We start from the raw sequence: 57,521 nt of genomic DNA on the forward strand, positions 1-57,521 counted from the left end.
ATACATATACTATAAAAGGTGGATGTGACCCCGGTGTGAAGATAGGGTGAAAGATATGGGGATTTGAAATATAGTATATATGAAATTATTATTGCAAAAGTTCTAGAGATAATAGAAAGGGATGAAGTCCGAATATAAATAAAAGTTGAAATCTATGAAAAAAAGGATTATGCTCAACTATATTATAAGAATATAAGGTTTATCCCAACGATTTGAGGGCTCCTAAAAAGCCTTTTATTTATCAAGGGAAAGCTTCACTTTATCAAGGGAGTTAGTGATATGGAAGTAACAAAAAGACAAGGGCTTTATAATCGTTTTATACGATTAAACCCACCACAAATATTAGCGTTAGGCTTTTTTTGCTTAATTGTGGTTGGAGGTTTGTTATTAAAGTTACCATTCGCAACGAAAGTACATATTAGTTGGGTAGATGCTTTTTTTACAGCAACGTCAGCAGCGACTGTAACGGGTTTAGGAGTAGTAGATACTGCAAGTACGTTTACGATGTTTGGTGAAATTGTTATTATGTTTTTAATTCAAACAGGTGGTCTAGGTCTTATGACGATTGCCATATTAATTGTCTGGGTATTAGGCAAAAAAATTGGCTTGCGCCACCGATTATTAATTGGAGAAGCATTTAATCAAACAAATATAGGTGGTCTTGTAAAGTTAGTGAAACGAGTTTTTATTTTTTCTATTTGTATTGAGCTTATTGGCGTTATATTTTTATCGATTCGATTTATTCCAGAGTTTGGTTTTGGAAAAGGTTTATACTATAGTATCTTCCATGTAATCGCATCCTATAATAATGCTGGATTTGCTCTTTGGCCGGATAATTTAACAAGGTATGTAGGAGATCCTATTATTAATATTGGAATTTGCTCTTTAATTGTAATAGGGGGACTCGGTTTTACCGTATTAATTGATATATGGTATAGTCGCAGTTTTCGAAAACTATCGCTTCATTCCAAAATTATGATTGTTGGAACGGTAGCGCTAAATGTTATAGCGATGATTGTTATTTTTGTATTGGAATATAATAATGTGAAAACGTTAGGAGATTTATCTTTAAGTGAAAAATTATGGGCTTCTTTCTTCCAAGGTATTACACCTCGGACAGCTGGATTTAATACGGTTGACTATGGTGGTATGGAAGAATCATCTATATTATTTACGATGGTTTTAATGTTTATTGGTGCAGGAAGTGTATCAACAGGTGGAGGGATTAAATTAACAACGTTTGTTATTTTAATTACATCTGTCCTTTCTTTCTTTAGAAAGAAGGAGGAAATCGTTTTATTTCAGCGTACCATTAAAATGTCGACAGTAACGAGAGCGTTAGCAATTGTCGTTGCCAGTCAAATACTCATTTTGACAGCGGTATTTGTATTAATGCTTACAGAAGACTTCAGTTTTATTCAGTTATTATTTGAGACAATTTCAGCGTTTGGTACAGTGGGATTAACAATGGGGATTACTGCGAAGTTATCGGCGTTTGGAAAATGTATTATTATGTTTGTTATGTTTTGTGGATTAATTGGACCGTTAACACTTGTGTTTTCTTTAGCGCGCCCAGCAAAACAAAAAATAAAATATCCATCGGAAGATGTATTTACAGGATAAGGTATCCCGCATAAAGCGAGATACCTTTTTCTTTTTAAAAAAGAGAGAACAATAAGCCAATCAAAGCCACTCGGAATAAAATCGCGATAAGTGCCGCAATTCCACCGACAATCGCAGCGATACTACCAGTTACAGTAGCTCCGCGATTATAAGCGTAAATTCCAAGTAAAACAGAAACGAGACCAAATAGTGTCGGGAAGGTGAAGAGTGATAATATTGCTAAAGCAAGAGCAATAAAACCAGCAGTTGACCCAGCGGCAGATGATCTTACAGCATCTTTATCGTCTTTATCATCATAATCAATACGCTGTGGTGCAACTTCAGCTGCATATTCTTCTTTGTAGTCACTATAGTCACTATCTATTCTATCTTTTCTTTTATAATCATCAAATTTCTCAGTCAAAGTCATGACTCCTTTCATAACAAGGTTCAATAGTAGTATGTATTTCTTTTTCTTTTTTATCCCTCTATTTACGGGCAGTAAGACTTCCACCTTAAAATTCGGCTAGAGCGAAAAAGTTATGCGGGAGCCCTGCTACCCGTAAACGCCTGATTGGTGAGGGCTAATAATCAATGGGTGATGAACAAAACCCCCACTTTATCCGAGGCTATGCAGGGAGTAATATCCATTTAGAAGACGGAAATTGTTTTTTTGAAATAGGAAAAGTTAGTATGACTTCCTCTATTTTGGAAAGTATAAAAAAGAATAATGAGGAAAGGGTGCAGTACATAATGGAACATCCAATTGAAAATTTAATGAAAACAGCAATGACAAATTTAAAAGAGATGGTAGATGTAAATACGATTGTTGGAAGTCCAGTTTCCACAGCGGACGGAAATGTAGTATTAACAGTATCTCAAGTTGCTTTTGGTTTTGGAGCTGGTGGAAGTGATTTTAAAGGGGATTTCACTACAGAAAAACATAATGGTGGACAAGGGCAACATAAAGAGAACAGGCAAGGGCATCCATTTGGAGGCGGAAGTGGTGCTGGGGTTTCTATTAGTCCAGTCGCTTTTTTAGTAGTTGGTTCTAACGGTGTACAAGTATTGCATCTCAATAGTAGTACACATTTAATTGAAAAAGCTTTAAATACTGTACCGAGCACTGTGGATAAATTTGTAAATAGTCGTCAAAAGTGAACTTGCAATTTTTAGGAATTGTGATATATTAAAAAAAGTGTGCTTTAGGATGATCGGAATAATTGAAATGTAAATATAGACGATGTGTGGAATAAGGGAGAGGGAATTTATGATTAATATCAAAAATTTAGTAGTTGGCTTATGTATGTTAGTAAGCGGCTTTGTTGTATATGTAATAAAAGAAAAAGCTCCATTCTAAAACAGACAAACCGTTACTGTCTGTTTTTAATTTGCAATAAATGTTGACAAGTTATTGTATTGGTGTTAAAATTTTAATTCGTGTCTCGGTTACAGCTAGTGTAAAGTGAATATTTCTTATGAATACAATATGAAAAGTTTGCGAAAGATCGGGTAATTTTATCAACAACTTTTGTGAACCAACCCTATAAATTGTACTTGTAAGCTTTATATGTATACTAGTGAATCAAGGAGCGGTCAGTGGAACCGTAATGATGAGAGAGAGGTAGGGCTTTCATCCAGTATATGTTACTTTCCCGTTAGGTGAATATAAAAAAGAGGACTCCTTTTGAAGAGGAGTCCTCTTTCATTTTTTAAGTACGGCTTTCAACTTGTTGACAAATTTCATCCGTTGTTAAACCATGAGCTGTAATTACCGATCCTTTTATTGATGCATCTGCAATACCCATCATATTAGAATCTTGCCCAGTTACAACACAACAATCGCATCCTTGTGCATCATGTTCTGAGTTAAGTGTCACGACTTCATGTCCCTGTTGCTGAAGAGCATGCTGAACATCTGTTAAAGAGTTTTCAACACCAATTCTAGCCATAAATCTCACCTCCTACCATCTAATTGCTAGTATGCTCAAGTACATAGCATATATTTATAAAAAGAAGGCAGGAAGCATATCTTTGTTTAGTCGTTATAAACACCCGTAAGCATTTGACTAACGAATTGATCGTTTAATGTATCTAGGGCGGAATCGCTGCTAGATTGAATGTCAATTGAAGCGATAAAGTTGTTATGTTCTTTGTTATTAGGTTCTACCTCTACATAATTATCAAATTTACAAAAACCTTTCGTATCCATTAGATCGAATAGTTGTAGCATTTCTACTACCTCTTGTCTCGTTCCTTTAATTTGTACACATGCCATATTAATTTCCTCCTTCATTTTGACAAATTGTTTTTTAAAAATAGGATTATGATTCCGAAATGAAAAATATGAATGTTATTTTTAGACAGCGTTAATTTTTTTATTTTCCCCCTTTTTCAGCAAAAGTCGTTATATATTCCCGAATTTGTAAAATCGGACGTCCGTTTATTGAATACAATAGATTCGTATCAATTGACGAAACTCCTTCTTTTAAACAAATATTTTTTTTAGTGGAAATTGGCGAAAAAATTTTTTTGACTTTTTGTAAACGTTAACAATGTTGTTAAATCAATATAATCAAAGATGTACGTACGATTAAAAATTATAAATTTTCTAAAAATTCACTTGATTTATTTGGAAAGGAGAGTAAACTAGGAAACAATAAAAAATTCATAGAACATAGGAGGCGCTTTCCAGTGAACGAGCAATATATTTTCTTAAATGGAGAATTTGTTCCAAAAGACGAAGCAAAAGTTTCAGTATATGATCATGGTTATTTATATGGCGATGGAGTATTTGAAGGGATTAGAGTTTATAGCGGTAATGTTTTCCGTTTGAGGGAACATCTTGTCCGGTTATATGAATCAGCGAAATCCATCATGTTAGAAATTCCATATTCGTTAGATGAAGTAACGAATATTGTTGTTGAGACGATTCGACAAAATAAATTATCTAATGGATATATTCGCCTTGTTGTATCGAGAGGAGTAGGAAATCTTGGATTAGATCCCGATTCTTGTTCAAAACCGAATGTAGTAGTAATCGCAGAGCAGCTATCTTTATTCCCACAAGAATATTATGAAAAAGGAATTCCGATTATAACAGTTGCAACGCGTCGTAATCGTCCGGATGTTTTGTCGCCACAAGTAAAATCTCTAAATTACTTAAATAATATTTTGGTTCGCATTGAAGCGAAGCTAGCTGGAGTACAAGAAGCACTTATGTTAAATGATCAAGGATATGTGGCTGAAGGATCCGGAGATAACGTATTTATTATAAAAGGAAATAAATTAATTACACCACCAAGTTCAGCTGGGGCATTAGAAGGGATTACACGAAATGCGATTTTAGAAATCGGCGAAAAACTTGGGTATGACGTAAGAGAAGAGTTATTTACAAGACATGATGTATATGTAGCTGATGAAGTATTTTTAACAGGAACAGCTGCTGAAGTCATTGCTGTTACAACAGTAGATGGTAGGACGATTGGTTTGGGGAAAACTGGTCCACATACGAATCGTTTATTAGAAGAATTCCGTAAATTAGTTGTAGAAGATGGAGAGAAAATTTACGAAGAAAATAAAGTTGGATAATAGCTCTTTATGAAATGATAAAGCGTTGATAGGGAGGAGTAGTTGACTGTGAAGCCTCACAGAGAGTCGGTGGTTGCTGGAAACCGATGGTTCACGTCGACGAACATCGCCCTTGAGTGCTAAGCTGAAGCGTTTGCCTAGGCTTAGACGGTGGCTCCGTTATTAGCTAGACTCATCCCGAGTCACTGAGGCAAGAGTATTCTTGCAAAGAAGGGTGGTACCGCGAAATCTTTCGTCCCTTCAGCACATAGCTGGAGTGTGGACGTAGGATTTTTTTATTGTATAAAAGTTTTAAAAGGGGGCTTATAAGAAAAATGTCTTCAAAAACAGAAGAGAAACTGGGAACGGGTGCACAGCTATTGTTAGAAGCGCTAGAAAAGGAAGGCGTAGAAGTGATTTTCGGTTATCCGGGTGGTGCCGTTTTACCTCTCTATGATGCACTCTATGACTGTGAAATTCCCCATATTTTAACGAGGCATGAACAAGGGGCCATTCACGCTGCTGAAGGATATGCAAGAATTACAGGAAACCCAGGAGTTGTCATTGCAACGAGTGGACCTGGTGCTACAAATGTTATTACCGGTCTAGCTGACGCAATGATTGATTCTTTACCGCTCGTTGTATTTACAGGGCAAGTAGCAACAACGTTAATTGGAAGTGATGCATTCCAAGAAGCGGATATTATGGGGCTTACGATGCCAGTGACAAAACATAATTATCAAGTACGAAAAGCATCCGACTTACCTCGAATTATTAAAGAAGCATTTCATATCGCTAGAACAGGAAGACCAGGCCCAGTCGTTATTGACCTTCCGAAAGATATGGTAGTAGAGCAAGGGGAGCGATGTAGTAATGTACAAATGGATTTACCAGGATATAACCCTAATTATGAACCAAATCTACTCCAAATAAACAAATTATTACAGGCAGTTGAGACTTCAAAAAAGCCGTTAATTTTAGCTGGGGCAGGTGTGTTACACGCGAAGGCTACAATTGAATTAACAAATTTTTCTCGTCAGTATGAAATCCCTGTTGTGCATACATTACTTGGTCTTGGAGGGTTTCCGCCAGATGATGAACTATTTCTAGGGATGGGAGGAATGCATGGTTCTTACACAGCTAATATGGCGTTATATGAATGTGACTTACTAATTAATATAGGTGCGAGATTTGACGATCGTCTTACTGGAAATTTAGCTTATTTTGCTAAAGGGGCGACTGTCGCACATATCGATATTGATCCAGCAGAAATCGGAAAAAATGTGCCGACTGAAATTCCTATTGTTGCAAGTGCTAAGCGAGCGTTGGAAGTATTACTTCAATCAGAAGGGAAGAAAGAAAATCATCATGAATGGCTCTCTTTATTAAAGAGTAGAAAAGAAAAGTATCCATTAACTTATAAACGAAATTCTGAAAGTATTAAACCTCAATACGCGATTGATATGCTATATGAAATCACGAAAGGAGAAGCGATTGTAACAACAGACGTTGGGCAACATCAAATGTGGGCAGCACAATACTATCCGCTGAAAAATCCAGATAAATGGGTAACTTCTGGAGGATTAGGGACGATGGGGTTTGGATTTCCGGCAGCAATTGGTGCGCAAATTGCAAAGCCAGATGAACTAGTCATTGCAATTGTCGGTGACGCTGGATTTCAAATGACATTGCAAGAATTAAGTGTATTAAAAGAACATTCTTTACCCGTTAAAGTATTTATTTTAAATAATGAAGCTTTAGGGATGGTAAGGCAATGGCAAGACGAATTTTATAATCAAAGATATTCACATTCTTTATTGTCGTGTCAACCAGATTTCGTCGCTCTTGCGAATGCGTATGGTATAAAAGGTGTTCGTATTGATGATCCACTTCTTGCAAAGAAGCAATTGAAGCATGCGATTGAATTACAAGAACCAGTTTTAATTGATTGCCGTGTACTTCAATCTGAGAAAGTTATGCCGATGGTTGCGCCGGGGAAAGGTGTTCACCAAATGGAAGGAGTGGAAAAAAGGTGAAGAGAATTGTTACAGCGACAGTTCGTAATCAGAGCGGTGTGTTAAATAGAATTACAGGTGTTATGACCCGAAGGCATTTTAATATTGAAAGTATTTCAGTGGGGCATACGGAATCATCGGATATTTCACGGATGACGATAGTTGTGCATGTGGAAAGTGAACAGCAAGTTGAGCAGTTAATTAAACAACTTCATAAGCAAATTGATGTTCTGAAAGTATCAGATATTACAGAAGAAGCAATGATTGCTAGAGAGCTTGCACTTATTAAAGTAGCAACTTCAGTAGCAAGAGCAGAATTATATAGTTTAATTGAACCATTTCGAGCCGCTGTAATAGATGTTGGGAAGGATTCCATAGTTGTGCAAGTAACAGGTACGCAGGAGAAAGTAGAAGCGTTAATTGAATTACTTCGTCCATACGGTTTGAAAGAAATTGCGAGAACAGGTGTAACAGCATTTACACGTAGTATGAAAAAGCAAGATAAGCAAGTTATGTTAATTCAATAATCATTTAAATATAGGGGGAAAAGAAAATGACAAAAGTTTATTATGAAAAAGACGTAAAGGTAAATGTATTAAAGGAAAAGAAAGTTACAATCATCGGATATGGCTCGCAAGGTCATGCACATGCACAAAACTTACGTGATAACGGATTTGATGTAGTAGTAGGGCTAAGAAAAGGCAAGTCTTGGGATAAAGCGAAAGAAGATGGATTTTCTGTATATACAGTAGCAGAAGCAGCAAAACAGGCGGATGTAGTAATGATTCTCCTACCGGATGAATTGCAGCCAGAAGTATATGAAGCCGAAATTGCACCGAATTTACAGGCAGGAAATTCTCTTGTGTTCGCACATGGGTTTAATGTTCACTTTGATCAAGTAAAACCACCAGCGAATGTAGATGTATTTCTAGTAGCACCAAAAGGTCCAGGGCATCTAGTGCGCCGTACGTTTAGTGAGGGAGGTGCTGTTCCGGCATTATTTGCAGTATATCAAGATGCAACAGGAGTTGCGACTGAAAAGGCACTTTCTTATGCTGATGGAATTGGAGCGACGAGAGCGGGCGTACTAGAAACGACGTTTAAAGAAGAAACAGAAACAGATTTATTTGGAGAGCAAGCTGTACTTTGCGGCGGAGTGACTGCACTTGTAAAAGCAGGGTTTGAAACGTTAGTTGATGCAGGATATCAACCTGAACTTGCATACTTTGAATGTTTACATGAACTAAAACTAATTGTTGACCTTATGTATGAAGGTGGACTTGAAAATATGAGATATTCAGTTTCGGATACAGCGCAGTGGGGAGACTTCGTATCAGGACCACGTGTTGTTACTGAAGATACGAAGAAAGCGATGGGTGAAGTACTAGCGGAAATTCAAGATGGTACATTTGCAAGAGGCTGGATTGCGGAGCATAAAGCAGGAAGACCTCAATTCAATGCGACAAATGAGAGAGAGAATGAACATGAAATTGAAGTAGTTGGACGTAAATTACGTGAAATGATGCCTTTCGTACAACCGCGAGTAAAGGTAGGGATTAAATAATATGAAGCAGATTTTGTTCATGGATACGACGCTTCGTGATGGCGAACAATCACCAGGAGTTAATTTAAATGAACAAGAGAAATTACAGATTGCAAGGCAACTAGAGAGACTTGGCATTAATGTAATGGAGGCGGGATTCGCAGCAGCTTCTGAAGGGGATTTTCAATCGGTAAAACGTATCGCAAATACCATTCAAGATGCTACGGTTATGAGTTTAGCTAGGGCGAAAGAAAGTGATATTCGAAGAGCCTATGAAGCTGTGAAAGGTGCTGTATCTCCTCGTCTACACGTATTTTTAGCTACGAGTGACATTCATATGAAATATAAGCTTTGTATGTCAAAAGAAGATGTGTTAGATAGTATTCACCGCTCGGTTACGCTCGGAAAATCATTATTTCCGACAGTACAATTTTCTGCAGAAGATGCGACAAGAACATCAAGAGCATTTTTAGCTGAAGCAGTAGAAGTTGCGATTTGCGCAGGAGCGAATGTAATTAATATTCCGGATACAGTTGGATATACGAATCCAGAAGAATATTATTCTCTTTTTAAATACTTACAAGAATCTGTTCCTTGGTATGAAAAAGCAATTTTCTCTTGTCACTGTCACGATGATCTTGGGATGGCAGTAGCAAATTCATTAGCTGCGGTTGAAGGCGGAGCACTGCAAGTAGAAGGAACAATTAATGGAATTGGAGAAAGAGCGGGGAATGCAGCTCTAGAAGAGGTTGCAGTTGCTCTTCATATTAGGAAAGATTTCTATAAAGCGGAGTCTTCTATGACATTAAAAGAGATTAAATCGACAAGTACGTTAGTAAGTCGTTTAACAGGTATGGTTGTACCGAAAAATAAAGCAATTGTTGGAGCAAATGCTTTTGCTCACGAATCAGGTATTCATCAAGATGGTGTTTTAAAGGAAGTAACGACATATGAAATCATTGAACCGTCACTTATAGGAGAATCTCAAAACTTATTTGTACTTGGTAAACATTCTGGGCGTCATGCGTTTACGGAAAAAATGAAAGAGCTTGGTTATGAGTTTACAAAAGAAGAACGGGATGTGGTGTTTGAGGCATTTAAAAAATTGGCAGATCGTAAAAAGGAAATTACAGAAGAAGATTTACGGGCACTTATGCTTGGTGAAGCAGCATTTGCAGCACAGCAATATAACATTACGCAATTGCAAGTACATTTCGTATCCAATAGTACACAATGCGCGACAGTCGTTCTGGAAGATGAGGAAGGAAATGTATACGAAGATGCAGCAACTGGTTCTGGAAGTATTGAGGCAATATACAATGCAATTCAAAGAATTTTAGGGTTAGAATGTGAATTGGCAGATTACCGCATACAATCTATTACACAAGGTCAAGATGCACTTGCTCACGTTCATGTTGAATTGAAAGAAGGAACTCATCAAGTATCAGGTTTTGGTGTTGCGCAAGATGTATTGGAAGCATCGGCAAGAGCTTATGTCCATGCAGCAGGGAAATTGAAATCTTTTATATCACTTGTAAAATAATTGTGTGATAGGTGAGGGAAACTTTCCTCACCTATCACATTAAAGTTCTGAAAATTCAGTTAAAAGGAGTGTTTACATTGGAAAAACGTATCGTTTGTTTAGCTGGTGATGGTGTTGGTCCGGAAATTATGGAAAGTGCGAAGGAAGTATTGCATATGGTAGAGAGGCTATATGGACATCATTTTCATTTGCAAGATGAGTGCTTTGGCGGGGCTGCTATCGATTTAACGGGGCAACCATTACCGCAGCGAACGCTTGCCGCTTGTTTAGCGAGTGATGCGGTTTTACTTGGAGCAGTTGGTGGACCTCGTTGGGATCATGCGAAAGAAAGGCCGGAGAAAGGATTATTAGCTTTAAGAAAAGGACTTGGTGTATTTGCGAATGTTCGACCTGTAACGGTAGAAAGTGCAACTGCACATTTATCGCCATTAAAAAATGCTGACGAAATTGATTTTGTTGTTGTTCGTGAATTAACAGGCGGGATTTATTTTTCTTATCCGAAAGAACGAACGGACGAAGTAGCAACAGATACACTTACGTATCATCGCCATGAAATTGAACGTATCGTTTCTTATGCTTTTCAATTAGCGAGTAAGAGAGAGAAAAAAGTAACGTCTATTGATAAGGCGAATGTTTTAGAATCTAGTAAATTATGGAGAACTGTTACGGAAGAAGTAGCTCTTCGTTATCCTCATGTTGAATTAGAGCATATTTTAGTAGATGCAGCTGCTATGGAGTTAATTCGGAACCCAAGGAGATTTGACGTTATTGTAACAGAGAATTTATTTGGTGATATTTTAAGTGATGAGGCTTCTGTATTGGCTGGATCATTAGGAATGCTTCCATCAGCAAGTCACGCTGAAAATGGCCCTTCGTTATACGAGCCTATTCACGGATCAGCACCGGACATTGCGGGGAAAAATAAGGCGAATCCAATTGCGATGATGCGTTCTGTTGCAATGATGCTTGGGCAATCATTCGGATTAACAAGAGAAGGGTGGGCAATTGAAGAGGCAATTTCTGCGGTTCTTCAATCAGGAAAATGTACAGTAGATATCGGAGGAGATGAGACGACAACTTCATTTACGAAGGCAGTTATGCAAGAAATGGAAGAGCAAGCGCTAGTAGGGAGAGGACGATAATGGGAAAAAGATTACTAGATAAGCTTTGGGGGAAACACGTAGTTGCAACGAATGAAAATGGACTGGATTTACTATATATCGATCTTCATCTCGTTCATGAAGTGACGTCACCGCAAGCCTTTGAGGGCTTGCGGATGGCAAATCGAACTGTCCGCAGACCTGATTTAACATTTGCAACGATGGATCATAATATTCCAACGAAGGATGTTTGGAATATTACCGATCGTATTGCGAAGCAGCAATTGGATACACTTCGTGAAAATTGTAAACAATTTCAGGTGCTATTAGCGGATATCGGAGATGAGGAGCAAGGGATTGTTCATGTTATAGGACCAGAGCTTGGGCTTACGCAACCAGGAAAAACGATTGTTTGTGGTGATAGTCATACGGCTACTCATGGTGCTTTCGGTGCACTAGCATTTGGTATTGGTACGAGTGAAGTGGAGCATGTATTAGCAACGCAAACGTTGTGGCAACGAAAGCCGAAAGCGATGGGCATTGAATTAAAAGGAAAGTTGTCAAAAGGTGTGTATGCCAAAGATATTATTTTGCATCTCCTTTCAAAGTACGGCGTAGCAGTTGGAACTGGATATGTAATGGAATTTTACGGAGAGACGATTCATGCTATGGAGATGGAGGAGAGGATGACGCTTTGCAATATGGCAATTGAAGGGGGAGCAAAAGCGGGTATTATCGCACCAGATGAAAAAACATTTTCTTATGTAAAAGGGCGTAAATATGCACCGAAAGACTATGAATCTATTAAGAAAAAATGGTCGGAACTTTATACAGATTCAGATGCAGTTTATGATTTACATATTTCGATAGATGTTACGGACTTAGCACCGTACGTTACTTGGGGAACAAATCCGAGTATGGGTGTTCGTATTGATGAAAAGTTGCCAGAAAAGCATGATGCAAATGATGAAAGAGCATTTTCGTATATGGGATTAAGCCCTGGACAAAGTACGTATGAAATTCCAGTTAAGCATGTCTTTATTGGATCTTGTACAAATTCTCGATTATCCGATTTAGAAATTGCCGCATCTGTTGTGAAAGGGAGAAAGGTAAAAGACGGTGTGCGAGCACTTGTTGTGCCTGGGTCTAAAAGAGTAAGAGAAGCCGCGATGCAAAAAGGACTACATCACATATTTGAAGAAGCAGGATTTGAATGGAGAGAGCCTGGATGTTCAATGTGTCTTGGAATGAATCCGGATCAAGTGCCTGAAGGGGAACATTGTGCATCTACTTCAAATCGAAATTTTGAAGGAAGACAAGGAAAAGGCGCACGAACGCATTTAGTTAGCCCAGCAATGGCGGCAGCAGCTGCGTTATATGGTCATTTTGTTGATATTAGAAAGGAGAGTTATGATGGAGCCATTTCGTATTCATAAAGGTACTGTCGCGGTACTTATGAATGATAACGTTGATACAGATCAAATTATTCCGAAGCAATATTTAAAGAGAATTGAAAGGACAGGGTTTGGAAAGTTTTTATTTGATGAGTGGCGATATGATAATAATCGTCATGAAAATCCTAAATTTCCGCTTAATGCACCAGAAAGAAAAGGCGCGAGTATATTAATTACCGGGGATAATTTTGGATGTGGTTCTTCAAGAGAACATGCTCCGTGGGCGCTTGCTGATTACGGTTTCCGTGTTATTATCGCAGGTGGATTTGCAGATATTTTTTATATGAATTGTATGAAGAATGGCATGTTACCGATTGTAATGGATAAAGAGATGCGCGAACAACTTGCTAAGACGGATGCGAGAGATCAAATAGAGGTCGATTTAGAGAATGAAGTAATTACTACGAGTACACACAGATTCCATTTTACAATCGAGAAAATGTGGAAAGAGAAATTATTAAATGGTTTAGATGAAATCAGTATTACCATGCAATATGAACAAGAAATTGAAGAGTATGAAAGAAAAGTGTCCTCACATTAATTAAAAGCTGAATATTTAAAATGTATTTACATTCAGAATTATCTGTTATATACTATGTAAAAATCAGAGGGGAAAGGGAGTAAGTATTATGAATACAATACAATCTATTAAAATGCTTACACAACTACATCATCATACATGAAACCCTTGAACCTAGCGTGAAAACGTGTAGGTACAAGGGTTATTCCCATTGTACCTACACTCTACTAAAGAGCCTTGTAGGTACTTTGTCTACAAGGCTCTTTTTATTTTCGGTTTAGGTGAATGAAATGGGCATACATTAGAAAAGGAAAGGTGTGAAAATTCAGATGACAAAATGGAAAAGGGCAAACCCGAATGGAACGAGAGATTATTTATTTGAAGAGTGTACGTTAATTGAAGAAGTGGAGCAAAAATTAAGGCGTACCTTTTTAGAGAGAGGTTATGAAGAAATAAGGACACCGACAATTGAATTTTATGATGTTTTTGCATTTCAAAATCGGCCGATAGATGAAGAAAAGATGTATAAGTTTTTTGATGAAAAAGGAAGAATTATCGTTTTGCGTCCAGATATGACGATTCCTTTAGCGAGAGTAATTGGGACGCAGAGGTGGGATACGCCCCTTAAATTAACGTATAGTGGAAATGTATTTCGAGCAAATGAGTCTCTTTCTGGAAAATATAATGAAATCGTACAAAGTGGTATTGAAATTATCGGGATTGATAATGTAAGAGCTGAAATTGAGTGTGTGATAAGTGTAATTCAAGCACTACAAAAATTGAAGGTACAATCTTTTACAATTGAGATTGGGCAAGTGCAGTTATATAAGTGTATTGTAAAAAAGCTCTCCATTTGTGATGAAGAAGAGAGAGTACTTAGAACGTATATTGAGAGTAAAAATTATGCTGCACTCTCAAATTTTATTAGAGAAAAGAAATTAGACCGGTGTGATGAAACAGTAAGATTACTTGAGAAATTACCGAGGCTATTTGGGAATTTAGAGGTCATTGAGGAAGCAGAAAAACTTGCTTCAAGTAATGAAATGAAAAAGGCTATTGCAAGAGTGAAAGAAATATATGAAACAATTGAAAAATTAGGATATGGCTCTTACATATCAATTGATTTAGGTATGATCCAACACTTAGATTATTATACGGGTGTTATTTTCAAAGGGTATATATATGAAATTGGAGAAGAAATTGTTAGTGGCGGAAGATATGATGAGTTAATTGGCAATTTTGGAGAGATGGTGTCAGCGGTTGGACTCGCGGTGCAAGTAAATCAGATCGTTAAGGCGCTTCAAGAGCAGCAAGAATCGTATGAAAGAGAGCCGATAGATATGATGATCCATTATGAGTTAAATAGATTAGCGGAAGCAGAAAGATTACGAAACTTACTTAGAAAGGACGGAAAGAATGCTAGATTATCTCTATTCGCTAATTTAAACGATACCTTTCAATTTGCAAGAAAAAATAAAATAGTAACGGTCGTTGAGGCCAGGAAAGAATCGTTAGTGGAATATGTATGGAAAGAGAAATGGATTGTTCAGAAAGAAGGGGAGACTTCGTGCGTAACATTCAAATTGCGTTAACGAAAGGAAGGCTAGAAAAGTATGTAATTCCACTGTTTGAGAAAATCGGTATCGATTGTTCAGAGCTGAAAGATAAAGGGAGAAAGCTTGTTTTTCAAAGTAAAAATACTGATATTTCATTTATTTTAGTGAAAGCGGTGGATGTTGCTACTTATGTGGAACATGGAGTAGCTGATATTGGTGTCGTTGGTAAAGATATTTTAATGGAAAATGAGAAAGATATTTATGAAATGTTGGATTTAGGAGTAGGTGTGTGTAAATTTTGTGTTGCTTCTATTCCTACGTACAATCCAAAGAGTTACCGAAAGAAAAGAATTGCTACAAAATACCCGCACATCACTTCTACTTATTTTCATGATAAAGGAGAGGATGTAGAAATTATAAAAATAGAAGGTTCTGTAGAAATCGCGCCTCTTCTTGGATTGGCAGATGCGATTGTTGATATTGTTGAAACAGGAAAAACGTTACAAGAGAATGGTTTAATTGTATTTGAGGAAATGTGCTCTATATCAGCACGAATGATTGTAAATAAGGCAGCTTTAAAAACTAAAAAAGACGAAATATTCAGTGTTATAAATATGATGGAGCAAGAAATTTTGTCAAGGAAATAGGGGGCTTGAAATGGAGATCGTTTATGAAGATTTCAAAGAGGCATTATCCAAAATAAAAGCGCTACGAGAAAGCGCTAATATAATAGAAGAAACTGTTCAAAGAAATGTTAGAGAAATTGTTCAAAATGTAAGAGAGAGTAAGGATGAGGCTTTATCTTTGTACACAAAAAAGTTTGATGGTGTGGAGATTACAAATTTTCGTGTAAGTGAGGAAGAAATAGAACAAGCAAGTATGTTTGTAGAGCCTTCTTTTTTAGAAGCGTTACAAGAAGCGAAGAAAAATATTATCTCGTATCACGAAAAGCAAAAAAGGCAATCTATGTTCGATTGCGTGAGTGAAGGGGTAATTAGAGGTCAGCTTATTCGGCCATTAGAAAATGTAGGTGTGTATGTGCCGGGCGGGACGGCTTCTTATCCTTCATCTGTATTAATGAATGTATTGCCAGCAAAACTCGCAGGAGTGAAAAAAATTGTAATGGTAACACCGCCGAGAAAAGGAGGAATTGATCCGCATATTTTAGCCGCTGCAAGTCTTGCGGGTGTAGATGAAATTTATATGGCTGGTGGTGCGCAAGCAATTGCTGCTCTAGCATATGGAACGGAATCGATTCCTAAAGTAGACAAAATAGTGGGTCCTGGAAATTTGTATGTTGCTTTAGCGAAGCGAGAAGTATACGGGATAGTAAATATCGATATGATTGCTGGACCGTCAGAAATTGTAGTTATCGCTGATGAAACAGGGAACGCCAAATATATTGCTGCGGATTTATTGTCACAAGCAGAGCATGACGTAAGAGCGACAGCTATTTGTATTACAACAAATGTACAGCTTGCTAAAGAAGTAGAAAAAGAAATAGAAAGACAGCTAGAGACGTTACCAAGGAGTGAAATAGCTCGTGAGTCAATAAAAAGAAATGGAGCCATGTTTATTGTCCCTTCTTTAGAAGAGGCGTTTCACTTATCAAATGAAATTGCCCCAGAACATTTAGAGTTACATATAAAAGAGCCGATGAATGCGTTAGCTTATGTAAAGCATGCAGGTTCCATTTTTCTTGGTCCATATGCACCTGAGCCGCTCGGGGATTATTTGGCAGGACCGAATCATGTATTACCGACAAGTGGAACGGCAAGATTTTTCTCACCGTTATCAGTCGACGATTTCGTGAAAAAATCAAGCTTTGTTTCTTATACGGAGGAAGCATTAAAAAATGTACAGCATCATATTGTAGAACTTGCAAATAAAGAAGGCTTACATGCACACGCGAGAGCAATACAAATTAGATTTGAGGAGGAAGAATAATGCGTCAGTCAAGTCAAGTACGTGAGACGACAGAAACAAAAATTAAATTAAGTTTGCAGCTTGATGAGAGTACGAATGTTTCTGTTCAAACGGGAGTGGGTTTCTTTGATCATATGCTAACTTTATTTGCAAGGCATGGAAGATTTGGCTTGCAAGTTGAAGCGGAGGGGGATGTATTTGTCGACGCTCATCATACAGTTGAAGATGTTGGAATTGTACTCGGAAATTGCTTGAAAGAAGCATTGCAAAATAAAGAGGGGATTAATAGGTACGGGTCGGCATATGTTCCAATGGATGAATCTTTAGGATTTGTTGCAATTGATATAAGCGGGCGTTCTTATATTGTATTTCAAGGCGAATTAACAAATCCAAAACTAGGCGATTTTGATACAGAATTAACAGAAGAATTTTTTAGAGCAGTTGCTCATGCTGCCAATATTACATTACATGCTCGCATTCTATACGGAAGTAATACACATCACAAAATTGAAGCTTTATTTAAAGCATTTGGTCGAGCACTTAGAGAGGCAGTCGATAAAAATACCAACATTACTGGTGTAAATTCAACGAAGGGGATGTTGTAATTGATTGCCATTATAGATTATGGAATGGGAAATATTCGTAGTGTAGAACAAGCATTAAAATATATTGGAGCAGAGTACATCGTAACAGATGATAAAGAAGAAATATTGAGAAGTGATGGAGTTATGCTGCCAGGAGTAGGTGCATTTCCGAAAGCGATGGACGTTCTAGCAGAAAAAGATTTAGCATGTGTGCTAAAAGAAGTTGGGAGTTCAGGGAAGCCGCTTCTGGGTATTTGTTTAGGCATGCAACTTTTATTTGAAAAAAGTGAGGAATTAAAAGATTGTAATGGATTAAGTTTATTGCCAGGTGTCGTTCGAAAATTAAAAGTTCCTTATAAAATTCCGCATATGGGGTGGAATGAACTAACGAAAGAAAGAGAAATTCCGCTTTGGAATGGGATAGAAGACGGATCCTTCGTGTATTATGTTCATTCTTATTATGCGGATTGTCCAGAGGAAATTGTGTGCGGGGCAAGTGAATATGGAGTGCGAGTACCTGGTTTTGTAGCAAAAGGAAATATATTTGGCGCACAGTTTCATCCTGAAAAAAGTGGTGAAATTGGCATGCAAATGTTAAAAAATTTCAAAGGAGTGGTAGAAGCATGGAGATCTTCCCAGCTATCGATTTAAAAGGAGGGCGATGCGTGAGACTTTATCAAGGAGAGTTTAGTAAAGAAACAGTAATGAATGAAGATCCAGTTGCGCAAGCGATTATATTTGAAAAACTCGGAGCAAAAAAACTACACATTGTTGATTTAGACGGTGCAGTTGCTGGAGAGTCATTAAACTTGTCTGTCATTGAAAGCATATGCAAGGCGGTACGTATTCCTGTGCAAGTTGGAGGAGGGATTCGATCACTTGTAGCAGTGGATAAGTTATTGTTAGCAGGTGTAGAAAAAGTGATTTTAGGAACAGCTGCCCTTTATGATAAGGCATTTTTAGAAGAAGCAATTCGTCTATATAACGAGAAAATCATCGTTGGAATTGATGCGAAAAATGGTTTCGTAGCAACAAGGGGGTGGCTTGATGTGTCTGAAATTTCTTACATTGATTTAGCGAAGCAGATGGAAAATTTGGGTGTTCAAACGATTGTGTTTACAGATATTTCGAAAGACGGGACGCTTGCAGGACCGAACTTTGAGCAATTGGAGTCATTACAAAATAGCGTTGATATTCGTCTGATCGCTTCTGGAGGAGTGGCATCTATTCAAGATGTGAAAAAATTACATGATATGAACATTTACGGCGTCATAATTGGAAAGGCACTGTATGAGAAAACGATTGATTTAGAAGAAGTGTTACAGGTAACAAAGTTATGTTAGCGAAACGAATTATTCCATGTCTAGATGTGAAAGAAGGTCGAGTCGTAAAGGGTGTGAATTTTATAGGATTACGAGACGTTGGTGATCCTGTTGAGATAGCCGCTGTATATAATGAGGCTGGAGCGGATGAAATCGTCTTTTTAGATATTACTGCGACACATGAAGGACGAAAAACGATTATAGATGTTGTAGAACAAACAGCCTCAAAAGTATTTATTCCTTTAACAGTTGGCGGGGGGATTTCAAATGTTAAAGATATGTACAATTTACTAAGAGCTGGAGCAGATAAAGTTTCAATAAACTCAGCGGCAGTGAGAAATCCCAAGTTAATCAAGGAAGGTGCAGAACATTTTGGCTCACAATGTATTGTCGCAGCAATTGATGCTAGAAAAGTAGCAGAAGATAAATGGAATGTATACGTGAACGGAGGAAGAGTTGATACGGGAATAGATGCAATAGAATGGGCGAAGCGCGTCGTTAAGCTCGGGGCAGGAGAAATTTTGTTAACGAGTATGGACGCAGATGGAACGAAAAATGGATATGATCTTCGTTTAACAGAAGAAATTTCAAAAAGCGTTTCCGTCCCAGTCATCGCATCAGGGGGATGTGGTCATACTGATCACATTATAGAAGTATTTCAAAAGACAACAGTCGATGCAGCATTAGCGGCATCCATCTTTCACTATGGTGAAGAAACTGTACAGAGTGTAAAAAGAAAGTTAAGAGAAGCTAACGTTGAGGTGCGGTTATGAAACCTAACTTTTCAAAAGGATTACTGCCAGCTGTTGTGATCGAGGAAGATACGAAAGAAGTTTTAATGCTAGCTTATATGAATGAAGAAGCATATGAAAAAACGCTAAAAACGAAAAAAACGTGGTTTTATTCTCGCTCGAGACAATCGTTATGGAATAAAGGAGAAACATCAGGAAATGTCCAATATGTGCAATCGCTTTATTTAGACTGTGATCAAGATTCAATTGTAGTTGTCGTAAAGCAAGTAGGACCTGCTTGCCACACGGGAGAAAAAACATGTTTTCACTATAAAATTATATAAGGGGATACATATGGAAGATACTTTGAAGATATTATTTGAAACCATTGAAGAACGAAAGAAAAATCCACTGCCTGAATCATATACAAATTATTTATTTTCAAAAGGAGAAGATAAAATTTTAAAGAAAATTGGTGAAGAGTGCGCGGAAGTAATCATCGCATCTAAAAATAATGATAAAGACGAACTCGTAAAAGAAATGGTTGATGTTTTTTATCACTGCTTCGTTCTATTAGCTGAAAAAAATATTTCAATGGAAGATGTCATGCGAGAAGTAAAAGAAAGAAATGGAAAGCTTTCGAGAGTAGGAGAACGAAGAGAAATAGATACATTATAAGGGGGAATACAAATGAAAGTGGATTATCACCTTCATTTAGAAGAAGGGCCATATTCAATAGGTTGGCTTGCTAAAATAAATGAGGCTCTGGAATATTATGAGCCGCTTCAAGAAGAAAGACATTCTATCGATTGGCTTATGAAGACACAAGAGCGTTTGCAAAGACGTGTGAAGGAAGGGCCGTTTACAGAACAGTGGATCGATTTATATTTAGAAGAAGCGTTGCGAAAAGGTATAAAAGAAGTTGGCATTGTTGATCATTTATATCGTTTTCATGAGGCGAAAGTATATTATGAAAAGTATGTTGATATTAGTGATTCAAAACTCGGTCGCTTACAGAAGGAATGGTTAGACCAAGTAAGAGTAGTTTCACTATATGATTTTACAAAGGCGATTGAAGAGGCAAAAGAGCGATGGAGTAAACGAGGGGTAACACTAAAACTGGGAATTGAAGCGGATTATTTTATCGGTGGTGAGGAAGAGCTAAAAGAGTTATTAGCGCTAGGAGACTTTGATTATGTAATTGGTTCTGTTCACTTTCTTGACGGATGGGGCTTTGATAATCCAGATACGAAAGAATATTTTGAGGAGCATGACTTACATGCGCTATATGATACTTTTTTCAAAACTGTTGAGCGTGCCGTTCGTTCCGAGTTATTTGATATTATAGCTCATCTTGATAACATAAAAGTATTTAATTACAGGTTGGATGAGAATGAGCAGCTTTCTTATTATAAAGAAATTGCACGTGCGTTAGTAGAAACGAATACCGCAACAGAAGTAAATGCAGGATTGTACTATCGCTATCCAGTTCGTGAAATGTGTCCAAGTCCGCTCTATCTACAAGTATTAGCTAAACAGGGAGTTCCCATTACGATTTCTTCAGATGCACATTATCCAAATGATTTAGGGAAATACGTAAAAGAAAATGTGCAAACATTACGGACTCACGGTATTACTCAAATCGCAACATTTTCGAAAAGAGTAAGAGTAATGAAACAACTTGAAGAAGAAGTAACAATTTCAAAATAAAACACGATTTTTTGATGAAAACCACCCTTTTTGTTCAAAATAAGAAAGAATGAAAAGGAGGGTAAGAAATGGCGAAACAACAAAAGAAACAAAATGTACAAGCGGTGGACCAAGCGTATACTTCTGAAACGAATGAAACAGCTAACTCAGTTATCGAGGAACAAATTAGCGATACAGTTGCAGAAGGAACAATTGATGCGAAGCTTGGACAAGAATCGCAAGAGAAAGCGTAAGAAGAGAGGAGAGATGAATCTCCTCTTTTCTTATGTGAAAAAATGACGATTTTCAAAACTATAATCAAATTCCTTGGTTTTTATATATGGATTTCTTACAATGAAATATAAGAGATATCTTATTTTGCATAGAAGAGGTGTTAGTAGTGGCGAAAATATTAGTAGCAGGGAAAATTCCAAAAATCGGATTAGAACTATTAAAGGGTCATGATGTAGAAATGTACGATAAAGAGGAGTTAATTTCTATAGATGAATTAACAGAGCGTGTAAAAGATAAAGACGCATTGTTAAGCTTACTTTCTACAAAGGTGACGAGAGAAGTTATTGATGCGGCACCTAATTTAAAGATTGTTGCAAACTATGGTGCTGGTTACGATAATATTGATTTCACGTATGCAGGAGAAAAAGGAATTGCAGTATCGAATACACCGAAAGTATCAACTGAAGCGACAGCAGAATTAACATTTGCACTTCTTTTAGCAGCGGCACGTAGAATTCCTGAGGGGGATACATTATGTCGTACAACTGGATTTAACGGATGGGCACCATTATTTTTCTTGGGCCGCGAAGTGCACGGTAAGACAATTGGAATTATTGGCCTTGGGGAAATCGGGAAAGCAGTTGCAAAGCGTGCGAAAGCGTTTGGAATGGATGTTTTATATACAGGACCAAATCGTAAGCCTGAAGCGGAAAGTGAACTGGGCGCAACATATGTGACATTGGAAGGATTATTACAAACAGCAGATTTTATTACAATTAACTGTGCTTATAATCCGAAATTACATCATATGATCGATGAAGAACAGTTTAAAATGATGAAGAAAACAGCATATATTGTAAATGCTTCACGTGGACCAATTATGAATGAAGCGGCACTCGCTCATGCATTAAAAACGAATGAAATTGAAGGTGCAGCTCTTGATGTGTTTGAATTTGAACCGAAAATTACAGAAGAGCTAAAGGGATTAAAGAATGTTGTGCTCGCTCCTCATGTAGGAAATGCAACATTTGAAACGCGTGATGCGATGGCTGAAATGGCTGTAAGAAATATTTTAGCTGTATTAAATGGTGAAGAACCAGTAACACCTGTAAATCAAAAAGTATTCGTTACAAAATAAAGTGGGGGATTCATCCCTCTGATTATTAGCCCACATTAACCGGGATAAAAAAAACCTTCCAATTTCGGAAGGTTTTTTTTATTTTTCTTTATTTGCTCTTTTAGAAGGTCTTTGTCTAAGGAATTGAGATAGCATATACAAAATATATAGTGGAATGGCAATGAATAAGAAAACAGAAAAATTACCAAAACCTGTTTGATACATTGTGATAATGCTTCCAACTAAAAATAGTGTAATAATGATGCTATATCGTGGAAGTGGTACATCCTTTAAACTTGGGATACGAATGCGGCTCACCATTAAAAATGCGAACGTTACAAATACTGTAATAAGAACGATCTTTGGAATGGTATTTGAAAATAATGTTAGGAAAGCAACAAGCCCTCCTGCTGCAGTAATCGGAACTCCAGTGAAATATTTCATTGAAGTAGAAGATGGTGTTACGTTAAATCGTGCTAAACGATATGCTCCGAAAAGAGGGAATAATCCCGCTATGTATAAACCGATGATTCCATAGTTGGAGAAAGATGTGTAATACATTAAAACAGCAGGTGCTGCGCCGAATGTTACGACATCTGCGAGCGAGTCAAGCTCTTTTCCCATTTGTGAATCAACACGTAATAAACGAGCCACACGACCATCAAGACTATCTAACATCATCCCGATAAGTACTAAAATAGCAGCTGATTTATAATATCCTAAAGATGCATAGCCGATTGATAAAAATCCGCTATATAAATTTCCGAGTGTAAATAAATTTGGAATAGCTGCTCTATACAAAATCTGATCCCTTGCTTTCTGTTATAAATTCTTAATTAGTGTATGAAAGTTTACTTATTTTATCATACCATAAATTTCTTTCTCATACGAAAGAAATTCCCAATTCGTGAAAGATTTCATCGAAGAATAATTGGTGGAATAAGTAAAAAGAAGCAACTCATATAAAGTTGCTTCTTACACTATTCAAATTTCGTTGTCATTGTTCCAGTTTTATATCGATTGTTAGGATCGAATCGTAATAAATCTCCATAAATAAGTTTGTCGGAGAGTTTTAATTCTGTTTTTGCTTTTTCGATATAAGGTTGACATAGTGTTTTATCAGTTTCTTCACCCGTACTTCTTTTATAACACATATTTTTTGTATAAACATAATCTTCCGAAACAAAACTGCCATCCCGCATTACCATAAGCGGATCTTTTTCTTTAATAAATAAGTCAGTTCCAAATTCAACGGATTGATTTGATTTAATACCAAGTAAATGAAGTAGAGTTGGTTTGATATCAACTTGACCGGATACTTTAGAAATAACTTTTCCTTCTTGACCAGGCACATGAATAATAAGGGGGACACGTTGTAATTGCATAGCATCAAACGGTGTAATAGTGTCTTTCCCAAGGAACTGAGCCATAGCAGCGTTATGGTTTTCGGAAATACCATAATGGTCTCCATAAATGACAATAACAGAATTGTCGTATAGTCCTTCTGCTTTTAATTGATTAATAAACAATTTAAGAGCTTCATCGGTGTAACGAACTGTAGGGAAGTAGCGATTTAAAACATCACTTTCCGAATTAAACTCATCTACATATTGATCTTCTGGATTTAGAAGAAACGGAAAATGGTTTGTTAAAGTGATAAATTTTGTGTAGAACGGCTCTGGTAAAGATTTTAACTTTGGAATAGATTGTTCAAAGAACTCTTTATCTTTTAATCCCCAACCGACAGACATTTGTTCCGTGCCCACATAATCATTTAAGTTAAAGTAACGGTCATATCCAAGCGAAGGATACATTACATCCCGATTCCAAAACGTTTTATCGTTTGAGTGGAATACAGCGGAAGAATAACCATATTTTTTTAATTGTTCAGGTGTAGCAGTGTATTCATTTGTTGCATGAGTAAAGAATACAGAACCACGATCTAACGGATAAAGTGAGTTTTCAACGATAAATTCAGCATCAGAAGTTTTACCTTGTCCCGTTTGATGATAGAAGTTATCAAAGTAAAAACTATCTTTAATAAATTCATTTAAAAATGGAGTAATCTCTTTTCCATTTATTTTTTTATTAATAACAAAACTTTGTGTAGATTCCATTGAAATTAAAATTACATTTTTACCTTTTGCAGCTCCAAATAAGTTTTTATCAACATGCTTATCTTTTGAGTCTGTATAGTTTTTAATTTCAGAGAACCCGTCGCCACTTGCAAATACACGCTCAGCTGAAGACTTAGATTGAAGCGTAATATCAAATAGATGATATGTGTATAAACCTAAATTTTTCACGACAGTTTGACGGTCAAATGAGCGTGAGAACATTTGTGGCTTATAAATAACTGAAACGATGATTTGCAGTGCTAATAGAGCTGTTACACCACTAAAGAAAGTGCGCTTCTCAGATCGTGAAAGTGGTGTTTTGTCACAAAATGCCGGGAATTTACGCGAAAGAAACATTAAAATAATTGCATCCGCAAATAAAAGTAATGTTTTATACGTAAAGAGTTCTTTAATGCTTGTTCCTAAATCAGCCATGTTATTTGTTTGGAATAGAACGGGGAAAGTAACGAAATCATCATAAAACCCGTAAAACATTGCATTTCCAAATAAAATAAATGACAGAACAAAACTAATTCCAATAATAATTCGGTTTCGGTGCTTAGATGCAAGTAAAGCAAAACCGAAAAATAAAAGTAATGAAGCTAACGGATTAATAAAAAGCATAAATTCTTCAAAGAAGTTATCAATTTTAATATCAAAAGCTAGCTTGTACACAATATATGTTTTAATCCATAATAAAACGACTGCAACGAGTGCAAATCGCAGTTTTGGAAATAAACGTTGTAGCATAACATACTCCTCTCCTAAAAAGCATGACAGTTCTTGTGAGTCCGTTGATTAGTTTCCCACTTTATATATACGAACAGTCCTTTATTAATATGATTATTACACTATGAGTATCATTATACGAAAATAAAAGAGAGTTGTGGACTTTTTTATAATAATTGAGTAGAAAAAGAGCAGTGGGAGACAATAAAACGGAATTTCTATGTATGATTATTATCATTTGCTAAACATAGAAAGCATCGCGTAATGATACGGAGGTTATAATGCGAAAATTATTATATTTTATCGTATGCAGTAGTTTTATCCTGTTTACTTCACCGAGTGTGTCAGTAGCCCAATATGATGCACCTCTTATGGAAGATGCACTTTATTCTGTTTTATTCCCAAAAATAAATAAAGCAATTGAAAAACAATATGGGAGCTTGAAACCTTATCAATGTCCTAAAATTATTAGTTTAAAAAAAGTGTATAGTAATACATATTTATTTCAAGCGGTTATCGAAGTAACGAAGTATGAGCGAGTTGGTGGGAAAATTGCTCCACCATTTGAGAAAGTAACAATAACGTTTAATAACGAGGAAGGCGAGTGGGAAGTAACAAAGATTATAGTAAAGCGCTTACCAAATGACACGGAATTAAACTGCAAAAAAACAATATAAAAAATTGTTTGACAAATAAAATGGTCCTTTGGTATTGTTAATAGCAACAATTAGATGTTTGAAAATTAAATAGACTTACCTCATCTACTCTCAAAGGTAGAGGCCGCGATAGGAAAGAGTAAGCTATGGGAGATTTAGTGGAATCTGTGATCATAGGTTGAAAGGGACTATTGCCGAAATATAAGAATAACCAACTTATTCATATATTGGGACTGCATTAAATAAATGTAGTACTGTCATAAGAATTATTTTATGGAGAGCTATTTGGAGATGTTGATGCGGTTTCTTATTTTGAGGAGATAACAACTCGTTTATTTTTTCAATATATATTTTTCCTAATAAGAAACGCGTGTGAACATTGTTCCGCGCGTTTTTTGTCTATCTAAAAGCGTGCTGCAATGAATAGAAGATTGGGGTTATGAGTTTTAGAGGAAATAAGGGAGGAATTCAAATGTATTTACACGGCACGAGCCGAATCAATGGGCAAGGACATTTAGAAATTGGTGGGTGCGATACGACGCAGCTCGCAAGGCAATATGGAACACCACTTTATGTATACGATGAAGAGTCAATTCGCGGAAAGTGCCGCGCATTTCATCGTGCTTTTAAAGAAAGTGGTTTCTCTTATCAAGTAGCATATGCAAGCAAGGCGTTCTTGTGCATGGAGATGTGCCGAGTAGCTCGTGAAGAGAATATGTCATTAGATGTTGTTTCTGGAGGAGAACTATATACTGCACTTCAAGCGGGATTCCCGGCATCACGTATTCATTTTCATGGAAATAATAAAACAGAAGAAGAGATAGTGATGGCTCTCGAGGCGAATATCGGTTGTTTTGTAGTCGATAATTTCTTAGAATTAGAAATTTTACATGATTTAGCAGTGCAACATGGGAAATTTGTGAACATATTAATTCGTGTAACGCCTGGAGTAGAGGCACACACACATGAATATATTACAACAGGCCAAGAGGATTCGAAATTTGGATTTGGTGTTTCAAATGGTCAAGCGATGCAGGCGATTGGGCTTGCTTTACAAAAATCAAATTATAATGTGTTAGGGATCCATTCACATATCGGCTCACAAATATTTGAAACAGCTGGTTTTATTCGAGCAATTGAAGTTCTTCGCCAATTTTTAGAAGAAGTGAGAGAGCAAACAAACTATGTAGTGAAAGTGTTAAATGTAGGCGGGGGGTTCGGAATACGCTACACAGATTCGGATACGCCATTAACACTTGAGACATATGTGCGAGCTGTAACGAGTGCAGTGAGAGAACAATTTACAGTATGTAACTATCCATTGCCAGAAATTTGGGTTGAACCAGGACGTAGTATTGTAGGTGATGCTGGAACAACACTCTATACAGTCGGATCGGTGAAAGATATCCCAGGTATTCGGAAATATGTATCAGTGGATGGTGGAATGACAGATAATTTAAGACCTGCTTTATATAGCGCGCGTTATGAAGCGATGCTAGCGAATCGAGGGAATGATGAAAATGAAGAACTCGTTTCGATTGCTGGGAAATGCTGTGAGAGTGGAGATATGCTGATTTGGGATATTCATTTACCGAAAGTCGCTTCTTCCGATTTACTAGCAATTTCTTGTACAGGAGCATATGGCTACTCGATGGCGAATAATTATAATCGAATTCGGAGACCAGCTGTCGTCTTTGCGAAAGGTGGAACATCGCAAGTTGTAGTGGAACGCGAAACATATGAAAATATTATTAGGAACGATCGCATACGTATTAAAGAACTTGTTTAAATAGAGAAAAGGAGTTGTTCAGATGGGCAATTCCTTTTTTATAAAATAAAATAATTAAAATATATCGGAAAACTAGGATTGAAAAAAATCAGAATTGTGTTAAAATACAAATACAAAGCTTATCAAGAGAAGCGGAGGGAACTGGCCCGAAGAAGCTCGGCAACCTGCTTGTAGAAAGCAAGGTGCTAAATCCAGCAAAATGGAATCCATTTTGAAAGATAAGGTAAAATATATTACCGAACAGTCTTTTCGAAATGGGAAAGATTTTTTTTATGAATAAAAAGGGGGGCTGTTCGCGTGAGTGTACGGGAACATTTTGAGGAAGTATCAGAGAAGATTCAAGCGATGCTTGCTGATATGAAATACGGTTCAATTACAATTGTTGTGCAAGATGGGAAAGTCATTCAATTAGAAAAAAGTGAAAAAGTACGTTTAAAGTAAAAAGCGCTGACTAGAAAAACTAGAGGCGGTTTTAACCTATTTTATTAGGTTAAAACCGTCTTTTTGCTTTTACAGGGGGAAAAAACATGTTGACGTATGAAACGTGGGATGAAAATGGTGTTTCATTTTCGGAAGATGATGAAGCGAAAGGCGCGCTATCAGTATTAAGTTGGGCTTATAAAGAATATAAAGAAGAAATCGTATATGCATGTAGCTTTGGAGTGGAAGGTATGGTATTACTGCACCTTATAAACCAAGTAAATCCATCTGCTAAAGTTGTATTTTTAGATACAAATGTTCATTTTCAAGAAACGTATGAATTAATTCAAAAAGTGCGGGAACGATTTCCTTCATTAAATATTATAGAAAAACAGCCAGAACTTACACTTGATGAACAAGCAAAGTTGCATGGCGAGAAACTATGGGAAAGCAATCCGAATCTTTGTTGTAAAATTAGAAAAATTTTACCTTTAGAAAAATCATTAGCAAATGAAAAGGCGTGGATATCAGGTTTAAGAAGGGAACAATCAGAAACTCGCAAACATACAAACTTTATAAATCAAGATCATCGTTTTCAATCTATTAAGATTTGTCCACTCATTCATTGGACATGGAAAGAAGTTTGGCGATATGTACACAAACATAGTTTGCCGTATAACCCATTACATGATGTTGGCTATCCAAGTATTGGGTGTGAGAAGTGTACGTTACCTGTAGATGGTGGCGATTCAAGAGATGGTAGATGGGCTGGCAAAGTGAAAACAGAATGTGGTCTTCATTATCAATAAGATAAATTGAAAAATAAAGCTAAGAGAGGGTATAGAAAATGAGTATAAGAAACGAATTAGTAAACCGTATAGATGAGACATACGACATATCAAAAATAGAAAAAGAAATTGAACTAGATAACATTGCGATAAGTGATTTAGAGCTATTGGCGACAGGAGGATATAGTCCGCTTACAGGTTTTTTAGGAAAGAAAGATTATGATTCCGTTGTAGAAACGCTGCGTTTAGCAAATGGTAGCGTATGGAGTATACCGATTACATTACCAGTACTAGAAGAAGTTGCAGCGGATTTGAAAACGGGAGAAGAAGTAAAGCTTATTAAAGGTGGAACGGTATGTGGTGTCATTCAAATAGAAGATATTTTTGTACCAGATAAAGAAAAAGAAGCGTTACTCGTATATAAAACGACGGATGAGGCTCATCCAGGAGTGAAAAAATTATATGAAAGGCCAAACGTTTACGTTGGAGGAGCTATTATTCTTACAAAACGCTTTGAAAATAATCAGTTTCCTTCTTATCATTTAGATCCAATTGAAACGAGAGAAGAATTTAAAAAACGTGGTTGGAACACAGTAGTTGGATTCCAAACGAGAAACCCGGTACATCGTGCTCATGAGTATATTCAAAAGTCGGCCCTTGAAATTGTAGATGGTCTCTTTTTGAACCCGCTTGTTGGGGAAACGAAATCAGATGATATTCCTGCTGATGTAAGGATGGAAAGCTATGAAGTATTACTTCAAAACTATTATCCGAAAAATCGTGTCTTTTTAGGTGTGTTTCCTGCAGCAATGCGTTACGCGGGGCCAAGAGAAGCGATATTTCATGCATTAGTAAGAAAGAATTTTGGATGTACACACTTTATTGTAGGTCGCGACCATGCCGGGGTAGGAGATTATTACGGGACATATGAAGCGCAGGATATCTTTACGAATTTTACGATAGAAGAGTTAGGGATTACACCGCTATTCTTTGAACATAGCTTTTACTGCGGGAAATGTGAAGCAATGGCTTCAACAAAAACATGCCCGCACGGAAAAGAGGACCATGTTATTTTATCGGGCACGAAAGTAAGAGAACTATTAAGAAATGGTGAGATTCCGCCAAGTACATTTAGTCGTAAAGAAGTAGTGGAAGTGCTAATTAAAGGGTTGAAAAAAGGTGTAGTAACAAAATAGGGAGAGAACGAGATGAATACAAATATTACTTGGCATACAGCCTCTGTTTCAAAAGATGAGAGAAGAGTGAAAAATGGCCATCATAGTTTTGTAATTTGGTTTACGGGTTTATCAGCTTCAGGTAAATCTACAGTAGCGAATGCGGTTGCTCGTAAACTATTTGAAAAGAATATCGGAAACTATGTGCTAGATGGGGATAATATACGCCACGGTTTAAATAACGATTTAGGTTTTTCTGAAAGTGATCGTACAGAGAATATTCGTCGTATTGGTGAAGTTTCTAAACTATTCGTAGATCAAGGAACGATTGTTCTTACGGCATTTATTTCACCATTTCGAGTAGACCGAAAACAAGTTAGGGATCTATTAGCGGCGGATGAATTTATTGAAGTGTTTGTGAAGTGTCCGATTGAAGAGTGTGAAAAACGTGATCCGAAAGGTCTTTATAAAAAGGCAAGAAAAGGTGATATTAAACAGTTTACGGGTGTTGATTCACCATATGAGGAGCCAGAACGAGCAGAATTAATTGTAGAAACACATAAGTATTCTATTGAAGAATGTGCAGAACAAATTGTGAAGTACTTACAAGAGCGTAGTTTTATATAGGGGGATTAAAAATGAGTTATGAAAAAGTATGGGCTAACAATGAAAAATTAAATCAGACTGAGAAGAATAAATTAGAAAAAGATGGATTGGAAATCTTTAATGATATTCCTTACTATGCGGAGAATGGGTTTGCATCTATTCCGAAAGAAGAGTGGGACGCATTTAAATGGGCAGGATTGTATTTACAGCGTCCGAAAGAAGCTGGTTATTTTATGATGCGTGTAAATATTCCTTCAGGGATTATTACAAATGCACAGGCGGAAGCTCTTGCTTCTATCGCTGAGGATTATGGACGCGATGTGATAGATATTACGACAAGGCAGGCGATTCAGTTCCATTGGTTAGAAATCGAGCAGATTCCAGATATCTTTAAAAGATTAGCGAGAGTTGGATTATCTTCAGCAGGGGCGTGTGGTGATATAACACGTAATATTACAGGGAATCCGCTTGCTGGAATTGATGGGAATGAATTATTTGATACAACGTCTATTGTGAAAGAAGTATATGACTACTTTCAATATAATGAAGAGTTTTCTAACCTACCACGCAAATTTAAAATGTCCATTAGTTCAAACGTTTATAATTCTGCAAATGCAGAGATTAACTGTGTTGCATTTACACCTGCTACGAAAAAAATAGAGGGTGAGAAAAAAATTGGTTTTCATATAAAAGTAGGCGGAGGATTATCAGCTCGTCCATATTTAGCGGAAGAATTAGATGTGTTCGTTTTACCGGAAGAAGTGAAGGCGGTAGCGATCGCGATTGCTACTATATTCCGTGATTTTGGATATCGTGAAAAACGTCATTTAGCACGTTTGAAATTTCTTGTTGCAGACTGGGGAGCTGAGAAATTCAAAGAGAAATTAATAGAGTATACAGGACCTTTACAAAGTAAAGGAGAAAGTGCACTCAAAGGATGGAATGCAGGCTATTTTTACGGTGTTCAAGATCAAAAACAAGAGGGACTAAAATATGTCGGTTTTAATGTGCCAGTAGGACGATTACATGCAGAAGAAATGTTTGAGATTGCTAGAATTGCCAAGCAATATGGAAATGGACAAATTCGTACATGTAACTCGCAAAATTTCATTATTCCGAACGTACCACCGGAAAATGTAGCAGGATTACTAAGTGAGCCGTTGTTTGAAGCAATCTCTGCAAGTCCGAAATCATTTATCGGTCATGCGGTTTCATGTACTGGTATTGAATATTGCAATCTTGCTCTAGTAGAAACGAAAGAGAGATTGCGAAAAATTGCAGAATACTTAGATACGCAAATTGCACTCGATGTTCCAGTTCGAATTCATATGGTAGGGTGCCCGAACTCATGTGGTCAACGCCAAATTGCTGACATTGGATTACAAGGGGTGAAAATGAAAACGAAGGAAAAAGGAATTGTTGAGGCGTTTGAAATTTATGTAGGTGGAACGCTATTAAATGGGGGAGCTTATAACGAAAAATTAAAAGGGAAAATAGATGGAGAAGATTTACCAGACGTTCTTGTATCCTTTTTAAGTTATTTCCAAAAAAATAAACTACCAGCTGAAACGTTTTATGATTTCGTAGGACGTTTTGGAGTGGAAAAATTGCAAATTGCATTAAATCAAGTATTGGAAGAAGTAATTGCGTCTTAGGAGGGACATTATGGATTTATATCGATTAGAGGCTGTATTAGCAAATGCTATTGTTCCAATTGTTGTTGTTGCTGAAAGTGAAGAAAAGGCATTTAAGCTTGCGGAGATTGAGCTTGAAAAACATTTTTTACCATTGCCAGAAGTAAAAGAGATTTCCTTGTTTGAAAAAAAGAAGATTCGAAAAGGCGCGGCCTTTGTTATTCATGAGTAAGGAACATTGAAATATGAAGTAATGAAAACTTCCATTCATATATAAGGATGGAAGTTTCACTTTAATAGTAGAAATGAGGAGAGATGATGGGGAAGGTTTATATCGTTGGAGCGGGTCCTGGTGATCCGGATTTAATCACTGTTAAAGGATTGAAATGCATCGAGAAGGCAGATGTTATTTTATATGACCGTCTCGTGAATAAAGAATTGCTTTCTTATGCAAAGCCGGAAGCGGATTTAATTTATTGCGGGAAACTCCCGAATTATCACACGATGAAGCAAGAGACGATTAACATGTTTCTTGTTAAATATGCGAAAAAAGGAAAAGTTGTAACAAGACTTAAGGGGGGAGATCCATTTGTATTTGGCAGAGGCGGAGAAGAAGCTGAAGCGTTAGCGAAACAAGGTGTGTCATTTGAAATCGTCCCAGGTATTTCGGCTGGAATAGCTGCACCTGCTTATGCTGGAATTCCAGTAACGCATCGTGAGGCAAGCGCGAGTTTTGCTATTGTGACAGGGCATAGGAAAGAAGATGCTGAAGAGGAAGTGAAGTGGGAGAATTTAGCGAAAGGTGTAGAGACTTTAGCTGTCTATATGGGGGTTAGTAATTTACCTTATATATGTGCGCAACTTATGAAGTATGGAAAAGACACAAGTACACCTGCTGCTATTATTGAACGAGGAACGACGTCTATGCAGCGTACCGTTACAGGTACGTTAGGAACGATAGTGGATATTGCTAAAAGAGAAAAGATTCAAAATCCAAGTATGATCGTGATTGGAGAAGTTGTCCGCTTTAGAGAAAAGATCCATTGGTTTGAAAAACAAGCGGAAAATGCATATCCAGTCAGCGGAGCATTGTAAAATGAAGGCTATTTTATATATATGTCATGGAAGTCGTTTGAGGGCAGCGAAAGAAGAAGCGGTTGCATTTATTACGTCATGTATGGACCGTGTAGAGACAAATATTCAAGAAATTTGTTTTTTAGAATTAGCGAGCCCTTCTATTGAAGAAGGGTTTCGTACATGTGTGAAACGTGGTGCGACAGAGGTTATCGCTATTCCTGTTTTTTTATTAGCGGCAGGTCATGTGAAGAAAGATATTCCGCTTAAATTACAAAAGTTAAATGAGCAATATCCGAATGTCAAAGTAGTGTACGGTAACCCATTTGGTGTATCGGAAGTGCTTGTAAAAGCTGTATATAATGGAAGTGGCATTACAGATTATGAAGAGGATGTTACACTTTTGCTTGTTGCAAGAGGGAGTAGTGATCCGGAAACTTTACGAGACATAAAGTGGATTTCTTCTTTATTTCAAAGAGAAAAGAAAGTTAAAAAAGTGGAAGTTTGTTATTTAGCAGCAGCGGAGCCGAAGTTTGAGGTGAAGTTGAAAGAAGTTGTAGAACGAAAAGAAGAGAATATAGTTGTGCTACCTTACTTATTATTTACAGGCTTACTCATGAAACATATTGAGAAAGAAGTGCGTCAATATGAGCCAGAAGAGATAAAAATAAGTCCATATTTAGGAAAGAATGTGGCGTTTCGAGAGATGTTAATTCAGAAAACAGAGGGAATATTGAAGGGAGATCAATATGTATCCACTTACAGTGCGAGTTGATCAGAAACGTGTTGTTGTCATTGGTGGAGGGAAAGTTGCGGGGTTTAAAATTATTCCTTTACTAAAACAAGGTGCGGATATAGTTGTAGTAAGTCCAGAACTAGATGCAAATTTAGTGAAACTTGTGGAGGAGAAGAAAATTCGTTGGTATCAAAGAGAGTATGAAAAAAGGGATATTAATGGTGCTTTTTTAGTTGTTGCAGCGAGTAGTGATTCTATATTAAACGAACAAGTTGCTGAAGATGCCGTAGAGAATCAATTGGTGAATGTTATTACGAATCCGGAAAGTGGAAATGTTCATTTTCCGGCGGCAATTCATCGTGGGTTGCTTAATATAGCGGTTTCTACTGGAGGAGCGAGTCCAAAACTTGCGAAAAAAATTCGAGATGATATCGCGAATAAATACGATGAAACATACGAAAGATACTTAGATTTTTTATATGAAGTAAGGGTGAAGTTAAAAGGCTTACAATTAGAAAAGAAAGAACGGCATATCTTATTACAAGAAGTATTGAAATCAGCATATGTGCAAAATGAGGGGAAAAGAGAACGATTTTTACAAGAATTAGAGGAGAGAGATCTAAAAAATAAAAAGTAAATTGCGCTTTACAAATATAAAAATATAATTTATAATCACAAGTAACTTCAATAGATGAAATCGATGAGCAAGAAGAGTACGTATATTTGAGGCGTTCAGAGAGCTGGGGTTAGGTGTGAGCCCGGTACGATAAAATATACAGAATGGGCTTGCGAGAGGTATGCTGAACAGAATAGTAGGCAACCCGGGTTCCGCCGTTAAAAGGATAGAGTATCGGATTTTTCCTGTACTTGAACAAGTGGGATTTATTGATCCAATTGAGGTGGTACCACGGTATTTATATTACATATATCGTCCTCTACATGCATATTTGCGTGTAGGGGACTTTTTTATTTTCTAAAGGAGGTGTGCGAGTATGAAATGAAAGTGTATAATTAGTAAAAGTTTAAATATTCAGAAAAGGAGAAATTATAATGAAAGAAACACAGCAATGGACGTCGAAAATAGGCTTTGTACTCGCAGCAGCGGGAGCCGCAGTAGGTCTCGGGGCAATATGGAAGTTTCCATATGTTGCAGGTAATGGCGGGGGAGGCGCATTCTTCCTTGTATTCTTACTATTAACTGTATTTATTGGTATGCCTCTTCTTATAGCTGAATTTGTTATCGGACGTAGTACCCAAAAAGAGGCGGTTACAGCTTATAAAATATTAGTACCGAATAGCAAGTTATATCCTTGGATTGGTCGTATGGGAGTTGTTACTTGTTTTAGCGTACTATCTTTTTATAGTGTTGTAGGTGGATGGATTTTACTTTATTTATACTATAGTGTCACAGGTAGTTTCTGGAACGGAGTAGTCGATTATGGGCAATTGTTTGCTGAAACAATTTCAAATCCAGTAAGTGCGATTGGGGCGCAATTCATCTTTATGCTTTGTACGATTTTTGTTGTTAGTAAAGGTGTAGAGAAAGGGATAGAAAAAGCAAGTAAGTACATGATGCCGCTATTATTCATTTTATTTATTGCGATTATTATTCGTGCGTTAACACTTGATGGTGCTATGGCTGGGGTAGAGTTCTTCTTAAAACCAGATTTTTCAAAGCTTACAGCAGATACGGTTTTATATGCGATGGGACAATCTTTCTTCTCACTAACGGTAGGTGCCTCGGTAATGGTAACGTATAGTTCGTATTTAAAGAAAGAAGAGCATTTAGCTAAATCAGCAACATCTATTGTAAGTTTAACGGTATTTATTACAGTACTTGCAGGATTAGCGATTTTCCCAGCGATTTTCGCATTAGGAGTTAAACCGACAGAAGGACCAGGGCTACTGTTTATCGTTCTTCCTGCTGTCTTTGCGAAAATTCCATTTGGACAATTTTTCTTTATTATGTTTTTAGTGTTATTTTTCTTTGCGACTTTAACATCTGCAATTTCAATGCTTGAAATTGTAGTAGCATCTGTTGCGAAAGATAACGAGAAGAAGCGTCCGTCAGCTTCGTTATTAATTGGTATTCTTATTTTTGCAGTCGGCATTCCATCAGCGTTATCGTTTGGAATTATGAGTGATGTGAAAATATTTGGTAAGACATTCTTTGATTTCGTTGATTTTTCGGTAAGTAATGTATTACTGCCGCTAGGGGTACTAGCCATTTCGCTATTTGTACCGAATAAAATGAGTAAAGAGCTATTAATGAAAGAATTAGAAGTTACGGAAACGAAAGGGAAAACATTATTTAACATTTGGTTCTTCTTACTTCGTTATGTTATTCCGGTAACTGTAATTATCGTATTTTTAAATGCGATAGGTGTATTTAAAATGTTTGCATAATAAAAAGACGGAGATTTCTCCGTCTTTTTATTATGTTGTAGAAGTATTTAATAAGCGATTGTATGCTTTATAAGCTGTGACAACTGCGATAAATGATCCAATTAAAAATAACGCTGAGCCACCGAATGTAAATAACCGGCCGATGTATGTTTCCCTAGCTTCTTCTATTTCTTGCTGTAATTGTGTATTCATATTAATCACCCCGCAAAATATAGGCATTTAGTTGTAGTTTATGTAAAATGCCTACAAGGTGTGAAATGGTAGTAAAAAACTCGGTATGCACCGAGTTTTTTATAATCCAATATAAGGAGATGGATCGACAGCGTTTGTCTTACCGACATTCCATTCTCCAAGGTGAAGTTCAAAGTGTAAATGTTGTCCGTATGATTGACCAGTATTCCCCATGAATCCAAGTTGATCGCCTTGTTTTACAGTTTGTCCATTAGATACAGAACGGCTACTCATATGTGCATATACAGTAGTATATGTTTTTCCGTTTATACGGTGAGATAAGTACACAACGTTTCCGTAACTAGATGATAATTCTGAACGGATAACCACACCATCAGCAGCAGCAACGATTGGCACTGTTCCTGAAGCTGCGATATCGATTCCTTTATGGTTATCTAAAGAACGTGTACCAAATCCAGAAGTTTTCGATCCGGCTGCTGGTTTAATAAATCCACCTATATTCGTATCGTGTGGTGTTGGAGCAGCTTGAGCGGGTGTAGCAGCTTGTTTGCGTGCTTCTTCAGCCTTACGAGCTTCTTCAGCTTTCCGAGCTTCTTCCGCACGTTTTTCTTCTTCAATTGCTTTTTGAACAGCTTGACGCTGATTTTCTAAAATGCCTTTCGACTCTTCTAACCCTTCAATCTCAGAATCTACTTTTGCTACTTTTGTATGTAGATCGTTAATGAAAGTTTGTTGTTGCTGTTGGTTATTTTGTAATTCTTGCTGTTTTTGTACTAATTTTTGTTCAGATTCTTTCAGTTGTTGCTCTTTTTTCTCAACAGCTTCTTTTTCTGTCGTTACAGCATTTTGATCAGTTGTTTGTTTTTTCACAATATCTGTATCATTGTTTAATATTAAACTTACGGAGTACATATTATCAATAAGATCGGCAATATTTGAAGAATTTGTTAGTACTTCTGTAATGATATTTGTACGAGGTTTTTCTTGCATAGATTGTAGTCGTTGTTTAATAACTTCTTGACGTGTATCTATGTTCGTTTGTAATTGCTCTATATGTTTCTTTTTTTCAGCAATTGTTTGCTGTGTTTTGCTAATTTCTCTTTTCGTATCGTTTAATTCAGCTTCATTTTTATTAATAGAAGTAGTTAATTCGTCGATTTTTTTTTGTAATTCTTGAATTTCTTTTTCTATTTGTTCTTTCTCAGCTGATTTATTTTGTAAGTCATTTTGTTTGCCATCTAATTCTGATTGTATATTAGATAATTTATTTTCATTCGTTTCAGCGTATGCGGGTGAAAGTAACGGGGAAGCGAGAATCGTTCCTGCTGCTAAAACACTAAACGCTGCAAATTTCTTTTTCATTGTTGTCTGGCTCCTTTCCCTATGAATGTTATATATCATAAGAAGGAGGGTGTCTATCATTGTAATCATAATGTAAAGAGAATTTTATAAAATTGCTAAGTTTTGTCGGAATTTAGTATTTTTTCGTATTGTTCGTCATAAAGTTAAAATTCTTGAATGTATAAAAAGTGTGGATTTCTATTTTGTTTTTTAAGAAAAAATAGAAAATAATGGAGTTTTTGGAGGGGAAACATCATTTTTAAAACCTATAAATTACAAGTAAGGAATCGATCTCATGTGAGGTTTTCTGACATGAGGTTTGTTTTTGTCAAGAAAATTATTTGTGTTCGGGCAAACTTATTTTGTTGTCAGATTTTAATTTTTGATTTATGATTTTTAACAGGGACAAAATGTAGTGAATTGTCGAATAATATGTAATACTCTTAATTTCTTAGTTTTATAGATATAGATAGAATGAGAGATAGATAGAGTGACACATCGAGGGGGTTACAACAAGTATGAAAAGAATAGGACTTGCATGGCAAATTTTAATAGGACTTGTGCTTGGTATTGCAGTTGGTGCGATTTTCTTTGACAATCCAGCAGTTGCGAAGTACTTACAACCAATTGGTGATATTTTCATCCGATTAATTAAAATGATCGTTGTACCGATTGTTGTAGCAAGTATTGTTGTTGGGGTTGCTGGTGTTGGTGATATTAAAAAACTAGGCCGACTAGGCGGAAAAACAATTCTTTACTTTGAAATTATTACAACGATTGCGATTGTTGTCGGTCTATTGGTAGCGAATATTTTCCAGCCAGGAACCGGCGTCGATATGGATAAATTAACAAAAACGGATATTTCTAAATATGCAGAAACAACAGAGCAAGTACAAAGTCATTCGTTTGCGGATACATTTGTAAATATTGTTCCGACGAACATTATGAAATCATTAGCTGAAGGTGATATGCTTGCGATTATCTTCTTCTCTGTACTATTTGGTTTAGGTGTAGCAGCGATTGGTGAGCGTGGTAGACCAGTTCTGCAATTTTTCCAAGGTGTAGCAGACGCCATGTTTTACGTTACGAACCAAGTTATGAAATTTGCACCATTTGGTGTCTTCGCATTAATTGGTGTTACAGTTTCTACATTTGGTCTTTCTTCATTAATTCCATTAGGGAAATTACTCATTGTAGTATACGGAGCAATGATCTTCTTCGTTGTGGTCGTGTTAGGACTTACAGCGAAAATATTTGGAATTAACATTTTCCAATTCTTTAAGATTTTAAAAGACGAGCTGATCTTAGCGTATTCTACAGCAAGTTCAGAAACAGTTTTACCGAAAATCATGGAGAAAATGGAGAAATTCGGTTGCCCGAAAGCAATTACATCTTTCGTTATTCCGACAGGTTATTCATTTAACTTAGATGGATCAACTTTATATCAAGCAATTGCAGCAATTTTCTTAGCGCAAATGTACGGTATTGATTTATCCATTACGGAACAGATTACATTATTACTTGTATTAATGGTTACATCAAAAGGTATCGCGGGTGTACCGGGCGTATCATTTGTTGTATTATTAGCGACACTTGGTACAGTAGGTATTCCAGCTGAAGGTTTAGCATTCATCGCTGGTATTGACCGTATTTTAGATATGGCTCGTACAGCGGTTAACGTTGTAGGTAACTCTTTAGCAGCTGTAGTTATGTCTAAGTGGGAAGGTCAATATGACGCTGAAAAAGGACAAGCTTATTTAAAAGAGATATCTGAAAAAGGTCAAGCGGCTTAATTATAATAGGAACAAGCTCTCACATAATATGTGGGGGCTTTTCTATATATAGAAGAGGAGCGGACGTAATGAAACGTAAATATGGTGACGGTTCTTCGTGGAAGCGACTAATAGAGAAGAATTATATAGTCAAGCAAGTGGAAGCAGGTATGTTAGGGGTATTGGATATAAAAAAAGTGAGAGAGCCTAGTTATAAAGAATACAATGGTAAAGAGCTTTGCATTGCAGATGATGGGTATACATGGATGCAATATTTTATAACCGGGAAGAACTTTGCGATAACAGCTATGCTAGATGATAGAAAAAAATTAGTGCAATATTATATTGACGTAACGAAAAAATATGAAATAGACGAACGAGGTTTACCTTATTTTGATGATTTATATTTAGATGTAGTAGTGTTACCAAATGGTGAAATATATGTATTGGATGAAGATGAATTAGAGGATGCATATAAAATGGGTGATGTTACAAAGGCAGAATATGAGTTAGCCTGGCATACAACAAAATGGATAATAGCGGCGATACAAAATAGAGAATTTTATTGGATTTCAATATTGGAAAAAGAAATTGAAAAGTTGAAATGATTGTTGTATTCGTATTTTTGTATAATTACCAAAAAAATCTATACAAAAAATAATTGACTTTTTTTTTGTAAGCGAGTAAAGTTAGGAAAGAAATTATTATTAAAAAATAAATATGAAACCTTCTTATAAAGAGAGGCGGAGGGACTGGCCCTACGATGCCTCGGCAGCGGACTCGATTTCAGAGTGCTGTGCCAAATCCAGCAAGCATGTGCTTGAAAGATGAGAAGAGTGTTTCTTATAGATGTATAAGACCTCTTCTCGCCGGAAGAGGTCTTTTGTTGTTCAATAGAAAAGGTTTAAAACTAGGGAGAGATGATACGTTGAAGGAAACGAGAGGAAATGGTTTAGCTTTATTACCACTTGGAATATTTTTGGCGCTATTTATTGGTTCTGGAATTATTACAGGTGATTTCTATAAACTGCCGATACTTGTAGCGATTTCAATTGCTGTAGGAGTCGCTTTAGCGATGAATCGTAAAGAAAGCTTTAATGTGAAAGTAGAACGATTTGCTAAAGGTGCAGGAAATCCAGATATTATGATTATGGTATTAATTTTTGTGCTTGCAGGTGCATTTTCTGAAACAGCAAAAGGGATGGGCGGAGTCGATTCTACAGTCAATTTAGCGTTATCTATTTTACCGCAAGGGTTTATCGTTGCTGGAATTTTTATTATCGGGGCGTTTATTTCATTAGCGATGGGAACTTCAATGGGAACAATTGCGGCGTTAGCACCGATTGCTGTAGGTATTAGTGGGCAAACTGATATCTCAATTGCATTAACAATGGCGACGGTTGTTGGCGGAGCGATGTTTGGTGATAATCTATCGTTTATTTCTGACACAACAATTGCAGCAGTTCGTTCACAAGGAACGGAAATGAAAGATAAATTTAAAACGAACTTTTTAATTGTATTACCAGCGGCTATTATTACAATTGTACTATTAGTAATACTTACTATAGGAAGTGACACAGAAATTAAAGCCCATACATTCGATTGGATAAAGATTTTACCGTATGCAGGAGTACTTATTACAGCACTGCTTGGCTGGAATGTACTCATTGTATTAACTGGTGGAACTGTATTATCTGGTGTAATCGGTCTTATAGATGGAAGTTATACGTTAGAGAGTTTCTTTAAAAGTGTAACGACTGGAATGGGCGGTATGATGGAGTTAGTGCTACTTGCTATTTTAATTGGTGGTATGGTTGAATTGATCCAATATAATGGCGGTATTCAATATTTAATGAATCTTTTAACGCGTAATATTCGTTCGAAAAAGGGAGCGGAGTTTGGTATTGCCGGATTAGTGAGCATGACGAATATGTGTACAGCAAACAATACAATTTCGATCATTTTTACAGGTCCACTTGCGAAAAATATTGCGGATCAGTATGAAATTGATCCACGTAAATCAGCAAGTGTATTAGATCTTTTCTCATGTTGTGTGCAAGGATTAATTCCGTATGGTGCTCAAATGTTAACTGCGGCAGGATTTGCAGCTTTATCTCCGATTGAATTGTTGCCATATGCATTTTATCCAATTTTAGTTGGAGTATGTGGGGTTGTTTCGATTTTGATTGGGTTTCCGAAGTTTTCGAAAGTAGCGGAGAAAAAAGAGTATCATAAAACAGCGTAAGTTAATGACGTTAGTAATTGAAACCGTGCAGAGAATATTCTCTGCACGGTTTTTTATGTGCAATAAAAGCGTGCAGTATCCTATCCTACCTTGTGTTTTTACAAAAGGCTGAATTCAACTCAGTCTTAAGTCTGAGGCGAAAACGGTTCTTAAGCTCGTTATGGAAAAATGAAAAAATAGTTAAGATAAGAGTATCAAATCGAAGGGAGGCGAGCACAAGATGAAACAATTTCTAGCGTTTATCGCGGCCGGTATTCTGGTTTTAATTGCTCTTGGTAGTCTTGCTGGTATTGTAGGATTCGCAATTGGAGCAGGAGTTATGTACTGGAGCTATAAATCATTTGTGCGAGCTAAATCATTCTTTGGAAAGTTAGCTTGGGGTATTGTTGGTTTAATCGGCTTGTCCATCGGCCTTTCTCATTTCCCAGCATTAATCGGTATCGTAGCATTAGTAGTTTTATACTACGGGTACCGTGAATGGAAAAAAGAAAAAAATGTAGTTGTTGATTCTACTCAAAACAGTTCTAAACCATATAGTAACTTTGAAGATGAGTGGAACAAGTTAATGAAAAACTAATATAAAATAAATCAAATCAAATTATAAAGCAAAAGAGAGGAAGATTTATAATGAAACAATCTTTATTCGGACGTGTACGCGATGCAATTTTAGCTGATTTTCATAATGTGTTAGATGAGAAAGAAAGAAAAAATCCAATTGCTATGTTAAACCAATATTTACGCGACAGTGAACGTGAAATAACAAAAATTGAGAAGTTAATTCAGCGTCATAAAACATTAAAATCTAACTTCGCTCGTGAGCTTGAGCAAGCACGTTATTTCGTTAATAAAAGATCGAAGCAAGCTATCATTGCTCAAGAAGCAGGCGAACTACAATTGCATGAACGTGCATTAGAAGAAGTAGCGTATTATGAAGGGCAAGTAACTCGCTTAGAAGAAATGTATGCTGGTGTTGTAGAGCAAATTGATGAGTTAGAGCGTCGTCTTTCAGAAATGAAAAATAAATTAAAAGAAATGAACGCAAAGCGTATGGAATTAATGGCACGTGAAAATATGGCGCATGCAAATCGCCGTATGAATACTGCTATGCATAAAATGGATGAAAATAATCCGTTCTTACGATTCGAAGAAATTGAAGATCACATTCGTGATTTAGAGCTTCGTATAAATGAAGAGCATGAGCGTGATACATTTGATATGAAAATTGCAAAACTAGAGCGTGAGATGAAAGAGAAAAATGAGGTATCGTTAACGAAAGAGTTAACAAAATAATTGTAGTATATTATAAAACGGGCTTATGATATAGTGATAGAAGAAAAGGTGTTGGAAAGCAATGCCTTTTCTTCTATGTATATGTGATTAGAAGGGGGGAGCTGAAATGAAGAAGCAATTTTCAAAAACACAATTAATGGGGATGCTCCTCATCATATTTGGATTCGGTCTTTTTCTTGATATGGTACTTGGACATTTTGAACCAGGTGGTCTAATTTTTGCATTTATTATGATTATGTTTGGTAGGCATTATCGGAAGAAGAATCGTTATGTAAGGGGAAATGTATTTTTATTTGTGGGTGGCATAGTATTTTTATTCTTCTTATTTTCATCAGCAGCCTTTGTACTCGTAGTATTTGCTTGTCTAGCTCTAATTGGCTATCAACTTATCCAGCAAGGGCATCAGCAAAAAACGATGAAAGTTGAAATTAAAGAAAAAGGATATATAGATGAAGAGAAGCAAATATATCGTACAGAACCATATTTGAAAAATATGTTTGTAGGTAATGTCCGGATGATGGATCATATTTATGAATTAGAAGATGTAAATATTCAATATGGTGCTTGTGATGTTGAAATAGATTTAACGAATGCGATGATTCCAGAGGGAGAAACGGTAATTGTTATTCGGGGTGTTGTTGGTAATATTCGGTTATATGTTCCATATGATATTGAGCTGTCTTTGAATCACTCTGTTATTGTTGGGCGGGTACTTCTGCCAGGACACGAAGAAACGGGGTTTAACCGTAATGTTACGTTTAGAACAGAACAGTATAAAGAAGCTCCTCGCCGTATAAAAATTATTTCTTCGCTTGTCGTAGGCGATACGGAAGTGAGGAAAGTATAATGAAAAAACAAAAGAATATTTCGTGGATGTATATTCGATATTCTATGCTATCCTCTGTGAGTATCGCACTTATTTGTACAATTGTATATGTATGGAAAAGCGAACAACAAGTTTATGATTTACTATGGAAAGAATCCATCGCTTCTGTTCCAATTGGCTTGTTTATTATGAGTACTAGTCTTCTTATTGGAGGAATTGTAGGGTATGCAATCGGTTATTATATAGAGCAGCGTATACAAGGATTAAATACGTTTCTATTTGAAGTAGAGCGAGGGAATTTTCCAAATGATGTTTCGTTTACTGCGGATGATGAATTTCATGAAGTGGAACGAAAAGTAATCGGCCTTGCTCGTCGATTAGAGGAGCAAGCAGGGCTATTTCAAAAAGTAACGAATGAACGAGCTCATTGGAATGAAGAGATGAGGCAAGAAGCGATTTCTCAAGAAAGGCATCGATTAGCAAGGGAACTGCATGATTCAGTAAGTCAGCAGCTTTTTGCAATGTCGATGATGATGTCAGCGATTAATGAACAAGCAGCTGAAATTCCAGATACGACGAAAAAACAGTTACAGCTTGTTGAGAATATGGTTGTAAATGCACAATCAGAAATGAGAGCACTACTTCTTCATTTACGTCCTGTACAATTGGAAGGTAAAAAACTGACAGAAGGCATAGAAGAATTATTAACGGAACTATCGAGAAAACAACATATGAAAATTGAATGGCTAATTGAGCCAATTGAATTAAAAAAAGGTGTAGAAGATCATTTATTCCGTATTGTACAAGAAGCGCTATCAAATACGTTACGACATGCGAAGGCAAAGAAAACGGAAGTACGTCTTCGTAAAATTGATCAATATGCGATTTTAAAAATTATTGATGACGGTGTTGGATTTGAAGTAGGAGTTAATAAGGCGGGTTCATACGGCTTACAATCAATGCAAGAGCGTGTTCATGAAATTGGTGGGACATTAAAAGTACTTAGCTTCCCATCCAAAGGTACGCAAATAGAAGTAAAAGTTCCGATTATGATTGGGAGAGGGGGAGAAGTATGATAAAAGTATTACTTGTCGATGATCATGAAATGGTTCGCATGGGTGTATCGGCGTATTTATCGACACAGCCAGATATTGAAGTAGTGGGAGAAGCTGAAAATGGAAGAAAAGGTTCAGAATTAGCACTGCAATTAAGACCTGATATTATTTTAATGGACCTTGTTATGGATGAAATGGATGGGGTTGAAGCAACAAGAGCAATTATTCAAGAATGGCCAGAAGCGAAGATTGTTGTTGTAACGAGCTTTTTAGATGATGAAAAATTGTATCCTGTTATTGAGGCTGGGGCGACAAGTTATTTATTAAAAACATCAAGAGCGAGTGATATCGCGGACGCTGTGCGAGCTACTTATGATGGAGAAACAGTATTAGAGCCTAAAGTTACTGGTAAAATGATGTCTCGTATGCGTCAAAAGAAGGAACAACCTTTGCATGAAGAGTTAACAGAAAGAGAGTATGAAATTTTGTTATTAATTGCAGAGGGGAAAAGCAATCAAGAAGTTGCAGATGAACTATTTATCGCTCTTAAAACAGTGAAAACACATGTAAGTAATATATTAAATAAGTTAAATGTGAGTGACCGAACGCAGGCAGTCATTTATGCCTTTAGACATCAATTGACGAAATGATAAAGGGCTTTGGCTAGTAACATCGCCAAAGCTTTTTATTGACGATTATTTATGTAAACGTTATCATCGATGTGTTAACAGTACATACAAGGGGGAGAATGTATATGTTAGTTCAAACAATATTTGGAATGGATAAATCGAAAAAATTAGGGGATTATGTGAGCGCATTACAAGCGCTTTGTGAGCAATATAATGTTGAAACAGAACGAATTGCTATTATTGAAGCGACAGAAGAATACTATTTATTTTTAGTAAAGCAAGAAGACTGTTACGATGTTATTAAAGTAGAAACAGTAGATACAAATATTGATTATTATACGGAAGCGCATAAAATAAGTAGTTTTAATCATAGTGCTTATCAAATGTAAAAAAACTCCCTTTTGGGAGTTTTTTTAGGATACTTTTGTTTCATGGGAATCAGTTATTAGTGAGACTTTTTTTGCACCGCTTAGCTTAGCGATAGTAAAGCCGATAAGAGCCCCGGCTAATGCTGGTACTATCCAGCCGATTCCTTCATTATACAATGGAAGCAATTCAAAATAGGGCGTGATGAATGAAACAGGAATGTTCCCTTGCTTTAACCCGTCAAATACGCTCACCACTGCGGCCCCAATTAAAGCACCTACATAAACAGAGCGATACCCGCCGAAATACTTATGAAGTAGCGATAGTAGGACGAGTACAATTGCAATTGGATATACAACAAGTAAAATAGGAACAGAGATTGCAATAATTTTTGTTAAACCTAAGTTAGCAACTAGTAGTCCTAAAAAGCAAATAATGCTTGCAAGCGTTTTGTATGAAAATTTTGTCAATAATGTTGAGAAGTATTGACTGCATGCAGATACAAGTCCAACGCATGTCGTTAAGCAAGCGAGTGTAACGATAAGTGATAGTAGAAGCAGACCATATGGACCGAATAGTTGCTGTACGATAACGGTAAGTAGCTGTCCGCCATTTGTTGCGTATCCGAGAGAGACACTGGTTGTACCGAGCCAACCAAGTGCACTATATACAAGTACGAGACCAGTAGCGGCAATAAGTCCTGCTTTTGCTGTTGCGATGGCAATGGATTTGCGATCGTTCACACCTTTAGAACGGATGGTATTTACAACGATAATGCCAAATGCAAGTGCTGAAATGGTATCCATCGTTAAGTATCCTTCCATAAAACCTTTGAAGAGTGGAGAATTTTGATACTCTTGCATTGCTGGTCCTGATTGCCCGAGTGGTGTAAATACACTTTTAACAAATAATAAGAAAATAGAGAGTAATAAAATAGGTGTTAATACATTTCCGATACGGTCGACGAGCTTAGAAGGATTTAAACTAAGCCAAAATACGATAGCAAAGAAGATGACTGTGTATAAAAATAGCGCTAGGTTGCTAGAACGAATCGTTTCAGGCAAGAAAGAACTAACTCCCATTTCATAAGCGACGTTAGCAACACGCGGAATGCCCATAGATGGACCGATTGCAATGTATACAACTACAGTAAAGAAAATTCCGAATAATGGGTGAACATGACTTGCAAGTTGTTGCATACCATTCCCTGATAAAGAAATAGCAATAACAGTTAATAATGGTAAGCCGACTCCTGTTAGTAAAAATCCAATCATTGCCGGCCAAAAGTTTTCACCAGCATTTTGTCCAAGCATGGGAGGGAAAATTAAATTACCTGCCCCAAAAAATAAAGAAAATAGCATAAGCCCTGTGGAAAAAATATGTTTTTTTGATACAGTGTTCATTGTTTTCCTCCTTTTTTCAATTCATTTGTAAGAACACAAAAAACTCGCCCCCTAAAGAAAGGGACGAGTTATATTTACCCGCGATACCACCCTAATTTATACATGTAGAAATTAATCTATATGTATACGGCTTTGCAACGTACAACATGATACGTGGTCCTTGTAACGGAGGCCAGCCGGTAAGAACTTACTATGACATTCGGTTCTACTTCTCGGAGATGATTTTCGGTTACGCACTGAACGTCGGCTTTCAGCAAATCGCCAACTCTCTGGGAAACAGTTCTATAACGTACTCGTTCTCGTCAGTGAATTTTTGTTAAAGTATTCTGACAATATTGTTGCATGATTTTTTTTGAAAGTCAATATATTTTTTGAATAGAACAATTGAATATTGAAATATAGTCGGTAATATAAACCTTTTAAAGGGAATAGATTTTCAATATTGTTTTGTAAAAATGAAGTGGAAAATTGTAGGGGATTGTAAAAAATGTGGAGAAAATTGATATTTATAGGAGTGAAGAAGGTATTGATTGAATTTATAGAGAATAATACAACAATCCACTTACTGGAAAGAACAAACCAAAAGAGGTGACTGAAATGCTTGCGATGGGAGTATTATTTGGCATTATTGCTATAATTGGTTTTATGTGGTTATATTATTCGCGTTCGTTTAAACAAGCAGAAGTTTTACTCTTTCAAAAAGGTAGTTTGTTGACAAATCAGTCTAGATATTTAGTATGTCCGAAGTGTGGAAGTGCACAGGCCAGAAGTGGAGGATATCAAGAGTGTTGCAAAACTAGATTATGAAAGGAGGGAGCCTCACATTATTTTGTGAGGCTTCCTTCCTTACAATTTCATAGCACTCCAAATGGTCCAACGATCTTGTTCGACAATAGGAGAGGTGTTTTGTAATGCGGTTTGGATATGCTGGAGAAGTTGAGAAAGTTCATGATCTGTTAATTCGTATAGAATGGATCGTCCGGTTCGAGGAGATAAGTCTTGCAGTAATGCTTCTACAGAATCATGTATTTTCCTTACTTCCCATAGTGTTTGAGTAGGAAACACGTGAAGAGAATATTTTTGTAATTCTTGCTGTATAGTAGCAGTTTTTGGTCTTCTTTTTGATTCGGTTTCAATAAGTTTTGGAAATGCCGAGAAAAAATATCCACGAATGTGCTCAGGACTTCCTGGGATTGTACAATCTTCAATAGTTCGATCTTGTAAAATAAGTACACCGTTTTTCTTTAATATGCGAGAAGCTTCACGTAGAAATGTAGGAATGTCTTGTAAATGATGAATAACTGCGCGCGAAATAACAAGGTCGAATGTTTCGTTAGGGTATGGGATATTATGTGCATCACTGTGAATGAATGAAATGTTTGGAACGCCGCTACAATTTTCTTCTGCAGCTTGTAATATTTCTTTTGAAAAGTCAAGGCCAACAACATTTTTGGCTCCCATAAGAGCGAGTTCTTTCGTATAAATTCCACCACCACAGCCTATATCGATTATTTGTTTGTTTTGTATATCTGTAATATGTTTTATCATTTCGACCCAAGAAATATGTGCATTTCTCGTTGCATATGTGTACTTATTATTTGCATCATGAAAATTAATGGGCATTATAAAGACCTCCTTTTAATGCTTAGTATAGCTCATTTAATATCATGTCGCGTTTTTGTTTCTTATATGAAGGTTATAAGGGTTTCTTATTAGAAAAGAGGGATCGATTTGAAAGGGAAGTATTTAATGGCGTTATGTGTGATTTTACTCGCGTCGTGCGGTCAAGTCGAGAAAAAGAAAGAAACGAAACAAGTAGAGGAGACAGTGAACGAAGTGAAAGAATCATTACAGGTAACAGTTATGCAAAAAGGTAAAGAAGAAAAAAAATTAAAGAAAATAGATGCAGAGTTAGTAGTAGGCATTATAACGAAAGCAGCGAAACAAGAAGTAACAGGAAGTTTTGGTGAACCGGAATATGAAATACAAATTAGTAGAGATGGGAAAAAAGAAACGTATTATGCATGGTTAAGAGGAGAAGACCGACGAGGATGGGTGCAATATAAGGATGACATGTATATGCTGAACGAAAAAGATACGGAAAAGCTTCTGGAGATATTCCCAAAAAATCCAGAACAAAAAGAAGATGAGGTGCAGGTAGATCCTTTAACGGAAGTAACAAAAAAAGATTTACAGATTACTGCGTTTCATATTAAAGCAGGTGATCAAAAAGTGAATTATACGGTACGTTATACGATTTCACAATCACTATACAACAAGTTAGTGAAGGAACAAGAATATTATTTGCAACTCATTTTCCCGGAAAAAGTTCAAAAATTAATTGGAGCAAAAGAGAGTGAAATTATTTCAGCTGAAAAAGTCAAGGAAGGGTATAAGCAGTACGAATTGAATGTTACTGTACCGATAAAAGATGCTTCATTGTCACAAGTAAAATCATTAGAAACATATTATGAAAATTACGATTTGAAAATATTAAATAGTAAAAAAGAAAAAATAGGTGTTTTTCAAAATGTAATTCAAATTGTTAAAGAGTATGGTGAAAAAATGAATTTACAAAGATAAATATGAAACGTAATGTCTATATGGCCTTTCCTAGGAAATGATAATAGAGAGGGCAAGAATACCCTCTCTATTATTTTGCTTTTGCTGATGGCTCATTCATTGATTTTCGTGTAATAAGAAAAGAAATCATAAGAGCGGAAAGAATGATAAGAGCGATAAATAAGTGATTTGGCAACCAATCTAATAATAATACGTAGCTAACTGTATAAAAAATAAGAGTTGAAGCTAAAAACGATAGAGCACCTATCATAAGAGATTGTAATTTCATTTGTGTATACCTCCTTTCATTTGTATTTTCGACTAAAAATGGATGAAATAAACATTATTTCTAAGAAAAGAAAAAAATATGTCATAATAAAGAAAAGAATAAGCTTTGATGAGTGAATATGTCTCGTTAAAGAGAGGTAAAGGAGAGGACTATGAAAAATAATAAAAAAGGATTATGGGGAATTATTGTTGCAATAGGGCTATTTTTACTGTCTAAGTTAAAGTGGATATTTGCAATCTTTAAATTAGCGAAATTCTCAACAGTATTTAGTATGTTTTTATCGCTTGGGGCATATGCGGTTATATATGGATGGAAATTTGGGGTAGCGCTCGTTTATTTGTTGTTCATTCATGAAATGGGTCATTTATGGGCTGCGAAAAGAAAAGGAATACCAACATCGCCAGCGATCTTTATTCCATTTATGGGAGCTCTTATTGGCATGAAAGAAATGCCGAAAAATGCAAAAGATGAAGCTTACATCGCCTTTATGGGGCCTCTTTTCGGTTTACTTTCATTTTTACCGGCTATTCCACTTTATATAGTAACGGAAGAGCCATTTTGGGCGCTTATTATTTTACTTGGAAGTATGATCAATTTCTTTAACTTAATTCCAGTTTCGCCGTTAGACGGTGGCCGAATTATTTCAGTTGTAAGTACTAAAATTTGGGGAGCTGGGCTTGTTTTACTACTTGGTTATTCAATTTACTTTAAAAGTATTTTGGGAGGATTTATTGTTATTATCGGTTGTATGGAACTATATAGAGTTATAAAGAGAGAGGAGCCGATTAAGGAATTAGGATATAGAGTTGATGAAATGAAAGAATATGTTGCTAAGCTTGAAGGGGAATTAAAAGAAACCGGTGCGGTGCATCGAACTATATATATGATGCATCACGAGATGAATGTATTGAGACAAAAAGAGCGTGAGAAAGAATTAAAAACAGGAGAACTTCAAAAAATCGAAGTGTTAGAGTACCTTTTACCAAAGTTTGAACCGCTTGATTATGTCCCGTATGAAGATGAAAAAGAAACGCATACAATTCATGTACGAGAAGCGTTTGAAATGTCAGAAAGAAAATTAAATGAATGGGATACAGAAAAGAGACAACAAGAAAACTATTATAAAGTCGATACGAAAACGAAGTGGACAGTATTTGCTGGTTATATCGGATTAATGGTTATATTGGGTTATACAGCTTATGAAGGGTATATTGTTTTACAAGAACATTTACCAAGGAGAAGTTTGTAGAAAAATAATGTCGAAACGACAAGAAAGATTTAAACAGGAATTATATTTCTACGAGAGAATGTTACAAGTGTAACAGTACATTGTAATATTCATAGTAGAAAAGGAGTTCTGTATATGAAGAAATTGCTAAATTTGTTCGGTATTATTATCGTGATGATCATTGCAAGTTATAGTCTTATGAAAGTGTTATTACATTATGCGAATAAGCCCGCTGGGGTAAGTACAATAGCTCAAATAGAGGATGTGCAAGAAGAGACAAAAGTGCTTGATTTTATTCGTATGACACATGAAAGTTATAATAATTTTTTGAATTATGGTAAAGCAGAAAATTATACAGACGGGGACTGGAATCAATTTAAGCAATGGTTTCAACAACAAGAATCATCTTTAAAAAATATACATACAGAAATAAAGAATGAAAAAATAAAACGTGATGTAAATAGAAGTTATGAAATTGTAAAAAAAGGTGTGGAACTTCAAAATATTGAGTATGTAGTGTATGCTCATCGTGTATATCATGACTTGGATATTATCGTAAATAAATATAGAGGCGAGACGAACATATGGGGGTATACAGAGTTTGGAGATGGGAAAAATATAAAAGTAATTGAACAAGCTATACAAGAAAAACAATAAGCTAACTAGAAGTCTAGTTAGCTTATTTTCTTTTGTAAGTGCATTGTTCATATATTTTTCACAAAAACACCATGTTAATAGTGATTAAAATCACAATATGTATTGTACAATTCAGTTACACTAAAAGCAGTTAAGGAAATAGAGGAGTGGTATACAATGTTAAGTGCAAAAACAATCGAAATCGTAAAGTCAACAGTGCCATTACTACAAGAAAAAGGCGTTGAAATCACAACGAGATTTTATCAAATTTTATTTTCGGAACATCCGGAGTTATTGAATATTTTCAATCATACGAATCAGAAAAAGGGTAGACAACAACAAGCGTTAGCGAATGCTGTTTATGCAGCTGCAATGTACATTGATAATTTAGAATCTATTATTCCAGTTGTAAAACAAATTGGTCATAAGCATAGAAGTTTAGGGATTAAAGCGGAACATTATCCGATTGTAGGTACATGCTTACTACGAGCGATTAAAGAGGTTGCAGATGCACCAGATGAAGTTTTAAATGCATGGGGAGAAGCGTATGGAGTCATCGCTGATGCATTCATTAGCATTGAAGCAGAGATGTATGAAGAGGCTGCACATAAAGAAGGTGGATGGAAAGATTTCCGCAACTTTGTAGTAGTTAAAAAAGTGAAAGAAAGTGACGTTATTACATCATTCTATTTAAAACCTGAAGATGGTGGGAAAGTTTCTTCATTCATTCCAGGACAATATGTAACAGTTCAAATAAATATTAAAGGTGAAACATACACACATAATCGTCAATATAGCTTATCTGATGCTCCTGGAAAAGAATATTATCGTATTAGTGTAAAGAAAGAACAAGGTGTAGATACACCAGATGGTAAAGTATCTAATTACTTACATGATCATGTAGAAGAAGGAGATATCTTACCAGTAAGTGCACCAGCGGGAGATTTCGTATTAAATATGGATTCGACATTACCTGTTGTACTAATTAGTGGTGGAGTAGGTATTACACCGATGATGAGCATGCTAAATACGTTAATTGAACAAGATTCAAAACGTAATATATGTTTTGTACATGCGGCAATAAATAGTAATACTCATGCGATGAAAGAACACGTTAAGGTAGTAGACAATGAACACGAACAAGTAAAAGCATATACTTGCTACTCTTCACCGACTGAAAAAGATTTAGAAATGAAGAATTTTGATAAAGAAGGATTTATTGAAGGTGAATGGTTACAATCTATTATTCCAACAACTGAAGCAGAATTTTATTTCTGTGGTCCGGTGCCATTTATGAAGCATGTAAATGCTATATTAACTGATTTAGGTGTGAAACAAGAGCACATTCATTATGAATTTTTCGGTCCAGCAGCAAGTTTATAATAGAGGGAACTTGAACAAGCAAAAAACGAGGTNNACCTCGTTTTTTGCTTGTTCTCTTAATAATCGATTTACTGTTTCACGGCGTACACCTATCAGTTGACCAATTTCACTTTGCGTTAATATTTCATAAATAGGGATATCACCTAAATATAAGATGAACCACTCTTGTAAACGATGAAGACGCTCTTTTGGAGATACGGTTGTTAATTGATCGATACGCTGTTGCATCATTCTTAATTTCGATTGTAATTGCATAGCAATATCTGCATATGATGCAGGGTTTGCCTGAAGTTGATCGTACCATTCGCTACTCATAATAGGCTCTACTTCTGTTTTTACTAAAGCGATAGCTGTACCGTGATATTCCTTCTGTGAAATTAAAGAATGGTGAGGTATCGTTTCACCTGGAACGATAATGTTGAATAAAAATGGTGTTCCGTCTTCTTGTAGTCTTACTACTTTTAATAAGCCTGTTTTTATAAAGTATAAAGGACCATCCTCGCCTTGACGGAATAGTATATCTCCTTTGTGTAGAATCAAAGTAAGCCCCCCATTTAAACATTTCTATTTCTTCAATTTTAGCGTATATGTATAAAGACAATATGCCATTTAAACAGCAATTTCATTGACGAAATGTATGCTATTACAGTAGTATACTATTTAGTGTGTAATAGTACTAGCAATGAATACGCTTAGGGGGTTTAGTATATTGTTAGATGCGATGAAGATGACGGATATGAGAATTCCGGCGAATGCTATCATTCATGTAGAAGAGATGAAAGGTGGAGTCGTTCTATCCGTTGAAATAGACGGCCAAATTATTTATACGATGGCCTATGATGAAGAAACAGATAGTTATGCTGAATTATATGATCGAAACGATAAGAGGGCGTGCCAAGTACATGAGGACTTTATGGGATGGTCACTTCTTCACTAAAAAGATGTCAATATGACATCTTTTTTTATTGAATCGATAGATTGTACGAAGAAATGAAATAAAAGGATAAAATTTGTAATAAATGATTTTGCATTGTTAACACTTTGTAACTGCATGCGAACTGTTTTTTCGCTATCATAAAGATAACAGTCGCAGCTATAGGAGTGGTCAACTTGAAGAAAATACATATTTCGAATTTTATGCTATTGAGTGTTTGTTTAGTTTTATTTATTCTCCTAGGAGCCTTTTTATATTCATGTGTATAAGAAAAAACGCATTCTAAAAAGAATACGTTATAAAAGGGAAGTAATGATTAATCTAGTTCCAAGAATCATTAATGTGATACGTAATAAATTAATTACGGCATTACCGCTTAATTTTGTGTTAATATAAGCCCCGATTTTTCCGCCAATCCACGCACCTGGAATAAGGATTAAGGCATACATCCAGCTAACATTTCCAAGAGAGATGTGAGTTGCAGAGCTTACAATTGCTGATAGAAATACGATAAACATCGAAGTTGCTACAGCAATATGTGCCGGGAATGCAAAAAGAAGCATCATTGCTGGTACAAGTAAGGCACCGCCACCAATTCCAAATAACCCAGATATGAACCCAACTATAAAGGCGATAAAGATAGCAAGAAACGGTGGGAATTGATAGTGTACAGTATTTCCTTCATTGTCTGTAAAAGAACGCTTAATTACAGTCATATTTGATATGGAAAGAGGTTTTAATTTGTCTCGTAGCATAAGAAGAATGGAGACGAATATAAGGAAAATCCCAAAATATAACGAAAATGTATCTTGGTTTAAAAATTTGTTTGCCCATGATCCGATAATACCACCAGGGCCACTTCCGATAAATAAAATAAGTCCGCTTTTATAATCTACTCGTTTATGTTTCATGTAAGTAAGGGTGGAAGATAGTCCTGTAAAAACGACTGTTACCATAGAAGTCCCTACTGCAAGTTGTGGTGATAAACTGTGTAAGCCAATTAATAGCGGAACAATAATAATTCCGCCTCCAAGCCCAACTAGGCTTCCGACCGTCCCGGCGACTAATCCAATGAAAAGTAACATGATGTATTCCAAAATTGCCAACTCCTCTAAATAACTTATCCACCAATTATTATACACGCTTTTTAATAAGAAATAGGCTTGTTCACAAAAAAGTCGTCTTCCTAGAAAAATAAGGAAGACGACTTTTGATTAGAAAGCAAGTTGTAATAGGTAGTAGAATAGAGCAGCTAAAGAAGCTGAAATAGGAAGTGTGATAACCCATGTAATTAACATGCGTTTTGCAGTTCCCCATTTTACACCTTTCACACGGTGAGAAGCACCAACCCCTAAAATAGAAGAAGAGATAACGTGCGTCGTACTAACCGGTAAGTGAATGAATGTTGCACCGAAAATAACAAGTGATGATGATAAATCGGCAGCTACACCATTTACAGGACGAATTTTCATAATTTGTCCACCGACAGTTTTAATAATTTTCCATCCACCGACAGACGTACCAAGTCCCATTGCGATTGCACAACACAATTGTACCCAGAACGGAATGTCGTCAGAAGTATGATAGTTATTGGCCATAAGAGCCATCGTGATAATTCCCATTGCTTTTTGTGCATCATTCGTACCGTGTGTATAAGCTTGTAATGCTGCAGTGAAAATCTGGAATATACGGAAGTTCTTATTCGTTTTTGTTAAGTTAAAGTTTTTAAAGACGACTTTAAAAATACTGTATACGATATAACCAATAACGAAAGCGATAATCGGTGAAAAGATTAAAGCTTCAATAATTTTTATGAACCCTTTGAAATTTAAAGAAGCAAAACCAGCAGCAGCAATTGCTGCACCTGCGATTGCACCAATGATTGCATGCGAAGAACTACTTGGAATACCATAGTACCAAGTAACTAAGTTCCAAACTATTGCCGCAAGCAAAGCAGCTAAAATTACAAGAGAACCATTTTGTAAGGCGAATGGATCAACGATATCTTTTGTAATCGTTTTTGCTACACCTGTAAATGTCATTGCACCTAAAAAGTTCATAATAGCCGCCATAATAATTGCATGTCTAGGCTTTAGAGCTTTCGTTGAAACAGCCGTTGCAATAGCGTTTGCTGTATCGTGAAATCCATTGATAAAGTCAAAAGCTAAAGCGCAAATGACTACTAAAACGGTCAGTATCAAGAGTGTATCCATGATCAAACTCCTTATGCGTTCTTCATAATAATTGTTTCTAATACGTTTGCAACGCTTTGGCAGCTATCTGCTACTTCTTCAAGCTCTTCGTAAATCTCTTTGTATTGAATAATCTTAATCGGATCTTTTTCACGAGAGAATAAGTTCTTAATCGCGTGACGGCGAATATCATCACATTGTGACTCGTAATCCTTAATTTTAATCGCATTCGTACGAATGTCGACTAATTTTTTGTTAGACATTAATTCAACAGAGTTTGCAATCTCAATTGCACATTGATTGATTGCTTCAACGAATTTAATCATGTATTCATCAGCTTCTGTAATAGAATACATTTCGAATAGACCAGCACTGTGATCTAATCCGTCTAATACATCATCCATACTCATTGCAAGTTGCAGGATGTCCTCACGTTCAATCGGAGTAATAAACGCTTTGTTTAGCTCCATAATGATTTCGTGAATAAATGAGTCACCTTTTGACTCGTATTCTTTCATGCGCATAGAAAATTCTTTTAAATC

64 protein-coding genes, 1 pseudogene, 3 riboswitches and 3 other annotated features (1 of these 71 running past the window's edge) are annotated in these 57,521 nt (G+C 36.3%); of the genes and pseudogenes, 51 read left to right on the forward strand and 14 right to left on the reverse strand.

What is annotated here, in order from left to right:
- Positions 1-279 precede the first annotated feature (279 nt).
- The gene (locus COI75_RS14480; protein ID WP_000454123.1) at positions 280-1,623 is read left to right on the forward strand and encodes a TrkH family potassium uptake protein; all 1,344 of its coding nucleotides are present in this window, start codon (positions 280-282) and stop codon (positions 1,621-1,623) included.
- Between the two features lie 34 nt (positions 1,624-1,657).
- On the opposite strand, the gene COI75_RS14485 is transcribed toward COI75_RS14480, so the two are convergent.
- On the reverse strand, positions 1,658-2,026 hold the full coding sequence (locus tag COI75_RS14485; RefSeq protein ID WP_000136540.1) for a hypothetical protein: 369 nt from the start codon (positions 2,024-2,026) through the stop codon (positions 1,658-1,660).
- Between the two features lie 269 nt (positions 2,027-2,295).
- On the opposite strand from COI75_RS14485, the gene ytfJ reads away from it, so the two are divergent.
- Together ytfJ and COI75_RS14495 are read left to right on the forward strand one after the other, a co-directional pair.
- On the forward strand, positions 2,296-2,763 hold the full coding sequence (ytfJ, locus tag COI75_RS14490; protein ID WP_033657185.1) for a GerW family sporulation protein: 468 nt from the start codon (positions 2,296-2,298) through the stop codon (positions 2,761-2,763).
- A 109-nt stretch (positions 2,764-2,872) separates the two neighbouring features.
- The gene (locus tag COI75_RS14495) at positions 2,873-2,962 is read left to right on the forward strand and encodes a hypothetical protein (protein ID WP_000608225.1); all 90 of its coding nucleotides are present in this window, start codon (positions 2,873-2,875) and stop codon (positions 2,960-2,962) included.
- 352 nt (positions 2,963-3,314) lie between these two features.
- On the opposite strand, the gene COI75_RS14505 is transcribed toward COI75_RS14495, so the two are convergent.
- Together COI75_RS14505 and COI75_RS14510 are read right to left on the reverse strand one after the other, a co-directional pair.
- On the reverse strand, positions 3,315-3,554 hold the full coding sequence (locus COI75_RS14505; protein WP_000101002.1) for a YkuS family protein: 240 nt from the start codon (positions 3,552-3,554) through the stop codon (positions 3,315-3,317).
- 86 nt (positions 3,555-3,640) lie between these two features.
- A complete protein-coding gene (locus COI75_RS14510; RefSeq protein ID WP_000752507.1) occupies positions 3,641-3,880 on the reverse strand; it encodes a DUF3911 family protein in 240 nt (79 codons plus the stop codon).
- Positions 3,881-3,939: 59 nt separating this feature from the next.
- On the opposite strand from COI75_RS14510, the pseudogene COI75_RS27665 reads away from it, so the two are divergent.
- The 21 genes and pseudogenes from COI75_RS27665 (at position 3,940) to COI75_RS14615 (ending at position 22,527) form a co-directional block, all read left to right on the forward strand.
- Positions 3,940-4,177 (forward strand): annotated as a pseudogene (locus COI75_RS27665) (hypothetical protein).
- A 119-nt stretch (positions 4,178-4,296) separates the two neighbouring features.
- Positions 4,297-5,193 (forward strand): branched-chain-amino-acid transaminase, encoded by an 897-nt coding sequence (ilvE, locus tag COI75_RS14520; RefSeq protein ID WP_001005534.1) that lies wholly within the window; start codon positions 4,297-4,299, stop codon positions 5,191-5,193.
- Between the two features lie 16 nt (positions 5,194-5,209).
- Positions 5,210-5,436: a binding site (T-box leader), on the forward strand.
- 71 nt (positions 5,437-5,507) lie between these two features.
- A complete protein-coding gene (ilvB, locus tag COI75_RS14525; RefSeq protein ID WP_000095881.1) occupies positions 5,508-7,208 on the forward strand; it encodes an acetolactate synthase large subunit in 1,701 nt (566 codons plus the stop codon).
- The gene (gene ilvN / locus COI75_RS14530) at positions 7,205-7,714 is read left to right on the forward strand and encodes an acetolactate synthase small subunit (RefSeq protein ID WP_000822953.1); all 510 of its coding nucleotides are present in this window, start codon (positions 7,205-7,207) and stop codon (positions 7,712-7,714) included. The genes ilvB and ilvN overlap by 4 nt, the downstream gene beginning before the upstream one ends.
- A 26-nt stretch (positions 7,715-7,740) precedes the next feature.
- The gene (gene ilvC / locus COI75_RS14535; RefSeq protein WP_000170253.1) at positions 7,741-8,751 is read left to right on the forward strand and encodes a ketol-acid reductoisomerase; all 1,011 of its coding nucleotides are present in this window, start codon (positions 7,741-7,743) and stop codon (positions 8,749-8,751) included.
- A 1-nt stretch (position 8,752) separates the two neighbouring features.
- Entirely contained in the window at positions 8,753-10,273 is a 1,521-nt protein-coding gene (gene leuA / locus COI75_RS14540; RefSeq protein WP_000809604.1) for a 2-isopropylmalate synthase, read from the forward strand.
- Positions 10,274-10,350: 77 nt separating this feature from the next.
- Entirely contained in the window at positions 10,351-11,415 is a 1,065-nt protein-coding gene (gene leuB / locus COI75_RS14545; protein WP_000415347.1) for a 3-isopropylmalate dehydrogenase, read from the forward strand.
- A complete protein-coding gene (gene leuC, locus COI75_RS14550) occupies positions 11,415-12,809 on the forward strand; it encodes a 3-isopropylmalate dehydratase large subunit (RefSeq protein ID WP_000520136.1) in 1,395 nt (464 codons plus the stop codon). Before leuB ends, leuC begins: the two co-directional genes overlap by 1 nt.
- Positions 12,787-13,368 carry a 3-isopropylmalate dehydratase small subunit gene (gene leuD / locus COI75_RS14555; protein WP_000433215.1) on the forward strand — a complete coding sequence of 194 codons (582 nt, stop codon included), beginning with the start codon at positions 12,787-12,789 and terminating at the stop codon, positions 13,366-13,368. The genes leuC and leuD overlap by 23 nt, the downstream gene beginning before the upstream one ends.
- Positions 13,369-13,676: 308 nt before the next feature.
- Positions 13,677-14,939, forward strand: coding sequence for an ATP phosphoribosyltransferase regulatory subunit (locus COI75_RS14560; protein ID WP_000170304.1), 1,263 nt, complete (start codon positions 13,677-13,679; stop codon positions 14,937-14,939).
- Positions 14,915-15,550 carry an ATP phosphoribosyltransferase gene (gene hisG, locus COI75_RS14565; RefSeq protein ID WP_001244497.1) on the forward strand — a complete coding sequence of 212 codons (636 nt, stop codon included), beginning with the start codon at positions 14,915-14,917 and terminating at the stop codon, positions 15,548-15,550. The genes COI75_RS14560 and hisG overlap by 25 nt, the downstream gene beginning before the upstream one ends.
- A gap of 10 nt (positions 15,551-15,560) precedes the next feature.
- Entirely contained in the window at positions 15,561-16,850 is a 1,290-nt protein-coding gene (gene hisD, locus COI75_RS14570; protein WP_000409122.1) for a histidinol dehydrogenase, read from the forward strand.
- Entirely contained in the window at positions 16,850-17,434 is a 585-nt protein-coding gene (gene hisB, locus COI75_RS14575; protein WP_001249961.1) for an imidazoleglycerol-phosphate dehydratase HisB, read from the forward strand. Before hisD ends, hisB begins: the two co-directional genes overlap by 1 nt.
- A complete protein-coding gene (gene hisH, locus COI75_RS14580) occupies positions 17,435-18,064 on the forward strand; it encodes an imidazole glycerol phosphate synthase subunit HisH (RefSeq protein ID WP_000560348.1) in 630 nt (209 codons plus the stop codon).
- Positions 18,037-18,756, forward strand: a complete 720-nt coding sequence (gene hisA, locus COI75_RS14585) for a 1-(5-phosphoribosyl)-5-[(5-phosphoribosylamino)methylideneamino]imidazole-4-carboxamide isomerase (protein ID WP_000402313.1) — start codon at positions 18,037-18,039, stop codon at positions 18,754-18,756. Before hisH ends, hisA begins: the two co-directional genes overlap by 28 nt.
- The gene (gene hisF / locus COI75_RS14590) at positions 18,750-19,508 is read left to right on the forward strand and encodes an imidazole glycerol phosphate synthase subunit HisF (protein WP_000880119.1); all 759 of its coding nucleotides are present in this window, start codon (positions 18,750-18,752) and stop codon (positions 19,506-19,508) included. Before hisA ends, hisF begins: the two co-directional genes overlap by 7 nt.
- On the forward strand, positions 19,505-19,810 hold the full coding sequence (gene hisI, locus COI75_RS14595) for a phosphoribosyl-AMP cyclohydrolase (RefSeq protein WP_000803972.1): 306 nt from the start codon (positions 19,505-19,507) through the stop codon (positions 19,808-19,810). Before hisF ends, hisI begins: the two co-directional genes overlap by 4 nt.
- Before the next feature lie 10 nt (positions 19,811-19,820).
- On the forward strand, positions 19,821-20,144 hold the full coding sequence (hisE, locus tag COI75_RS14600; RefSeq protein WP_000390258.1) for a phosphoribosyl-ATP diphosphatase: 324 nt from the start codon (positions 19,821-19,823) through the stop codon (positions 20,142-20,144).
- Positions 20,145-20,156: 12 nt separating this feature from the next.
- Complete coding sequence (locus tag COI75_RS14605) at positions 20,157-21,176, forward strand: histidinol phosphate phosphatase domain-containing protein (protein WP_000861847.1); 1,020 nt, start codon at positions 20,157-20,159, stop codon at positions 21,174-21,176.
- 68 nt (positions 21,177-21,244) lie between these two features.
- Positions 21,245-21,409: a YozQ family protein gene (locus COI75_RS14610; protein WP_001118872.1), complete on the forward strand. Its 165-nt coding sequence runs from the start codon at positions 21,245-21,247 to the stop codon at positions 21,407-21,409.
- A 146-nt stretch (positions 21,410-21,555) separates the two neighbouring features.
- The gene (locus COI75_RS14615; RefSeq protein ID WP_001062866.1) at positions 21,556-22,527 is read left to right on the forward strand and encodes a 2-hydroxyacid dehydrogenase family protein; all 972 of its coding nucleotides are present in this window, start codon (positions 21,556-21,558) and stop codon (positions 22,525-22,527) included.
- Between the two features lie 78 nt (positions 22,528-22,605).
- On the opposite strand, the gene pssA is transcribed toward COI75_RS14615, so the two are convergent.
- Together pssA and COI75_RS14625 are read right to left on the reverse strand one after the other, a co-directional pair.
- Positions 22,606-23,307: a CDP-diacylglycerol--serine O-phosphatidyltransferase gene (gene pssA, locus COI75_RS14620; RefSeq protein ID WP_000285428.1), complete on the reverse strand. Its 702-nt coding sequence runs from the start codon at positions 23,305-23,307 to the stop codon at positions 22,606-22,608.
- A gap of 179 nt (positions 23,308-23,486) precedes the next feature.
- Positions 23,487-25,373, reverse strand: a complete 1,887-nt coding sequence (locus tag COI75_RS14625) for an LTA synthase family protein (RefSeq protein ID WP_000941723.1) — start codon at positions 25,371-25,373, stop codon at positions 23,487-23,489.
- Positions 25,374-25,633: 260 nt separating this feature from the next.
- Between COI75_RS14625 and COI75_RS14630 the strand changes: the two genes are divergently transcribed.
- The 12 genes from COI75_RS14630 to COI75_RS14690 all read left to right on the forward strand — a co-directional run bounded on the left by COI75_RS14630 (position 25,634) and on the right by COI75_RS14690 (position 36,636).
- Positions 25,634-26,029, forward strand: coding sequence for a DUF3888 domain-containing protein (locus COI75_RS14630; protein WP_002095816.1), 396 nt, complete (start codon positions 25,634-25,636; stop codon positions 26,027-26,029).
- Positions 26,030-26,118: 89 nt separating this feature from the next.
- Positions 26,119-26,300: riboswitch (Lysine riboswitch) on the forward strand.
- Positions 26,301-26,480: 180 nt separating this feature from the next.
- A complete protein-coding gene (gene lysA / locus COI75_RS14635; RefSeq protein ID WP_098448433.1) occupies positions 26,481-27,797 on the forward strand; it encodes a diaminopimelate decarboxylase in 1,317 nt (438 codons plus the stop codon).
- A 116-nt stretch (positions 27,798-27,913) separates the two neighbouring features.
- Positions 27,914-28,022: riboswitch (SAM riboswitch) on the forward strand.
- A 72-nt stretch (positions 28,023-28,094) separates the two neighbouring features.
- Complete coding sequence (locus COI75_RS14640; RefSeq protein WP_000116163.1) at positions 28,095-28,238, forward strand: YezD family protein; 144 nt, start codon at positions 28,095-28,097, stop codon at positions 28,236-28,238.
- Between the two features lie 86 nt (positions 28,239-28,324).
- Complete coding sequence (locus COI75_RS14645; RefSeq protein WP_098448434.1) at positions 28,325-29,026, forward strand: phosphoadenylyl-sulfate reductase; 702 nt, start codon at positions 28,325-28,327, stop codon at positions 29,024-29,026.
- Positions 29,027-29,064: 38 nt separating this feature from the next.
- A complete protein-coding gene (gene sat, locus COI75_RS14650) occupies positions 29,065-30,201 on the forward strand; it encodes a sulfate adenylyltransferase (protein WP_098448435.1) in 1,137 nt (378 codons plus the stop codon).
- Positions 30,202-30,213: 12 nt separating this feature from the next.
- Positions 30,214-30,807 (forward strand): adenylyl-sulfate kinase, encoded by a 594-nt coding sequence (gene cysC / locus COI75_RS14655; RefSeq protein ID WP_098448436.1) that lies wholly within the window; start codon positions 30,214-30,216, stop codon positions 30,805-30,807.
- An 11-nt stretch (positions 30,808-30,818) separates the two neighbouring features.
- Positions 30,819-32,441 (forward strand): nitrite/sulfite reductase, encoded by a 1,623-nt coding sequence (locus COI75_RS14660; protein WP_098381348.1) that lies wholly within the window; start codon positions 30,819-30,821, stop codon positions 32,439-32,441.
- Between the two features lie 10 nt (positions 32,442-32,451).
- Positions 32,452-32,652 (forward strand): DUF3906 family protein, encoded by a 201-nt coding sequence (locus COI75_RS14665; RefSeq protein ID WP_000366925.1) that lies wholly within the window; start codon positions 32,452-32,454, stop codon positions 32,650-32,652.
- An 86-nt stretch (positions 32,653-32,738) separates the two neighbouring features.
- Complete coding sequence (gene cobA, locus COI75_RS14670; RefSeq protein WP_098448437.1) at positions 32,739-33,515, forward strand: uroporphyrinogen-III C-methyltransferase; 777 nt, start codon at positions 32,739-32,741, stop codon at positions 33,513-33,515.
- A 1-nt stretch (position 33,516) separates the two neighbouring features.
- Complete coding sequence (locus COI75_RS14675; RefSeq protein WP_098448438.1) at positions 33,517-34,269, forward strand: sirohydrochlorin chelatase; 753 nt, start codon at positions 33,517-33,519, stop codon at positions 34,267-34,269.
- Positions 34,244-34,867: an NAD(P)-binding protein gene (locus tag COI75_RS14680; RefSeq protein WP_098448439.1), complete on the forward strand. Its 624-nt coding sequence runs from the start codon at positions 34,244-34,246 to the stop codon at positions 34,865-34,867. Before COI75_RS14675 ends, COI75_RS14680 begins: the two co-directional genes overlap by 26 nt.
- A 54-nt stretch (positions 34,868-34,921) precedes the next feature.
- Positions 34,922-35,169: a binding site (T-box leader), on the forward strand.
- A 111-nt stretch (positions 35,170-35,280) separates the two neighbouring features.
- Positions 35,281-36,636 carry a sodium-dependent transporter gene (locus COI75_RS14690; protein WP_141535117.1) on the forward strand — a complete coding sequence of 452 codons (1,356 nt, stop codon included), beginning with the start codon at positions 35,281-35,283 and terminating at the stop codon, positions 36,634-36,636.
- A 30-nt stretch (positions 36,637-36,666) separates the two neighbouring features.
- On the opposite strand, the gene COI75_RS26945 is transcribed toward COI75_RS14690, so the two are convergent.
- Together COI75_RS26945 and COI75_RS14695 are read right to left on the reverse strand one after the other, a co-directional pair.
- Positions 36,667-36,828, reverse strand: coding sequence for a hypothetical protein (locus COI75_RS26945; protein WP_001095991.1), 162 nt, complete (start codon positions 36,826-36,828; stop codon positions 36,667-36,669).
- Positions 36,829-36,927: 99 nt separating this feature from the next.
- Positions 36,928-38,190, reverse strand: coding sequence for a murein hydrolase activator EnvC family protein (locus COI75_RS14695; protein ID WP_098448441.1), 1,263 nt, complete (start codon positions 38,188-38,190; stop codon positions 36,928-36,930).
- 497 nt (positions 38,191-38,687) lie between these two features.
- On the opposite strand from COI75_RS14695, the gene gltP reads away from it, so the two are divergent.
- From gltP to COI75_RS14740, 9 genes are all read left to right on the forward strand, one after another.
- Positions 38,688-39,962 carry a glutamate/aspartate:proton symporter GltP gene (gene gltP / locus COI75_RS14700; RefSeq protein ID WP_098448442.1) on the forward strand — a complete coding sequence of 425 codons (1,275 nt, stop codon included), beginning with the start codon at positions 38,688-38,690 and terminating at the stop codon, positions 39,960-39,962.
- Positions 39,963-40,030: 68 nt separating this feature from the next.
- A complete protein-coding gene (locus COI75_RS14705; protein WP_098448443.1) occupies positions 40,031-40,549 on the forward strand; it encodes a DUF402 domain-containing protein in 519 nt (172 codons plus the stop codon).
- Between the two features lie 120 nt (positions 40,550-40,669).
- Positions 40,670-40,775: riboswitch (SAM riboswitch) on the forward strand.
- 94 nt (positions 40,776-40,869) lie between these two features.
- Entirely contained in the window at positions 40,870-42,186 is a 1,317-nt protein-coding gene (locus COI75_RS14710) for a Na+/H+ antiporter NhaC family protein (RefSeq protein ID WP_033657184.1), read from the forward strand.
- A gap of 220 nt (positions 42,187-42,406) precedes the next feature.
- Positions 42,407-42,763, forward strand: a complete 357-nt coding sequence (locus tag COI75_RS14715; RefSeq protein ID WP_098448444.1) for a lmo0954 family membrane protein — start codon at positions 42,407-42,409, stop codon at positions 42,761-42,763.
- A 50-nt stretch (positions 42,764-42,813) separates the two neighbouring features.
- Entirely contained in the window at positions 42,814-43,476 is a 663-nt protein-coding gene (locus tag COI75_RS14720) for a PspA/IM30 family protein (RefSeq protein WP_000814142.1), read from the forward strand.
- A gap of 106 nt (positions 43,477-43,582) precedes the next feature.
- Entirely contained in the window at positions 43,583-44,323 is a 741-nt protein-coding gene (gene liaF, locus COI75_RS14725) for a cell wall-active antibiotics response protein LiaF (RefSeq protein ID WP_000743887.1), read from the forward strand.
- A complete protein-coding gene (locus tag COI75_RS14730; protein WP_098448445.1) occupies positions 44,323-45,378 on the forward strand; it encodes a sensor histidine kinase in 1,056 nt (351 codons plus the stop codon). The genes liaF and COI75_RS14730 overlap by 1 nt, the downstream gene beginning before the upstream one ends.
- The gene (locus COI75_RS14735; protein WP_000598710.1) at positions 45,375-46,007 is read left to right on the forward strand and encodes a response regulator; all 633 of its coding nucleotides are present in this window, start codon (positions 45,375-45,377) and stop codon (positions 46,005-46,007) included. The genes COI75_RS14730 and COI75_RS14735 overlap by 4 nt, the downstream gene beginning before the upstream one ends.
- 71 nt (positions 46,008-46,078) lie before the next feature.
- Positions 46,079-46,375, forward strand: a complete 297-nt coding sequence (locus COI75_RS14740; RefSeq protein ID WP_141535122.1) for a DUF3992 domain-containing protein — start codon at positions 46,079-46,081, stop codon at positions 46,373-46,375.
- 24 nt (positions 46,376-46,399) lie between these two features.
- On the opposite strand, the gene brnQ3 is transcribed toward COI75_RS14740, so the two are convergent.
- On the reverse strand, positions 46,400-47,755 hold the full coding sequence (gene brnQ3, locus COI75_RS14745) for a branched-chain amino acid transport system II carrier protein BrnQ3 (RefSeq protein ID WP_098448447.1): 1,356 nt from the start codon (positions 47,753-47,755) through the stop codon (positions 46,400-46,402).
- A 56-nt stretch (positions 47,756-47,811) separates the two neighbouring features.
- Positions 47,812-48,070 (reverse strand) — a binding site (T-box leader).
- 282 nt (positions 48,071-48,352) lie between these two features.
- On the opposite strand from brnQ3, the gene COI75_RS14750 reads away from it, so the two are divergent.
- Entirely contained in the window at positions 48,353-48,562 is a 210-nt protein-coding gene (locus COI75_RS14750) for a hypothetical protein (RefSeq protein ID WP_000880631.1), read from the forward strand.
- A gap of 39 nt (positions 48,563-48,601) precedes the next feature.
- On the opposite strand, the gene COI75_RS14755 is transcribed toward COI75_RS14750, so the two are convergent.
- Complete coding sequence (locus COI75_RS14755; RefSeq protein ID WP_098448448.1) at positions 48,602-49,378, reverse strand: class I SAM-dependent methyltransferase; 777 nt, start codon at positions 49,376-49,378, stop codon at positions 48,602-48,604.
- A gap of 108 nt (positions 49,379-49,486) precedes the next feature.
- Here COI75_RS14755 and COI75_RS14760 point away from each other — a divergent pair, with 108 nt between their 5' ends.
- Positions 49,487-50,338 carry a hypothetical protein gene (locus COI75_RS14760; protein WP_141535118.1) on the forward strand — a complete coding sequence of 284 codons (852 nt, stop codon included), beginning with the start codon at positions 49,487-49,489 and terminating at the stop codon, positions 50,336-50,338.
- A 70-nt stretch (positions 50,339-50,408) separates the two neighbouring features.
- Here COI75_RS14760 and COI75_RS14765 read toward each other — a convergent pair whose 3' ends face one another.
- Positions 50,409-50,606: a hypothetical protein gene (locus COI75_RS14765; protein ID WP_000776287.1), complete on the reverse strand. Its 198-nt coding sequence runs from the start codon at positions 50,604-50,606 to the stop codon at positions 50,409-50,411.
- Positions 50,607-50,757: 151 nt separating this feature from the next.
- Between COI75_RS14765 and COI75_RS14770 the strand changes: the two genes are divergently transcribed.
- The 3 genes from COI75_RS14770 to hmpA all read left to right on the forward strand — a co-directional run bounded on the left by COI75_RS14770 (position 50,758) and on the right by hmpA (position 53,853).
- Entirely contained in the window at positions 50,758-51,855 is a 1,098-nt protein-coding gene (locus tag COI75_RS14770) for a site-2 protease family protein (RefSeq protein WP_000794468.1), read from the forward strand.
- Positions 51,856-51,969: 114 nt separating this feature from the next.
- Positions 51,970-52,491: a hypothetical protein gene (locus COI75_RS14775; protein WP_000735199.1), complete on the forward strand. Its 522-nt coding sequence runs from the start codon at positions 51,970-51,972 to the stop codon at positions 52,489-52,491.
- A 156-nt stretch (positions 52,492-52,647) separates the two neighbouring features.
- A complete protein-coding gene (gene hmpA, locus COI75_RS14780) occupies positions 52,648-53,853 on the forward strand; it encodes an NO-inducible flavohemoprotein (protein WP_000947331.1) in 1,206 nt (401 codons plus the stop codon).
- Here the strand turns inward: hmpA and COI75_RS14785 are convergent.
- The gene (locus COI75_RS14785; RefSeq protein WP_098448449.1) at positions 53,848-54,393 is read right to left on the reverse strand and encodes a Crp/Fnr family transcriptional regulator; all 546 of its coding nucleotides are present in this window, start codon (positions 54,391-54,393) and stop codon (positions 53,848-53,850) included. The two genes, hmpA and COI75_RS14785, sit on opposite strands and share 6 nt — an antisense overlap.
- 169 nt (positions 54,394-54,562) lie before the next feature.
- On the opposite strand from COI75_RS14785, the gene COI75_RS14790 reads away from it, so the two are divergent.
- The gene (locus COI75_RS14790) at positions 54,563-54,790 is read left to right on the forward strand and encodes a hypothetical protein (protein WP_000883004.1); all 228 of its coding nucleotides are present in this window, start codon (positions 54,563-54,565) and stop codon (positions 54,788-54,790) included.
- Positions 54,791-55,083: 293 nt separating this feature from the next.
- Here the strand turns inward: COI75_RS14790 and COI75_RS14800 are convergent, their stop codons facing one another.
- The 3 genes from COI75_RS14800 to COI75_RS14810 form a co-directional block, all read right to left on the reverse strand.
- The gene (locus COI75_RS14800) at positions 55,084-55,884 is read right to left on the reverse strand and encodes a sulfite exporter TauE/SafE family protein (protein ID WP_000455768.1); all 801 of its coding nucleotides are present in this window, start codon (positions 55,882-55,884) and stop codon (positions 55,084-55,086) included.
- 117 nt (positions 55,885-56,001) lie between these two features.
- Positions 56,002-57,000, reverse strand: coding sequence for an inorganic phosphate transporter (locus COI75_RS14805; protein ID WP_000380279.1), 999 nt, complete (start codon positions 56,998-57,000; stop codon positions 56,002-56,004).
- An 11-nt stretch (positions 57,001-57,011) separates the two neighbouring features.
- On the reverse strand, positions 57,012-57,521 hold the 3' portion of the coding sequence (locus COI75_RS14810) for a DUF47 domain-containing protein (protein ID WP_000231450.1). Its footprint extends 111 nt past the window's final position; only the last 510 of its 621 coding nucleotides appear in the window; the start codon falls outside the window, past its right edge; the stop codon is at positions 57,012-57,014.

Source organism: Bacillus cereus (assembly GCF_002564555.1).
Lineage (GTDB): Bacteria > Bacillota > Bacilli > Bacillales > Bacillaceae_G > Bacillus_A > Bacillus_A cereus_K.

What these genes read in the sequence shown, in the direction of transcription:
- COI75_RS14645 (WP_098448434.1), top strand. Translation starts at nt 28,325, where the DNA reads ATGTTGACGTATGAAACGTGGGATGAAAATGGTGTTTCATTTTCGGAA.
- COI75_RS14750 (WP_000880631.1), top strand. Translation starts at nt 48,353, where the DNA reads ATGCTTGCGATGGGAGTATTATTTGGCATTATTGCTATAATTGGTTTT.
- hisI (WP_000803972.1), top strand. Translation starts at nt 19,505, where the DNA reads ATGAAACCTAACTTTTCAAAAGGATTACTGCCAGCTGTTGTGATCGAG.
- leuC (WP_000520136.1), top strand. Translation starts at nt 11,415, where the DNA reads ATGGGAAAAAGATTACTAGATAAGCTTTGGGGGAAACACGTAGTTGCA.
- lysA (WP_098448433.1), top strand. Translation starts at nt 26,481, where the DNA reads ATGTATTTACACGGCACGAGCCGAATCAATGGGCAAGGACATTTAGAA.
- COI75_RS26945 (WP_001095991.1), bottom strand. Translation starts at nt 36,828, where the DNA reads ATGAATACACAATTACAGCAAGAAATAGAAGAAGCTAGGGAAACATAC.
- cysC (WP_098448436.1), top strand. Translation starts at nt 30,214, where the DNA reads ATGAATACAAATATTACTTGGCATACAGCCTCTGTTTCAAAAGATGAG.
- COI75_RS14625 (WP_000941723.1), bottom strand. Translation starts at nt 25,373, where the DNA reads ATGCTACAACGTTTATTTCCAAAACTGCGATTTGCACTCGTTGCAGTC.
- COI75_RS14705 (WP_098448443.1), top strand. Translation starts at nt 40,031, where the DNA reads ATGAAACGTAAATATGGTGACGGTTCTTCGTGGAAGCGACTAATAGAG.
- COI75_RS14715 (WP_098448444.1), top strand. Translation starts at nt 42,407, where the DNA reads ATGAAACAATTTCTAGCGTTTATCGCGGCCGGTATTCTGGTTTTAATT.
- COI75_RS14495 (WP_000608225.1), top strand. Translation starts at nt 2,873, where the DNA reads ATGATTAATATCAAAAATTTAGTAGTTGGCTTATGTATGTTAGTAAGC.
- COI75_RS14505 (WP_000101002.1), bottom strand. Translation starts at nt 3,554, where the DNA reads ATGGCTAGAATTGGTGTTGAAAACTCTTTAACAGATGTTCAGCATGCT.
- hisE (WP_000390258.1), top strand. Translation starts at nt 19,821, where the DNA reads ATGGAAGATACTTTGAAGATATTATTTGAAACCATTGAAGAACGAAAG.
- ytfJ (WP_033657185.1), top strand. Translation starts at nt 2,296, where the DNA reads ATGACTTCCTCTATTTTGGAAAGTATAAAAAAGAATAATGAGGAAAGG.
- COI75_RS14775 (WP_000735199.1), top strand. Translation starts at nt 51,970, where the DNA reads ATGAAGAAATTGCTAAATTTGTTCGGTATTATTATCGTGATGATCATT.
- hisA (WP_000402313.1), top strand. Translation starts at nt 18,037, where the DNA reads ATGGAGATCTTCCCAGCTATCGATTTAAAAGGAGGGCGATGCGTGAGA.
- COI75_RS14755 (WP_098448448.1), bottom strand. Translation starts at nt 49,378, where the DNA reads ATGCCCATTAATTTTCATGATGCAAATAATAAGTACACATATGCAACG.
- hmpA (WP_000947331.1), top strand. Translation starts at nt 52,648, where the DNA reads ATGTTAAGTGCAAAAACAATCGAAATCGTAAAGTCAACAGTGCCATTA.
- COI75_RS14480 (WP_000454123.1), top strand. Translation starts at nt 280, where the DNA reads ATGGAAGTAACAAAAAGACAAGGGCTTTATAATCGTTTTATACGATTA.
- COI75_RS14510 (WP_000752507.1), bottom strand. Translation starts at nt 3,880, where the DNA reads ATGGCATGTGTACAAATTAAAGGAACGAGACAAGAGGTAGTAGAAATG.
- COI75_RS14605 (WP_000861847.1), top strand. Translation starts at nt 20,157, where the DNA reads ATGAAAGTGGATTATCACCTTCATTTAGAAGAAGGGCCATATTCAATA.
- leuD (WP_000433215.1), top strand. Translation starts at nt 12,787, where the DNA reads ATGGAGCCATTTCGTATTCATAAAGGTACTGTCGCGGTACTTATGAAT.
- COI75_RS14660 (WP_098381348.1), top strand. Translation starts at nt 30,819, where the DNA reads ATGAGTTATGAAAAAGTATGGGCTAACAATGAAAAATTAAATCAGACT.
- COI75_RS14675 (WP_098448438.1), top strand. Translation starts at nt 33,517, where the DNA reads ATGAAGGCTATTTTATATATATGTCATGGAAGTCGTTTGAGGGCAGCG.
- COI75_RS14560 (WP_000170304.1), top strand. Translation starts at nt 13,677, where the DNA reads ATGACAAAATGGAAAAGGGCAAACCCGAATGGAACGAGAGATTATTTA.
- COI75_RS14610 (WP_001118872.1), top strand. Translation starts at nt 21,245, where the DNA reads ATGGCGAAACAACAAAAGAAACAAAATGTACAAGCGGTGGACCAAGCG.
- COI75_RS14735 (WP_000598710.1), top strand. Translation starts at nt 45,375, where the DNA reads ATGATAAAAGTATTACTTGTCGATGATCATGAAATGGTTCGCATGGGT.
- hisF (WP_000880119.1), top strand. Translation starts at nt 18,750, where the DNA reads ATGTTAGCGAAACGAATTATTCCATGTCTAGATGTGAAAGAAGGTCGA.
- COI75_RS14770 (WP_000794468.1), top strand. Translation starts at nt 50,758, where the DNA reads ATGAAAAATAATAAAAAAGGATTATGGGGAATTATTGTTGCAATAGGG.
- gltP (WP_098448442.1), top strand. Translation starts at nt 38,688, where the DNA reads ATGAAAAGAATAGGACTTGCATGGCAAATTTTAATAGGACTTGTGCTT.
- leuA (WP_000809604.1), top strand. Translation starts at nt 8,753, where the DNA reads ATGAAGCAGATTTTGTTCATGGATACGACGCTTCGTGATGGCGAACAA.
- COI75_RS14730 (WP_098448445.1), top strand. Translation starts at nt 44,323, where the DNA reads ATGAAAAAACAAAAGAATATTTCGTGGATGTATATTCGATATTCTATG.
- COI75_RS14690 (WP_141535117.1), top strand. Translation starts at nt 35,281, where the DNA reads ATGAAAGAAACACAGCAATGGACGTCGAAAATAGGCTTTGTACTCGCA.
- COI75_RS14630 (WP_002095816.1), top strand. Translation starts at nt 25,634, where the DNA reads ATGCGAAAATTATTATATTTTATCGTATGCAGTAGTTTTATCCTGTTT.
- hisB (WP_001249961.1), top strand. Translation starts at nt 16,850, where the DNA reads ATGCGTCAGTCAAGTCAAGTACGTGAGACGACAGAAACAAAAATTAAA.
- brnQ3 (WP_098448447.1), bottom strand. Translation starts at nt 47,755, where the DNA reads ATGAACACTGTATCAAAAAAACATATTTTTTCCACAGGGCTTATGCTA.
- COI75_RS14765 (WP_000776287.1), bottom strand. Translation starts at nt 50,606, where the DNA reads ATGAAATTACAATCTCTTATGATAGGTGCTCTATCGTTTTTAGCTTCA.
- cobA (WP_098448437.1), top strand. Translation starts at nt 32,739, where the DNA reads ATGGGGAAGGTTTATATCGTTGGAGCGGGTCCTGGTGATCCGGATTTA.
- liaF (WP_000743887.1), top strand. Translation starts at nt 43,583, where the DNA reads ATGAAGAAGCAATTTTCAAAAACACAATTAATGGGGATGCTCCTCATC.
- COI75_RS14680 (WP_098448439.1), top strand. Translation starts at nt 34,244, where the DNA reads ATGTATCCACTTACAGTGCGAGTTGATCAGAAACGTGTTGTTGTCATT.
- COI75_RS14695 (WP_098448441.1), bottom strand. Translation starts at nt 38,190, where the DNA reads ATGAAAAAGAAATTTGCAGCGTTTAGTGTTTTAGCAGCAGGAACGATT.
- ilvC (WP_000170253.1), top strand. Translation starts at nt 7,741, where the DNA reads ATGACAAAAGTTTATTATGAAAAAGACGTAAAGGTAAATGTATTAAAG.
- COI75_RS14665 (WP_000366925.1), top strand. Translation starts at nt 32,452, where the DNA reads ATGGATTTATATCGATTAGAGGCTGTATTAGCAAATGCTATTGTTCCA.
- hisD (WP_000409122.1), top strand. Translation starts at nt 15,561, where the DNA reads ATGGAGATCGTTTATGAAGATTTCAAAGAGGCATTATCCAAAATAAAA.
- COI75_RS14805 (WP_000380279.1), bottom strand. Translation starts at nt 57,000, where the DNA reads ATGGATACACTCTTGATACTGACCGTTTTAGTAGTCATTTGCGCTTTA.
- ilvB (WP_000095881.1), top strand. Translation starts at nt 5,508, where the DNA reads ATGTCTTCAAAAACAGAAGAGAAACTGGGAACGGGTGCACAGCTATTG.
- COI75_RS14720 (WP_000814142.1), top strand. Translation starts at nt 42,814, where the DNA reads ATGAAACAATCTTTATTCGGACGTGTACGCGATGCAATTTTAGCTGAT.
- sat (WP_098448435.1), top strand. Translation starts at nt 29,065, where the DNA reads ATGAGTATAAGAAACGAATTAGTAAACCGTATAGATGAGACATACGAC.